The organism is Streptomyces sp. Q2, from assembly GCF_056820935.1.
This window is the reverse complement of the sequence record NZ_JBXEJE010000009.1, coordinates 112326-169996: the sequence shown is the minus strand read 5'-3', so window position 1 is coordinate 169996 and position 57671 is coordinate 112326. Positions and strand designations below refer to the sequence as shown.

Here is a 57671-nt window from a genome sequence, read left to right as displayed (position 1 = left end):
AGCGCGCCGAGAACGTCTACGTCGGCGCCCCCACCGGGATCATGGACCAGACCGCGTCGGCCTGCTGCGAGGCCGGCCACGCCCTGTTCCTCGACACCCGCGACCTCTCCCAGAAGCAGATCCCCTTCGACCTGGCCGCCGAGGGCATGCGCCTGCTGGTCGTCGACACCCAGGTCAAGCACGCCCACAGCGACGGCGAGTACGGCAAGCGCCGCGCCGGCTGCGAGAAGGGCGCCGACCTGCTGGGCGTGAACGCCCTCAGGGACGTGCCGTACGACGGACTCGACGCGGCCCTTGCCCGCCTCGGCGACGAGGAGGAGGTCCGCCGCCTGGTCCGCCACGTCGTCACCGAGGACCAGCGGGTCGAGCGGGTGGTGTCCCTGCTGGAGTCGGGTGACACCCGCGCGATCGGCCCGGTGCTGACCGAGGGCCACGCCTCGCTCCGGGACGACTTCCGCATCTCCTGCCCGGAGCTGGACCTGGTGGTGGACACGGCGCTGGGCGCGGGCGCGCTGGGCGCGCGCATGACCGGCGGCGGCTTCGGAGGCTCGGCGATCGTCCTCGCGGAGGCCGCCGACGTCGACACCATCACCAAGGCCGTCCAGGAGGCCTTCGCCGCGGCGGACTTCACCGCCCCGCGGGTGTTCGAGGCGGTCCCGGCGGCGGGGGCGCGCCGGCTCAGCTGAGCCGCTTGGTCAGCGTGTACTCCGTGATCCCCGGCGGATAGTCGGGGATCACGCACACCACCTCGTACCCCTGCTTCTGGTAGAACCGCGGCGCCTGGAAGTCCCAGGTCTCCAGGCGCACGGCCGCACAGCCCCGTTCGCGACGGGCCATCCGCTCGGCCTGCCCCAGCAACGCGGAGCCCAGGCCCGCGCCGCGGTGGCGGTCGTCGACCCACAGGTACGTGACGTGGAGCCAGGTCGCCCAGGTGTGACCGACGAGGCCGCCGGCCAGGCGGTCGGCGTCGTCCAGGATCCAGACGTGCAGCGGGGATTCGCGTTCGCCGGGGGTGTCGCGCAGGGCGCGCAGGACGGGGGAGGCCGCCGTGTTCGTCTCCCGCAGCCGGATCCGGAGAAGATCGCGCCGTTGTCTGTCGACTCCTGTCTCCATACGAAACATGCGGCTCACCATAAACGCGTCGGACAGCCAGTTCTGCAAATTGCCTTCCGCTCCTGCCCCCCGCCCGTACCCTGATGAACAGCACCGGTGGGGGCCGGTGTGATCAGGGGGCGAGACAGTCGGGTACGACGCCCGAAGTGGGGTAGCGGTCCTGCACGGCGGCGGCCGTGCGGTGACGGATGCCTCTGGGCGTCGTATCCGCGTATATGTCGTCGTTCTCCGGACCTTGGGGTATCCCCTGCTCTTCAGGAGCTTGGGGAAGGGGGTTTCGTGGTTCGCATCCGAGTTCTGGTCGTCGACGACCATCGCATTTTCGCCGAGTCACTCGCCGCGGCGCTGGCGGCCGAGCCCGACGTGGACGTTTCCGCGGCGGGCAGCGGCCCCGCGGCGGTGCGCAGTCTGGAGCGCGCGGCCGCCGAGGGGCGCCGCTACGACGTGCTGCTGGTCGACGCCGACCTGGGCGGCAACGTGCCCGGTGTCCGGCCCGCGATGCCGGTTCAGGAGGTGGGCGAGGACGGCCTCGTCGACGGGATCTCCCTGGTCGTCGGGGTGCGTTCGTCGCAGCCCGCCGTCCGGATCGTCGTGCTCGCCGAGAAGGACGACCCGCGGCGGGCCGCGCTCGCCCTGCAGGCCGGTGCCTCCGGGTGGGTCGCCAAGGACTGCTCGCTGTCCCGGCTGCTGACGGTCATCCGAGGGGTCCTGCGCGAGGAGACGCACCTGCCGCCCGCGCTGCTCACCGGCGTCCTGCGGGAGCTGACCGCCGCGCGCAAGCACCGCACCGAGAGCGAACAGCTGGTGGAGTCCCTCACACCGAGGGAGCGCGAAGTGCTGCGCTGCATGGTCGCGGGGCTGGGCCGCAAGGCCGTCGCCGAGCGCCTGTTCCTCTCCCCGCACACCGTCCGCACGCACATGCAGAACGTGCTCGGCAAGCTCGGGGTGCACTCCACCCTGGCCGCCGTCGCGCTGGCGCGGCGGGCGGGGGTGGGTCCCGTCGACCTAGCCGGGGATGTTGTCGAACGGGGCGGTCAGCTGGCGTAGCAGTCCGGCCAGTTCGCTGCGCTGAGCGCGGGACAGCTCCGCGAGGATCGCGCGCTCCTGGTCCAGCAGTCCGGCCAGGGCCTGGTCCGCGCGGTCGCGGCCTTCGGCCGTGAGGCGGACCAGCACGCCGCGCCGGTCGCTGGGGTCGGGCAGCCGCTCGACCAGACCCTTCTTGGTCAGGCGGTCGATGCGGTTCGTCATCGTGCCCGAGGTGACCAGGGTCTGGGTCAGCAGTTGCCCCGGCGAGAGCTGATACGGCGTTCCCGCGCGCCTCAGCGCCGTCAGCACGTCGAACTCCCACGGCTCCAGGCTGTGCTCGGCGAAGGCCAGCCGGCGGGCCCGGTCCAGGTGCCGGGCCAGTCTGCTCACCCGGCTGAGTACCTCGAGCGGTTCCACGTCGAGGTCCGGGCGCTCCCGGCGCCATGCTGATACCAGCCGATCGACCTCGTCCTCCATGACGATCAGTGTAGTGGTTGTGTCGATGTGAAGTCTCTTGACATCGACATTCTTGACGTCGAGCTAAATTCGGGTCAGGCTGGGAACCCGTCAGAACGGCCACGACGAGGAGGCCCCCATGCCCGCCGCCGCCCCCACCTGGGACCCCGCCCAGTACCTGCGCCACGCCGACCACCGCGCCCGCCCCTTCGTCGACCTCCTCGCCCGCGTCCCCGGCCTCCCCGGGGACCCGCCCCGCATCGCCGACCTCGGCTGCGGTCCCGGCAACGTCACGACCCTGCTCACCGACCGCTGGCCCACCGCGCACGTCACCGGGTACGACAACTCGCCGGAGATGCTCGACAAGGCACACGTGGACCACTCCGGCCCCACCCCCGGCGGCGGCCGCCTCGACTTCGCCCACGCCGACGTACGGAGCTGGACGCCGCCTCGGCCGTACGACCTGATCGTCAGCAACGCCACCCTGCAGTGGGTGCCGGGGCACGTGGAACGGTTCGCGCCGTGGGTGGCAGGCCTCGTGCCCGGCGGCACCTTCGCCTTCCAGGTCCCCGGCAACTTCGGCGCCCCCAGCCACCTGCTGATGCGCGAACTCGCCCACTCCGCCCGCTGGAAGGACCGCCTCGCCGACACCCTGCGCCACGACGACGCCGTCCTCGCGCCCCAGGTCTACCTGGAGCGGCTGGCCGGCCTCGGCTGCACCGCGGACGTGTGGGAGACGACGTACGTCCATCTGCTGGAGGGCGAGGACCCGGTGCTGGACTGGGTGAAGGGCACCGGCCTGCGCCCCGTCCTCACCGCCCTCGCCGACGACCCGGACGCCCGGGAGGAGTTCGTCGCCGAGTACCGGGCAGCCCTGCGCGAGGCCTATCCGACCGGGCCGCACGGCACGCCCTTCCCCTTCCGCCGGATCTTCGCGGTGGCGCGGAAGGAGGCGTGATGATCACCGGAGTCGACCATGTGCAGCTCGCCGCCCCGCCCGGCTGCGAGGAGCGGCTGCGGGCGTACTACGTCGGTGTCCTCGGGATGACGGAGATCCCTAAGCCGCCGGTGCTCGCGGCGCGTGGGGGGTGCTGGTTCCAGGTGGGTTCAGTGCAGCTGCACTTGGGGATCGAGAAGGACTTCCGCCCCGCGAAGAAGGCTCACCCCGGGCTGCGGGTGACGGACATCGGGGCGTTTGCGGCCCGGCTGGAGACGCGGGGCGCGACGGTCATCTGGGACGACGACCTGCCGGGTCACCGGCGCTTCCACGCCGAGGACCCCGTCGGCAACCGGCTGGAGTTCCTGGAGCCGGTCACAGCTCCTTGAGGGCGTCCAGCGTGATGTCGAGGTCGAGATCGTAGGGGACGCCGAGCTTGAGCCGGTCGTGGTGGATGCCGGTCAGCGCGTAGGTCTTCGACAGCGGGTCGAACTCGTAGACCCGCACCACGGGGTGTCGGCCCTCTCCGGCCATGTCGACCAGCCAGAAGTGGGGGATGCCCGCGGCGGCGTACTTGCGGGGCTTGGTGTCTTGGTCGCGGGCCTCGGAGTCGGGGGAGACCACCTCCACGGCGAGCAGCACGTCGGCGGCGTTGAACCGGGTCTGCTCCAGGCCGGTCACGGCCTCGGCGCGGACTACGGACACATCGGGCTCGGGGCCGTTGCGCCGGTCCAGGACGACGGTCATCTCCCGAAGGACCTTCAGCTGCTTCGGGGCCGCGCCACGCAGGCCTGCCAGCAAAAGGTCGATCATGCGGCTGTGGAAAATCCGCTGCGGACTCACGAAGACAAGGCTCCCGTCGATCAGCTCGGTGTGCGGCGGGAGGTCAGGCAGCGTGAACAGGTCGTCCACGGTGTACCCGTCCTGCGGCGGCACCGGCCAGCGGCAGCCGTGCTTGGCGGTCGGCTCGGCGGTCATGGTTCCTCCCATGGAGGGGATTCTCGGCCTGCTGCATCACGGTAGCGGGCGGAATCCGCAGGCGTCATCACAAGGAGTGACCGCGTCAGTTCTTCCGGCGCCCTATCAAGTGCGGCTTCGCCTCCAGCCCGTCCAGCCCGTGCCAGGCCAGATTCACCAGATGGGCGGCGACCTCCGCCTTCTTCGGGCGGCGGACGTCCAGCCACCACTGGCCGGTCAGCGCGACCATGCCGACCAGCGCCTGCGCGTACAGCGGGGCCAGCTTGGAGTCGAAGCCGCGGTTCTTGAACTCGCGCCCGAGGATGTCCTCCACCTGGGTGGCGATGTCCGAGATCAGGGAGGCGAAGGAACCCGTGGACTGGGGGATGGGGGAGTCACGGACCAGGATCCGGAAACCGTCCGTGTACTCCTCGATGTAGTCCAGCAGCGCGAAAGCGGCCTGCTCGCACAGCTCACGCGGATGACCGGCCGTCAACGAACTCGTCACCATGTCCAGCAGGCGCCGCATCTCACGGTCGACCACCACCGCGTACAGCCCCTCCTTGCCGCCGAAGTGCTCGTACACCACCGGCTTGGACACCCCGGCCTTCGCCGCGATCTCCTCCACCGAGGTGCCCTCGAAGCCCTTCGCGGCGAAGAGGGTGCGACCGATCTCCAGCAGTTGCTGGCGACGCTCCGCACCGGTCATCCGGGTGCGACGCGCACGCCGCGGCTTCTCATTGCTCGGGGTGCTGCTGGAGTCGGTCGCCACGGCGTCAATCATGCCGCCTCGGCCGTCTCCCTCTCGCGTCGGGAACCGTCCTCACCCGTGTTACGGCGGGAATCGATACGCGAGCGTGACGGCCAGCGCACGTCATAGGCCCAGCCGAGCATCTCGAACCAGCGGATGAACCGCGCCGAGGAGTCCAGCTGGCCCCGCTCCACCCCGTGCCGTGCCGACGTCGGGTCGGCGTGGTGCAGGTTGTGCCAGGACTCGCCGCAGGACAGGACGGCCAGCCACCACACGTTGCCCGACCGGTCACGCGACTTGAACGGCCGCTTGCCCACCGCGTGGCAGATCGAGTTGATCGACCAGGTGACGTGGTGCAGGAGGGCCACCCGCACCAGCGAGCCCCAGAAGAAGCCGGTGAACGCGCCCCACCAGGACATCGTCACCAGACCGCCGATCACCGCGGGCAGCGCCAGCGACAGGATGGTCCACAGGATGAACTGCCGGGAGATCGCCCGGATCGCCTTGTCCTTGATCAGGTCCGGCGCGTACTTGTCCTGCGGCGTCTGCTCCTCGTCGAACATCCAGCCGATGTGCGCCCACCACAGGCCCTTCATCAGCGCCGGGAGCGTCTCCCCGAAACGCCACGGCGAATGCGGGTCGCCCTCGGCGTCGGAGAACTTGTGGTGCTTGCGGTGGTCGGCCACCCAACGCACCAACGGCCCCTCGACGGCCATCGAGCCCATGATCGCCAGCGCGATCCGCAGGGGTCGTTTGGCCTTGAAGGAGCCGTGGGTGAAGTAGCGGTGGAAACCGATCGTGATGCCGTGGCACCCCAGGTAGTAGAAGAAGACCAGAAGGCCGAGGTCCAGCCAGCTCACGCCCCAGCCCCAGGCGAGGGGCACGGCCGCCAGCAGCGCGAGGAACGGGACGGTGATGAAGAGCAGCAAGGTGATCTGCTCGATCGACCGCTTCTGCTCGCCACCCAGGGTGGCGGACGGCGCGGGAGTCTCGTCGGCAGGCTTCGAAGAGCCTTCGATCACGTCGGAGCTAGAGGTCATGCGTGTCCCCTGTGGGGTCTTGGATTGAGGCTGGTGCCGGGCAGCGAGAACCGAGCGGTGCTTCCTACGGTTCCGTAACCTACGGCATCGTAAGTATGGCAGCGGGTCGCCCTGCGGCAAGAGCCCGAGATTCTGCGCGTCCGCATGGACACCTATCCTTGGATCGGTCGGACAGCGCGGTCCGCTCTCATTTCTTCCCGGATGTCCGGCCCGTATGCGGCAGCAGCCGCCTGACCGCCATCCGGGTTCCCCTCTCGCATGAGCTTCAACACTGCAAGGAGCCGCACCTGTGAGCAGTGCCGACGACCTGACTACGAGCACCATGTCGACCAGCAGCGAGCTGCGCGCCGACATCAGGCGACTGGGTGACCTCCTCGGCGAGACCCTTGTCCGACAGGAGGGTCCCGAGCTGCTCGAACTGGTCGAGAAGGTCCGCCGCCTCACCCGCGAGGACGGCGAAGCCGCCGCCGAGCTGCTGCGCGGCATCGAACTGCAGACCGCGGCCAAGCTGGTCCGCGCCTTCTCCACCTACTTCCACCTGGCCAACGTCACCGAGCAGGTCCACCGCGGCCGGGAACTGCGCGCCAAGCGCGCCGCCGAGGGCAGCCTGCTGGCCCGCACGGCCGACCGCCTCAAGGACGCCGACCCCGAGCACCTGCGCCAGTCGGTCGCCAACCTGAACGTGCGCCCCGTGTTCACGGCCCACCCCACCGAGGCCGCCCGCCGCTCGGTCCTCAACAAGCTGCGGCGCATCGCCGCGCTCCTGGAGATGCCGGTCATAGAGGCCGACCGCCGCCGCTACGACACCCGCCTGGCCGAGAACATCGACCTCGTGTGGCAGACGGACGAGCTGCGCGTCGTACGCCCGGAGCCCGCCGACGAGGCCCGCAACGCCATCTACTACCTGGACGAACTGCACGCGGGCGCGGTCGGTGACGTCCTGGAGGACCTGACGGCCGAGCTGGAGCGGGTCGGGGTGAAGCTCCCCGACAGCACCCGGCCCCTCACCTTCGGCACCTGGATCGGCGGCGACCGCGACGGCAACCCGAACGTCACGCCCCAGGTCACCTGGGACGTCCTGATCCTCCAGCACGAGCACGGCATCAACGACGCCCTGGACATGATCGACGAGCTCCGCGGCTTCCTCTCCAACTCCATCCGCTACACCGGCGCCACCGACGAGCTCCTGGACTCCCTCGGCACCGACCTGGAGCGCCTCCCGGAGATCAGCCCCCGCTACAAGCGCCTCAACGCCGAGGAGCCCTACCGCCTCAAGGCCACCTGCATCCGGCAGAAGCTGGAGAACACCAAGACGCGCCTGGCCAAGGGCATCCCGCACGAGGAGGGCCGCGACTACCTCGGCACCGCCGAACTGCTGCACGACCTCACCCTGATCCAGAGCTCCCTCAGGGAACACCGCGGCGGCCTCTTCGCCGACGGCCGCATGGACCGTACGATCCGCACGCTCGGCGCCTTCGGCCTCCAGCTCGCCACCATGGACGTACGTGAGCACGCGGACGCCCACCACCACGCCCTCGGCCAGCTCTTCGACCGGCTCGGCGAGGAGTCCTGGCGCTACGCCGACATGCCCCGCGAGTACCGGGGCAAGCTGCTCGCCAAGGAGCTGCGCTCCCGCCGCCCGCTCGGCCCCACGCCGGCGCCCGTGGACGCGGCCGGCCAGAAGACCCTCGGCGTCTTCCAGACCGTGAAGCGGGCCCTGGAGGTCTTCGGGCCCGAGGTCATCGAGTCGTACATCATCTCGATGTGCCAGGGCGCCGACGACGTGTTCGCCGCCGCCGTCCTCGCCCGCGAGGCGGGCCTGCTCGACCTGCACGCCGGCTGGGCCAAGATCGGCATCGTGCCCCTCCTGGAGACCACCGACGAGCTCAAGGCCGCCGACACGATCCTGGAGGACATGCTCTCCGACCCGTCCTACCGGCGCCTGGTCGCGCTGCGGGGCGACGTCCAGGAGGTCATGCTCGGCTACTCCGACTCCTCCAAGTTCGGCGGCATCACGACCTCGCAGTGGGAGATCCACCGCGCCCAGCGCCGCCTGCGTGACGTGGCGCACCGGTACGGCGTACGGCTGCGGCTCTTCCACGGCCGTGGCGGCACCGTCGGCCGCGGCGGCGGCCCCTCGCACGACGCGATCCTCGCCCAGCCCTGGGGCACCCTGGAGGGCGAGATCAAGGTGACCGAGCAGGGCGAGGTCATCTCCGACAAGTACCTCGTGCCGTCCCTGGCCCGCGAGAACCTGGAACTCACGGTCGCGGCCACCCTGCAGGCCTCCGCCCTGCACACCGCGCCCCGCCAGTCCGACGAGGCGCTGGCCCGCTGGGACGCGGCCATGGACCTGGTGTCCGACGCCGCCCACTCGGCCTACCGCCGGCTCGTCGAGGACCCCGACCTGCCCGCGTACTTCTTCAAGGCCACCCCGGTCGACCAGCTCGCCGACCTGCACCTGGGATCCAGGCCCTCCAGGAGGCCCGACTCCGGCGCCGGCCTCGACGGCCTGCGCGCCATCCCGTGGGTGTTCGGCTGGACCCAGTCCCGGCAGATCGTGCCCGGCTGGTTCGGCGTCGGCTCCGGCCTCAAGGCCCTGCGCGAGGCCGGCCTGGACACCGTGCTCGACGAGATGCACGAGCAGTGGCACTTCTTCCGCAACTTCGTCTCCAACGTCGAGATGACGCTGGCCAAGACGGACCTGCGGATCGCCGCCCACTACGTCGACACCCTCGTCCCGGACGACCTCAAGCACGTCTTCGAGACCATCAGGGCCGAGCACGAACTGACCGTGCGCGAGGTGCTGAAGGTGACGGGCGAGAAGGAACTGCTCGACGCCACCCCGGTGCTGAAGCAGACCTTCAGCATCCGCGACGCCTACCTGGACCCGATCTCCTACCTCCAGGTCACCCTCCTCAAGCGCCAGCGCGACGCGGCAGCCGCGGGCGAGCAGCCCGACCCGCTGCTGTCCCGGGCACTGCTGCTGACCGTCAACGGCGTGGCGGCGGGCCTGCGCAACACCGGCTGACGGTCCCCTCGGACGCGACAACACAAAGGTGCCCCCGAGCCTCGTACAGGAGGCTCGGGGGCACCTTTGCGCGTGCGATCGGGCTCTGGTGGTGAGGATCAGGCCTGACGGCGACGGAACACCAGGTAGCCGCCCCCCGCGACCAGCGCGGCCGCGAGGCCGGACAGCAGGCCGACGGGGGCGCCGTTGCCGGTCTCGGCGAGGTCGCCGCCGGTGCCCTGGGCGGACGGGGAGGAGGAGGCCGACGGGTCCGCCGACTCGCCCGCGGAGGAGCCCGGGCTCGGCGACGCGGACGGGTCGGCCGACTCGCCCGCCGAGGAGCTCGGCGAGGCAGAGACGGACGGCGTCGAACCGCCACCGTCCCCGTCGTCCTCGCAGTCCGTCCAGAACACCTTGTGCTTGGCGGCGCCGTTCTCGCCCTCGAAGTTCCAGAACAGCTTGTAGTGGCCGTCCGGCAGGGACAGGTCGTCCGTACGGCCGTGACCGTCGGCGTCCAGGGTGATCTCGCCGGACTTCACGGTCTCGCCCTTGACGTCGGCCGTCGGGGCCCACGCCTCGATGTGCCAGTCGACCTCCTGGACGGCGTCGAAACCGAAGGCGTCGAGGTAGAAGGTGCAGACGTGGGGCTCGTTCTTGCGGAGCTCCTCGCCTGTGGTGGCGTCGTGGATCTTCACGGTGCCGTTGTCGCCGGGAGCGGCGGCAGATGAGGTCGCGTGCGCGGCGGGAGACAGGAGCAGAGCCGCCGAGACGACACCGGCGGACAGGACGCCGGAGCGGGTGAGGATACGCATGGGGCAGTAGTCCATCTTCGAGATGTGAAACGGAAGATGTGGAGGGGGCGGCTCAGCTTCCAGCCGGGACTGACCGCAGGTCAATCACGAACAGGGAACGAATGGTTCGAGCACGGAAGGCGAGGCCGATGAAGCCCCTCACACCACCACAAAAGCGGCCGTGAGCAGCGCGATCCCCGACCCCGCCAGCACCCACGCCACCCGCGTCCGCCGAAGCCCGCCCGCCACCACGACCGAGGCCAGCAGCAGCGCGCCGCCCATCGGCACCCAGGCGTACAGGATCCCGGCAGGACCGGAGCGCACCACGTCGTCGCTGCCCGGCTTCACCACCACGGTGTACGTCCGCCCCTTGCGCACGGCGACCGTGTGCGCGATGACCACGCTCCGGCGGGCGGACGACCCCACCGACGCCGGCGTGTACGGCCCCGTACAGGTGTCCTCGCCGCACCGCGTCACCTCGACCGTGCCGCGCTCCCGCCCCTTGGTGAGCATCACGTGCTGGGCCGTCCCCCAGGACGCCCACACACCGGCGATCAGGATCAGCGCCGCGACCGTACCCATCGCCATGAGCCGCCCGAACCGCAGCGCGGTCACGGAGGCCTGACGGGAGGTGATGGCAGTGGCAGGCATGGCGGGGATCATTGGCCATGGCACTGCGGTCGGTCAACTTCGCCGGGTGCCCGGGGCGGAAAAGTCGGCAGTTGTACGTACCTTTCCCCAGCCCCTTCCCCCGGGCCTCCCCTGGCCCGTTCCCGGCCTCAGGAGTTGTACGTACCCTGAGCCCGCTCCAGTCCGTCGATCACCAGACACTCCACCGCGTCCGCCGCCCGGTCCACGAAGTAGTCCAGCTCCTTGCGCTCCGCCGACGAGAAGTCCTTCAGCACGAAGTCCGCGACCGGCATACGCCCCGGAGGCCGCCCGATCCCGAACCGCACCCGGTGATAGTCCGCACCCATCACCTTCGTCATCGACTTCAGACCGTTGTGCCCGTTGTCCCCGCCGCCGAGCTTGAGCCGCAGCACGCCGTAGTCGATGTCCAGCTCGTCATGGACGGCCACGATGTTCGCCACCGGCACCTTGTAGAAGTCCCTGAGCGCGTTCACCGGCCCGCCCGACAGGTTCATGTACGACATCGGCTTGGCCAGCACCACCCGCCGGCTCGCCGGCCCGGGCGGCCCGATCCGCCCCTCCACGACCTGCGCCTGCGCCTTCCCGGCCCGCTTGAACCTGCCCCCGATCCGCTCCGCGAGCAGATCGGCGACCATGAAGCCGACGTTGTGCCGGTTGGCGGCGTACTCGGGCCCGGGATTACCCAGGCCGACGATCAGCCACGGGGCGCCTGCATCGGTCGTCACGTGCATGTCTCCTTGATACGCGCCGACCGCCGCCCCCGAGGGGAGCGGCGGCCGGCAGCCGGTATTCCGGGGAGGATCAGGCCTCGGTGGCCTCGGCCTCACCCTCCGCCGGGGCCTCCTCGGCCTGGGCGGCCAGGACCTGGAGGACGACCGCGTCCTCGTCGGTCACCAGCGTGGTGCCCTCGGGCAGCGGGATGTCCTTGGCGAGGATGGAGTCACCGGCCTCCAGGCCCGCGATGGAGACGGTGACCGACTCCGGGATGTGCGTGGCCTCGGCCTCGACGTTCAGCGTGCTCAGCACGTGCTCGAGCAGGTAGGCGCCCGGCGCGAGCTCGCCCTCGGTGTGGACGTAGACCTCGACGTTGACCTTCTCGCCGCGCGTCACCAGAAGGAGGTCGACGTGCTCCAGGAAGCCCTTGATCGCGTCGCGCTGCACGGCCTTCGGGATCGCCAGCTGGGTCTTGCCCTCGATGTCCAGCGTCAGCAGGACGTTCGGGGTGCGCAGGGCGAGCTGCAGCTCGTGGCCCGGCAGCGTGATGTGGGCCGGCTCGGCACCGTGACCGTAGACAACGGCGGGAACCTTGTTGTCACGGCGGATACGGCGGGCCGCACCCTTGCCGAACTCGGTACGGGTCTCGGCGGCGAGCTTGACGTCAGCCATGGTCACTCCTCGTAGAACAGTCGGGGAAGGTGGTCACCCGGCCAAACAATCGGCCTGCTACGAAGAGCGCGTCGATAACGGACCGCCGTACGCCTCCTGAAAAGCGGTACGGCCTCCCTCGCCGAGCAACTTGAGCAGTCTACTCGGCAGGGAGGCCACACCCAAAAGGATCTTCGAAGCAGTGCCTACTGCTCGTCGAACAGGCTCGTCACCGAACCGTCCTCGAACACCTCACGCACCGCGCTCGCGATCGTCGGCGCGATCGACAGCACCTTGATCTTGTCCAGGTCCGCGCCCAGCTCACCCGGCGTCGGCAGCGTGTCCGTGAAGATGAACTCGCTCACCCGCGAGTTCTTCAGCCGGTCCGCCGCCGGACCCGACAGCACACCGTGCGTCGCCGTCACGATGACGTCCTCCGCGCCGTGCGCGAACAGCGCGTCCGCCGCGGCACAGATCGTGCCACCGGTGTCGATCATGTCGTCGACCAGCACACACACCCGGCCCTTGACCTCACCCACGACCTCGTGGACGGTCACCTGGTTCGCCACGTCCTTGTCACGCCGCTTGTGCACGATGGCCAGCGGGGCGCCCAGCCGGTCGCACCAGCGGTCGGCGACCCGCACCCGGCCCGCGTCCGGCGACACGACCGTCAGCTTGTTCTTGTCGACCTTCCTGCCCACGTAGTCCGCGAGGAGCGGAAGGGCGAACAGATGATCCACCGGGCCGTCGAAGAACCCCTGGATCTGGTCCGTGTGCAGATCGACGGTCAGGATGCGGTGGGCACCGGCCGTCTTCATCATGTCCGCGATCAGACGCGCCGAGATCGGTTCACGTCCACGGTGCTTCTTGTCCTGACGCGCGTAACCGTAGAACGGCACGATGACGGTGATGGAGCGGGCCGACGCGCGCTTCAGCGCGTCGATCATGATCAACTGCTCCATGATCCACTTGTTGATCGGAGCCGTGTGGCTCTGGATCAGAAAGCAGTCCGCACCGCGAGCCGACTCCTGATAGCGCACATAGATCTCGCCGTTCGCGAAGTCGAAGGCCTTCGTCGGGACAACCCCGACACCCAGCTGCTGGGCGACCTCCTCGGCAAGCTCGGGGTGGGCGCGGCCGGAGAAGAACATCATCTTCTTCTCGCCGGTCGTCTTGATCCCGGTCACAGCACTGTCTCCTCAGAGGTGTCTCAACTGGGTACCGATAGACCGTCTCAGCTGGCTGCGAGAGGCCGTCTCGGCTGGTGGGGCGTGCGGGTGTGCACTTATCACGGTACGCCGTGTCCGACGCACCCGTTTCCGGTCAGCCTTCGCTCTCACCCTGCCGGGACGCCGCCTCGGCCGCCTTCGCAGCCGCGCTCCCCGGACGCTTACGGGCCACCCAACCCTCGATATTCCTTTGCTGACCGCGGGCCACGGCCAACGAACCGGGCGGTACGTCCTTCGTGATCACGGACCCGGCGGCGGTGTACGCACCGTCCCCGACCGTGACAGGCGCCACAAACATGTTGTCCGAACCGGTACGGCAGTGCGACCCGACGGTCGTGTGGTGCTTGTCCTGACCGTCGTAGTTCACGAACACGCTCGCCGCACCGATGTTGGTGTGATCACCGATCGTCGCGTCACCGACATAGGACAGATGCGGGACCTTCGTCCCCTCCCCGATGGAGGAGTTCTTCGTCTCCACGTACGTACCGACCTTCGACTTCGCGCCGAGCCGCGAACCGGGCCGCAGATAGGCGTACGGCCCCACAGTCGCCTGCGGACCCACCTCCGCCCCGTCCGCGACCGTGTTGTCGACCCGCGCCCCCGCGCCCACCCGGGTGTCCCTGAGACGGCTGTTGGGCCCCACCTCGGCGCCCTCACCCAGGTGCGTCGAGCCCTGCAACTGCGTCCCCGGATGCACGACGGCGTCCTGCTCGAAGGTGACGCTCACGTCGACCCAGGTCGTGGCCGGATCGACGACGGTCACGCCGGCCAGCATCGCGTCGGTCAGCAGCCGGTCGTTGAGAATCCGCCGGGCCTCGGAAAGCTGCACCCGGTTGTTGATCCCCGCGATCTCACGGTGATCACCGGCGACCGAAGCCCCCACCCGATGCCCGGCCTCACGCAGGATCCCGAGCACGTCGGTCAGGTACTCCTCGCCCTGCGAGTTGTCCGTACGGACCTTCCCCAGCGCGTCCGCCAGCAGCTGCCCGTCGAAGGCGAACACCCCGGAATTGATCTCCCGGATCGCCCGCTGCGAGTCGGAGGCGTCCTTGTGCTCGACGATCCCCGTGACAGCCCCCGAGCTGTGCTCGCGCACGATCCGCCCGTAACCGGTGGCATCCGGAACCTCCGCGGTCAGCACGGTCACGGCGTTGCCGTCGGCGGAATGCGTGGCGGCGAGCTGCCGCAGGGTCGCACCGGTCAGCAGAGGCGTGTCCCCGCACACGACGACCACGGTGCCCTCCACCGGACCGCCCAGCTCCTCCAACGCCATCCGCACGGCGTGCCCCGTGCCGTTCTGCTGCGCCTGCACCGCGGTGCGCACCTCGGCGTCGGTCTCCGTCAGATGCGCGGTGACCTTCTCGCGGGCGTGGCCCACGACCACGACGAGATTCTCCGGCTGCAACTCACGCGCGGCGGCGAGCACATGGCCCACGAGGGACCGGCCACAGATCTCGTGCAGAACCTTGGGTGTGGCCGACTTCATACGGGTGCCCTCACCCGCTGCGAGAACGACGACGGCTGCCGGGCGAATGGCGCTCACGGGGTTGCCCTTCGGCTTTGGATGGGTGGGGGTCGGACATCCGCAGGATACCGGGGCGTTTCGTGGGGGACATGAGAGTGGGCCCTGACAGTGCTGTCACTGGTCAGGGCCCGAACCGAGCATGTGCTCCCCCGCCAGGACTCGAACCCGGACAGATGGCACCAAAAGCCACAGTGCTGCCAATTACACCACGGGGGATGGAACTCGGCTAAACCGGACATTCGGTTAGATCGCCGAGATGGCACCCAACACTATGCCGTACCAAGCGCCTTCCATGCGACGGTACAACTCGGCGCTCCTGGTGACGTAGAGGACCAGGCAGCCGCGATAGGCCTCCGGCGTGTTCTTCCGGTTCGTTGTGGGGTTGTGTTTCTTGAGGGTGGGGCGCTGGAACTCGCAGGCGTCCGCCCCGACAAGTTCGGCCCAGAATGCCTGGGCGGCGCCCACGTCGGCCGATTCGTGGATGCTGACGCGGAACCGCATGCGTTCGCGTTCGACGCCCATCGACTCCAGCCACCGCAGGTAGAGGCGAATGACGTTCGGGTCACTGTTGATGAACTGGAGGTTCTCGCGGCGCCGGCGACTGTGGGCCTTGTCCTTGGCTCCCTCTGCCCAGTAGAGGGCGACGCCCGCCAGGAACAGCTCCCGGTCGCTCAGTACGCCCACCTCCCGCGTGGCCGCGGCCTTGGTCTGCTGCCGCTCGGCGTCGCGCAGGGGCAGCTCGTGCTCCCAGTGCTTCCGTGCGGCGAGCAGTGCCTGATCGGCGGGGTCACGCCGCTCGGGCTTCGGCAGATCCCGCACCCACAGTGAGATCGAACTCTTGGAGCACCCCAGCTCCACCTGGATCTGGTCGTACGTCCCTCCCCGCAGGCGTAGCTCGCGCGCCTTTTCCCGCAGGTCGTCCCTCGCGTTCGGGCGCTTGGTCCATTCCGGGGGTGGTTCGCCCTCCAGGAGGCGGTTGAGGATGTCGTTGTTGCGGACGTGCAGACGGTCGCGGATCTGGCGTCGGCTGAGGCCGGCTCGTCGCAGCGTGACCGCCTGCTCCCGGAGCCCTCGAAGTCCGTGTCTGTGCCGTGTGGATGTGCCATGGGCATACCGTCCGGGCGGAATCCGATCTTCCGGAGTCGAACGGTGAGCGATTCAACAGTTCGAGAGATATCGGTCGGTTTCGTTGCCGTTCGATCACGGAGTGTGGTGTAGGCCAGTCAAGGAAACTCACCGGAAAAGGGGCACCCGGCGCCCGTAGGCTGGAGGCATGACCACGACGGGGGAAGAACACACCACGGCCTTGGGAGGGCCGTGGTGGTGGGCCAGGTGGCGCAGTGCGGTGCTGGACGTGGGTCTGGCCGTGGCGTCCGCGGTGGAGTGTGCGGTGGAGGGGGTGCCGTTCGCGCGGGACGCGGGGATTCCGGATGCCGCGGGGGTGGTGTTCGGCGTCCTGGCCGGCTCGGTGCTGGTGTTGCGCCGCAAGTGGCCGATCGCCGTCGTGCTGGTGTCGATCGCGATCACGCCCGCCTGGATGGGCTTCCTGATGGGCATCGTCGGTCTGTACACGCTGGCGGCCTCCGAGCTGCCGCGGCGGATCATCGGCTCGCTGGCGGGAATGCAGCTGGTGGGGACGTTGATCGTGACGTTCGTGCGGGTGCGGCAGGGGGTGGCGCAGGGGGACTGGACGATGGGGGACTGGTTCGTCCCCTTCGCCTCGCTCGCGACCTCGATCGGTTTGACCGCGCCGCCGCTGCTGCTCGGGCTGTATGTGGGGGCGCGGCGGCGGTTGATGGAGAGCCTGCGGGAGCGGGCGGACAGTCTGGAGCGGGAGCTTCAGTTGCTCGCCGAGCGGGCCGAGGAGCGGGCGGAGTGGGCTCGGAACGAGGAGCGGACGCGGATCGCCCGTGAGATGCACGACGTCGTGGCGCATCGCGTGAGCCTGATGGTGGTGCATGCCGCGGCGCTTCAGGCCGTTGCCCGCAAGGATCCCGAGAAGGCGGTGAGGAATGCCGCGCTCGTGGGGGACATGGGGCGCCAGGCGTTGACCGAGTTGCGGGAGATGCTCGGGGTGTTGCGTACCGGTGGGGCGGCCGTGCGGCGGGACAGTGTGCCGTTGGCGGCGGTGGGGGTGGTCGCGGCCGCGGCGGCGTCCCGGGTGGCGGACGACGAGGGGGCGGCGGACGGGCCGTGCCTGTCGGATCTGGATGTGCTGGTGGGGCAGTCGGCCGCCGCGGGGATGGTGGTCGATCTGTCGGTGGAGGGGGAGACGCGGTCGTATGCGGCGAGGATCGAGCAGACGGCGTTCCGGGTGGTGCAGGAGGCGTTGACGAACGTCCACAAGCATGCGGCGGGGGCGAAGACGCACGTACGGCTCGCGCACCGGGTGTCGGAGATCGCGATGCAGGTGGAGAACGAGCCGCCGCCGGAGCTGACTTCGGCGTCGTCGGCGCGGTTGCCGTCCGGGGGCAACGGGCTGGTGGGGATGCGGGAGCGGGTCGTGGCGCTGGGTGGTGTGTTCGTGTCGGGGCCGACGGATGCGGGGGGTTTCCGGGTGTCGGCGGTGATTCCGGCCGCGTCGTAGGGCGGTCGCTCGGGTGCTGTCAGCCTGCCGTGAGGCGGGTCGGATCGACGCCGGAGACGAGGGTGGCGAGGGCTTGGTCGAAGTCGGGGCCGAGGTACCAGTCGCCGGTGTGGTCGAGGGCGTAGACGCGGCCTTCGGTGTCGATGGCGAGGAGGGCCTGGGTGTCGGTCTCGGCGCCGAGGGGGCAGACCTCGGTGCCGAGTGCGCGGCCGAGGTCGCCGAGGGTGCGGGCCATGTGGAGGCCGTGCAGCGGGTCGAGGTGCAGTTCGGCGGGGGCGATCTGGCGGCCGGGGCCGGTGGGCGTGAGGTGGAGGCCGCCGAATTCGGCCCAGGCCTCGACGGCGGCGGGGAACACGGTGTGCCGGTGTCCGGCGCGTGAGGTGTGTTCCCGCAGGGCGTCGGCCCAGATTTCGGCCTGCTTTATGTCCCAGCGTCCGGGTTGCCAGCCGGCGGCGCGCAGGGCGGCGTCGACGGGTACGGGGAAGCGGGTGGTGGAGGTGCGGTCGGGGTGCATCTTCCCTTGGTTCGTCGAGAGCGTCGGGAGCGTCGAGATGGTCGCGATCGTTGGGGTCGCGGCCGTCGTGACCGGGGGCTGTGGTGACCGGGGGCGGTCGTGGCGGGTGCCTTGTCGGTGTACGTCCTGTCGGGGTGGGTCCTGTCGGTGTTCGTCCGGGTGAGGGACGTCCGGGTGATGTGCGTCCTGGTGATGTACGTGGGGTGTGCCTGATCGGCTCAGTCGTCCGGCGTCGTGGAGTCGACGACACGGACGCCGAAGTGGGCGCTGAGGGCGGCGCAGGCGCGGCAGGGGGCGGCGAAGCCGCCGTGCAGGGGGTCACCGTCCTCGCGGATGTGTCTCGCGGTGAGTTTGGCCTGCTTGAGTGCTCTGCGGGCCTCGCCGTTGGTCATCGGTCTGCGGGCGGCGCGTTTGCTGCGGGCGGCGTCGATGGCGGTGATGTGGCGGGAGATCAGCATCGTTTCGGCGCAGCGGCCGGTGAAGCGGTCGCGTCGGTCGCTGGGGAGGCTGTCGAGGAAGTCCTGGACCAGGGGGTGCAGGGCGGGGGGCTGGTCGCCGCGGGCGGCGGTGCCGGTGAGGGTGGCGCCGCGTACGGAGAGCGCGGCGGCGACGGTGGGGAGTATGCCGTCGCGGCGGTGGCGCAGGGTGGGGGCGTGTGGGGTGTCGGTGCTGCTCCAGCCGATGCGGGGATCGCCGGAGGAGCCGTTGTGCGGGCCTGTGTGCCGGGCGGTCCGGTGGTCGCCGGACGTGCCTGGTCGCGGTCCTGGGTGTGGTCCCGTCTGCGTCGCGTTCATGATCGTCATCCCCTCCCGAGCATCCCCCGGACGACACAGAGTGCCAAATGCCGTGGCTGCTGCGGAAGCTGGGGCGGCGCGACACGCCCGGGTTTGGGCTGGCTGTCACGGCGGGGTGACGGCTGGTCACGGAAGCGGAGGGGTGCTGACCGGTGCCCGGTGACCGGTCTTGTCGTACCGCATAGGCTGTCGGCACCGCGATCCGCGCGGTCGACGCGTGGAGACGGACGAGACAGTCGATACGGGGCGTAGGGGCCGAAGATGGTCGCTACGGGTCGTACCAGAGTGCCGCAGGGGGCAACCGCCATGACGACAGGTCGGCTCGGGCAGCAAGCCGCGCCGCCGAACGCGGCCTACGCCGGGCAGGTCGTGCATTTCCCGGATCCGGTCCGGGCGGCCCGTCACCCGAGAGGGGTACGGGTGGACGAGCACGGCTATCCCGACTTCTCGCCCTACGCGCGTGCGGTCGCGGAGATCGCCGATCCGCCGGAGGGTTTCGGGGTCGACGAGTTGCGGCTGACGGACTACGTGTCGGCGAACGCGGCCCTGGCGGCCACGGGGCACGAGTTGTGGGACACGGTGCCCGCGGTGGCGACGCCGCACGGCTGGACGTGGCATCACGCGGCGACCTCGCGGCGGCTGGAGTTGGTGCCGGTCGACGTGAAGGCGTTGCTGCGGCATCACGGCGGTATCGCGACGGCGGCGGTGGACCAGAACAAGAGGGGTACGCGGCCGCTTCAGGAGACGCGTCCCGCGCACTTCGGGCTGCCGAAGTCGGGTGTGGCGGTGACGGAGTCGCAGGTGCTGGGCGTCGAGGAGGACCTCGGGTACCGGCTGCCGGGCGCGTACCGGTCGTTCCTGAAGGCGGCGGGCGGGTGTGCGCCGGTGGGCACGGCCCTGGACGCCGAGTTGGGCCTGCTGATCGACCAGCCGTTCTTCACGGTCCGGGACGAGGCGGCGGTCAACGACCTCGTGTACGTCAACAAGTGCCTGCGTGACCATCTGACCAAGGACTACTTGGCGGTCGGTTTCGTGCAGGGCGGTCTGCTGGCCGTGAAGGTGAAGGGTGAGCGGGCCGGTTCGGTGTGGTTCTGCGCGTACGACGACGCGCGGGACGTCGATCCCTCGTGGCCGCCGGCCGAGCGGGTGGAGCGGTTGCTGCTGCCGTGCGGTGACGACTTCGACGCATTCCTGTCGCGGCTGGCGGGCAATCCGCCGGAGTTGGAGACGGTGGCGAACCTGATGGTGGACGGCGGGTTCGCGCGGTCCGTTCCCGTCTCGTCGGTGGGGGAGTGAGCTGAACGATGGTGACGTTTGCGCAGGCGCAGGAGCGCGCCGAAGAGTGGATCAACGGGGATGTGCCGGCGTACCAGCATCGTGAGGTGCGGGTACGGGAGTTCGACCTCGGGTTCGTGGTGTGGGCCGAGGACCGTGCGGACGGGCCGCGTTCGGACGGCGGTGCTCAGCGGCTGGTCATCGCCCGGGACAGCGGGGAGGCCACGCTGTGGCCCTCGCTGGCGGTGGGTGAGGTGATCCGCCGGTACGAGGAGCGGTACGGCCGTGCGGATGCCGTCGCCGACGCGGTGCCGGCTCCGGCGGCCCGGGTCGACCTGAACCAGACGTCGTTCTTGTTGACTCCGCCGGAGTGGTTGCAGGAGGCGGCGGACAAGTTGGGGATCCCGGACCGGCGGGGGGCTGCGGCTTCCGGGGGTTCCGGCGGTGCCGGGGGTGCCGGTGCGGCTGCCGCTTCCGCGGGGGCCGGTGCCGGTGGGGCGTCCCGGGGCGGTGAGGCGCTTCCTCAGACGCAGGCGGGGCCTTCCGGCGTGTCCGCCGGGCCTTCCGGTGTGTCCGGTGTGCCTGCAGGGGCGACGCCCTGGGCCGGGACCGACACCAACGGGGATGGTGGTGAGGACCGTTCGGTGCCGTTGCCGGCGACCGTGTTCGCGCCGCCGCTGAGCGGTGCCGACGACGATGCCGCGCCGCCGGACGCCAAGACGGCCCTGATCTCGGGCGGCAGCGCGCTTCCGCCGACGGCGTTCGCGCCGGCGGTCGACGAGTCGAACGCGCCGGGTGGGCCGGTTGTGCCCCCGGGGGACGGGGCTCCGGGTGGACCGACCGGTCCGGGTGCGCCGTCGTCGTATGGGTATCCGCAGGCTGGGGGTGGGCCGGGTGGGCCTGCCGGTGCGACGCCTCCGCCTCCGCCGGGTGCGCCGTCGTACGGCTATCCGCAAGGGGCCGGCGGTGTCGCGGGGGCTGCTCAGCCTCCCGTCGCCGGGGCCGGTGCTCCGGGCGGGCGGTCGCTAGCGCCGAACGCCGGGGACATCGCCGACGCCGCGACCAGCAAGGCGGCGCCTCCGCCGCGCCGTGCCGGGACCAACCCGCCGCCTCCGCCGGGTGCGCCGGGGACGCCGGGCGCGCGTCCGGGCGGCCCGCCCGCGCCCGCCGGGCCGGGTGCGCCGGGTGCGCCGGGTGCGCCGGGTGCGCCGGCGGGTGGGTACGTGCCGACGCAGATGGTGTCGGCGCTCGGCCCCGACGGTCCTGGGGGACCTGCCGGCGGGCCGGGCGCTCCGCAGGCGCCGGGCGCGCCGAACCCGCCTGGTGCTCCGAACCCGCCCGGCGGTACGCCTCCGGGTGAGGTCCACCATGCCGCCACGATGTTCGCCGATCCGGGGCGGATGGGTCCTGGCGGGGCCGCGGCGCAGCCTCCGGGAGCTCCTGGGGCGCCCGGTGCTCCCGGTGCGCCTCAGCCGCCCGGTGCCCCGGGCAGGCCTGGTGCGCCTCAGCCGCCTGGCGCGCCCGGTGCGCAGGGCTCTTCCGGTGGCGCGCGAGGTGCCGTGCACCACGCGGAGACCATGTTGGCCGGGCCACCGGTGGGCGGACCCGGCGCGACTCCGCCGCCGCCTCCCCCGGCCCCCGGCGCGCCTGGGGCCCCGGGTATGCCTCCGGGCCCATCCGGCGCGGGTCCCGGCGCTCCGCAGCGGCCGATGCCGCCCGGCGCCATGCCGCCGCCCGGTGCCATGCCTCCCGGTGGGATGCCGCCTCCCGGGCAGCCCATGCCGGGGCAGCCGGCGGCGTACGGCTATCCGCAGCACCAGGGGCAGCCGACGGTCGGGCCCGGCTATCAGGCCGTACTGCGGTACCGCGCGCAGGACGGGTCCGAGCAGCAGCTGATCCGGCGTTCGGCGCCGGGGACGCCGCATCCGGAGTGGCAGATCTTCCACGAGCTGCGCGCGATGAACGTGCCGCCGGACCAGGTGCTGGAGCTGCACACGGAGCTGGAGTCCTGTGAGCTGCCGGGTGCGTACTGTGCGCGGATGATCCGGGAGCAGTGGCCGCAGGCGAGGATCGCGAGCATCGCGCCGTACGGCACGGATCACGCGAGCCGTCGGCAGGGCATGCAGCAACTCATAGAGCACCAGGGTGAGTTGCACCAGGTCGCCGACGGGCCTGCCCGCCCGGCCCCGATCCGGGCGCCGCTGCCTCAGGTGCAGCCCGCGCCGCCGATTCCGCCGGAGGGTGTGGCGCAGGAGGTCGCGGGGGCGTTCGGGCCGGGGGTGTTCCGGTTCGAGCAGGCCGCCGTGTCCCGGCAGGGTGTGCCGCCGGTCGTGGCGCACTCGCTGGTGGTGGCGGGGCTGCCGATGGACATGGGTCCGTTCTTCTGGGCGCAGGCCCAGCCGGGGCGGCCGGTGCCGACGCTGGCGGAGCTGGCGGCCGAGCGCGGAGTGCAACCGGCCTCGGACGCGGGCTCGTACCTCGTCATGGGCAGCGACTTCGGCCGGGCGATCTGCGTGCAGTACGGCACGGCGAACATCGTGGCGGTACCCGTGGAGGCGGGGCCGGGCGGTGCGCCCGTACCGCCGCAGTTCGTGAACACGGGGCTGCCCGAGTTCCAGCGGTGCCTGGCGCTGCTCGGTCGGATGTGGCGGCTCCGGTTCGGGCTGAACCAGGAACAGGCGGGACGCTGGACCGTCGACTTCCAGGCCCAGTTGGCCGCGCTCGACCCGGCGGCTCTCGGTTCGCCGGAGAGCTGGTGGTCGGTGCTGCTGGAACAGATGTGGGACGGGCTGCTGTAAGGCGCCCCGGCCGCTGGAGAGATGCGTTCTGCGCGGTGAGGGCCGGCCCCGGTCGTGTGATCGGGGCCGGCCCTTTCGCGTGCGCTGGGTGCCCGGGGGTGTGGATTCGGGCCCGGTCCCGGACGGACCCGGTCCCGCATGAACTTGGACGTGGATCTGGATCTGGACCTCGGCCCGACCTGGATCTGGCCCCGGACCTGGCCCCGGACTGGGAACCGGACTTGCAGCTTGCCCGGACCTCGGCCCGGATCTGGACCTCGGCCCGGACCTGGACCTGGACCGGGACCTCGGCCCGGATCCGGACCTGGCCCCGGACTTGGCCCCGGACAGGGAACCGGACTTGCAGCGTGCCCGGACCTCGGCCCGGATCTGGACCTCGGCCCGGAGCTGGACCTCGGCCCGGACCTGGACCTGGACCGGGACCTCGGCCCGGATCCGGACCTGGCCCCGGACTTGGCCCCGGACTGGGAACCGGACTTGCAGCTTGCCCGGACCTCGGCCCGGATCTGGACCTCGGCCCGGATCTGGACCTCGGCCCGGATCTGGACCTCGGCCCGGATCTGGACCTCGGCCCGGACCTGGACCTCGGCCCGGACCTGGACCTGGACCGGGACCTCGGCCCGGATCCGGACCTGGCCCCGGACTTGGCCCCGGACTGGGACCCGGACTTGCAGCGTGCCCGGACCTCGGCCCGGATCTGGACCTCGGCCCGGACCTGGACCTCGGCCCGGACCTGGACCTGGACCGGGACCTCGGCCCGGATCCGGACCTGGCCCCGGACTTGGCCCCGGACCGGGAACCGGACTTGGAGCCGGATCCAGAGCTGGACCCGGGGCCGACCCGGGCCTGGAGCCGGACCTGTGACCGTGACGTGTGCGCGGAGTGTCGCGTTACGAACACTTCCGTCCGATATATCAAGATGGCCGCGAAATCATCATGTCGCATCCATTCGTGTCGGTTCGGCGGAGAGGGGTTCCAGGATGAGCAGCGCTTCGGTCGCGCCACATGGATTCATGGCTGTCATGGCGGTACGGGGGCGCGGCTACCGTCCCGAACAGGTCGACGCGTACGCCGGCGCCCTCTCCCGGGACCGCGACGCCGCCTGGGAGCGCGCCGCCCGTCTCACCGTCCTCGCCAGGGAGATGGAGACGGAGGCGGCGCTGCTGCGGGAGACCGTGGCGGAACTGGCTCCGCAGACGTACGAGGCGCTCGGGGAGCGCGCGCGGCAGCTCTTCGAGCTCGGGCAGGAGGAGGCCGACGCGGTACGGGAGGGCGCGCGGCAGGAGGCGCAGCGCCTCGTGGCGGAGGCGCGGGAGCGTGCGGACGCCGTGCGCGAGGCAGCGCAGGCGCACGCCGACGCCGTACGCTCCGAGGCCGACGAACGCGCCCGGCAGCGCCTGCTCGCGGCCCAGGCCGAGGCCGACGAGATCCGCGTCGGTGCCCGGCGCGAGGTGAAGGAGGGGCGCGGGGAGGCACTTGCGGCGTTGCGCGAGGTACGGCAGCGCACCACCGCGATGCTCGGCGAGCAGGCCAAGGAGCATGCCGATCGTTGGGCCGAGGCTGAGCGGGAGGCGGAGGAGCGGGCGGCCGCGCTGGACGCGCTCACCGCCGAGCGGGTGGCGTGTGCTGAGGCCGTCCTGTCCGAGGCGAAGCAGGCGTTCGCCGAGGAGGAGGCGTCGGCGCGGCAGCGGCAGGAGGAGGCGCAGGCGCGGGCGGCCGAGGTGGTCGCGGAGGCGCGGGCCAGGGAGGAGCGGATCGCCCGGGAGACGGAGCGGGTGCTGCGGGAGCACGGGGAGCGGTGGGACGACGTGCGGGCGCAGATGGATCACGTACGGAACAGTCTGACGGCGCTTACGGGGCGGGCGGCGACGGAGTGACGGACGGAGGGGGGCGGAGTGACAGAGGGGGATCCGCCCCCTTCCGAAGCCGTCAGCTTTCCTTCCGTACCGCCCCGGCGAGGATCCACCCCTCCACCGCTTCGTACTGCTTCCTCTGCTCCTCGGCCTTGCCCTTTCCCGAAGCCACCGTCCCCAGCCACCCGAAGGCGAAGCCCGCCGGGATCGACACGAGGCCCGTCGTCGTGAACGGGAACCAGTTGAAGTCGGCCTCGGGGAAGGCGGAGGCGGGGGAACCGGAGACCAGGTTCGTGCCCGGCATCAGGAGCAGCACCACCAGCGAGCCGCCGATGAGCGTGCAGAGCAGGCCCGTTCGGGTGTAGCGGCGCCAGAAGAGGCTGTAGACGAGCGCGGGGGCGATGGCGGAGGCGCCGAGGCAGAAGGACAGGGTCACCAGGGGTTGCAGACTGCGGTGTTGGACCAGCGTGGCGAGCACGATCGCCGCAACGCCGACCACCAGGGCCGACAACCGCGCCAGCATCATCTCGCGGCGCTCGGACATCTCCCGCACGCGGGCCGCGAACACGTCGTGGGCGAGGGAGTTGGCGCAGGCGAGGATCATGCCGGCGACCGAGGCGAGCAGGGTGAGGAAGATCGCCGTGGTGACGGTCGTGAAGAGCAGCGTCTCCGCCGTGGAGACGTCGGCGCCGAACGCCGCCCGGGAGGCCAGCAGGTACGCCGTGTTGCCCTGCGGGTCCGCCTGCGCGATCACCGCCCGGCCGATCAACGCCGTCGCACCGAACCCGACGACCGTGATGACCAGCACGAACAGCACCACCGACGACACCGCCCAGGACATCGAACGGCGTACCTGCCGGGCGCTGGAGGCGGTGTACATGCGCATCGTGATGTGCGGCAGGCAGCCACCACCGAGGACCACCGCCAACTGAGTGCTGATCATGTCGAGGCGGGGATGCGGACTGCCCGCGAACTCCAGCCCCGACTGCAGGAAGGCGGACCCCACGCCGCTCTGTTCCGCCGCCGTGTCGAACAGCGCGCCCGGGTCCCAGTCGAACCTGTTCAGGATCAGTACGGAGACCACGGCACCCGATCCGAGCAGCATCACGATCTTCATGATCTGGATGAGGGCGGTGCCCTTCATGCCGCCGATCGCCGCGTAGCTGATCATCATCGCGCCCAGGCCGATGATGCAGCCGGTCTTCAGCGAGTCGCCGGAGAAGCCGAGGATGAACGCGAGGAGTTGGCCGGTGCCGGCCAGCTGGACGAGCATCAGCGGCAGCAGCGCGGCGATGGTCACGGCGCACGCGGCGATACGGACGCCCCGCCCCGGCATCCGCCGCGCCAGCGCGTCGCCCATGGTGAACCGGCCCGCGTTGCGCAGGGGTTCGGCCAGCAGGAACATCAGCAGCATCAGCGACAGCGCCGTACTGAGGGCGAGGACGACACCGTCGTACCCGCACAGGGCGATGACGCCGCCGGTGCCGAGCACGGTCGCGGCGGAGATGTAGTCGCCGGCGATCGCGAGGCCGTTGCGCATGGGGGACAGGGAGCTGTAGCCGGTGTAGAACTCGTCGAGGTCGTCCCGGTCGGGGCCGGTCATCACGCACAGCAGGAGCGTGATGGTGGCGACCGTCGAGAACGCCACCAGGGACATCGCCTGGGCGGAGTCGCTGAATCCCGTCATCGCCGCGCCGCCCCCTCTCGCTTGGCGCTGACTTCGGACTCCTTGCGGATGCGGTCCGCGATCGGATCGACGTAACGGCGGGCCGTGTGCTCGTACAGACCCACCGCCAGCCAGGTGACGGGCAGCTGTATCAGGGCGAGCAGCAGTCCGGTGGGCAGCCCGGCGACCGTGCTCGTCATGAAGCCCGGCGCGAACGCGGACAGGATCAGGAAGAGCGTGAAGTAGCCGAGCGCGGTGAGGGTGGCCGTGCGCCGCTGCCAGCGGTAGGCGCTGCGCAGGATCCGCAGGTCGCTGTGGTGCCCGAGGGCGGGGTGCCGTCGGGGGTGCTGTCTCGCCGGTTCGGGCGCGGGCGGCTGCCAGGGATAGGTGGCGTACGACGGTGACGCGTCGTGCGGTGGGTGCGGTGGGTGTTGATACGGGTACGACGGTGACGGGTCGTAGGACATCCCGGTGCTCCTTGGCGGCTCAGGAGTGGGGGGGGTGGGGTGAGCGGAGCCACGCACGCTACTCGGAGGTAGGCGTGTGCGCGAGGGTTTCGCCAAACTGATTGGTCGGTACGCGCTTACTCCGCTGACCTCGGGTGTTACCCGCATTAACTCCGATTTTTGAGCGGGGTGTCACACTCCCGGCCGCTCGACTCCTCTTGTCGGCGAGAGCTCAGGTTCGGGATTCACGAGGAGGCAGGCAATGGACATGGTCGTGTTCGGAGCGAACGGGCCGACGGGCCGGCTGGTCGTCGAGCGGGCGAGCGCGGAGGGGCACGCGGTCACCGCCGTCACGCGCCACCCGGAGGCCTTCGTGGGACAGGGACGGCGCGTGCGGGTGGTCGAGGCCGACGTGCACGACCCCGCCGCCGTCGAGCGGGCGGTCGCCGGGCAGGACGCCGTGATCTCGGCACTCGGCGTCCCCTACGGCAAGGACCCGGTGACCGTGTACTCCGCCGGCATCACCCACATCACCCAGGCCATGACCAAGCACGGCGTACGACGCCTCGTCGCCGTGACCTCCACCGTCCTGTTCGGAACACCGGCGCCCGGCGAGAGCCTCCTGTTCCGCAAGGTGGTGGAGCCGGCCGTCATGCGGTTCATGGGCCGCACGGTGTACGAGGACATGCGTCGCCTGGAGGCCGTCGTCCGCGGGACCGACCTCGACTGGACGGTCCTCCGCCCCGGCGGCCTCTTCGACGCGGACACGGTCAGCGACTACCGGGTCGGCACGTCACGCCTGCCCGGCCGGTACACGGCGCGGGTCGATCTGGCGCGTGAACTGGTACGGCAGGCTGCCGGTGCCGGTCACGTGCGCGCGTTCGTGGACGTACGCACGACGGAGAACACGCCGACGTTCCTCCAGCTCATACGGAAGGAGGCCGTTGGGGCCAAGAGGGGGTGAGGGGTGCGAGCCGGTAGGCGATGCCGGGGCGGTCGCCGATCGTGGTGTCGCCCTCGGCGGTGAAGCCGCTGCGTTCGAGGACGGTTCTGGACGCCTGGTTGTCCAGGGTGGTGACCGCCGTGAGTGAGGTCAGCGCGTACGTCGTCGCGGCCAGGCGGCATACCGCTGCCACCGCCGCCGTGGCCACACCCCGTCCGGTGGCGGACTCGGCGACGCGGTAGCCGAGTGTGGCCGAGCGGTCCTCCGTGACGTCCACGAGGTTGATCCGGCCGATCAACTCGCCGTCCGCGTCCAGAATCACGTGGAAATGGCAGACACCCGCTTCCTGCTCGGCGAGCAACGCCGTGAGACGGGCGGTGAATTCGGTGAAGTACGCGTCGCCGCGATCCGGAATGGAGCGGACGAAATAGGCGCGGTTCGTGCGCTCGAAGGCCAGGAGGGCGTCCGCGTGGTCCGGGCGCAGTCGTTCCAGCTTCACCATGGGGGCAGGGTAGGGGGCGTGCCGTTCTCAAGCACCTCGATAAACTCCCGGGCATTCGTGGGGATCGTCTTCTGACCGCTGGATTCGTCCGCCAGGCGATCCGTCGGCTCACTGTTCCGTCAGTACCGGGAACCGCCGCGGCGCCAGCACCAGCAGCACCACGAAGGCGATCGCCGCCGCGCCCGCCGCCCCCAGGTACACCGCGTGCACCGCGTCCGCGATCGCGTGCCGGGTCGCCTCGGGCGCGGGGCCCGCGTCCAGGGCCCGGGTCACGGAGTCCAGGTCGCCCGCGCCGCCGAGCCGTGCGGCCAGTACGCCGTTGGCGACCGCGCCGAAGAGAGCCGCGCCGAGGGTCTGGCCGGTCTGGCGGCAGAAGAGGACGGACGCTGTGGTGGTGCCGCGTTCCGCCCAGTCGACCGTCGACTGGACGCCGACGAGCAGCGGGAGTTGGAACAGCCCGAGCGCACAGCCCAGCAGCAGCATCAGCAGCGTCGGCTGCCATGCCTCGCCCGGGTACGGCAGGAACGGGAACGCGAACAGGATCAGCGCGGCCGTGCCGATGCCGAGCATCGCGGTGTTGCGGAAGCCGATGCGCCGGTAGACGTGCTGGCTGAGCGCGGCCGACACCGGCCAGCTCAACGTCCATACCGAGAGCACGAATCCGGCGGTCACCGGCGCCAGGCCGAGGACGGACTGGGCGTACGTCGGCAGGAAGACGGTCGGGGCCACCATCAGCAGGCCCAGCGCGCCGAGGGCCAGGTTGACCGCGGCGATCGTACGGCGTCGCCACACCCACCCGGGGATGATCGGCTCGGCCGCCCTGCGTTCCACCAGCACCACGACCACCACGAGCGCGAGGCCCGCACCGAACAGGGCCAGTGAGGGGGCCGACAGCCAGGGCCAGGCCACCCCGCCCTGTACCAGCGCGGTGAGCAGGACGCCGCCGCACGCGAACACCGCGAGCGCGCCCGCCCAGTCGACACGCGCGCGCGTGGCCGCCTTCGTCTCCTCCTCAGGTCGTACGTCCCGCTGCGGTTCGTGGAGGTGGCGGACGATCAGCCACAGGGCCACCGCGCCGATCGGCAGGTTGACCAGGAAGATCCAGCGCCAGTCCGCGTACGCCGCCAGGACGCCGCCCACGCCGGGGCCCGCGACCGCGGACACCGCCCAGACCGTGGACAGCTTGGCCTGGATCTTCGGGCGCTCCTCGAGGGGGTACAGGTCGGCGGCGAGCGTCTGGACCGTGCCCTGCAACGCCCCTCCTCCCAAGCCCTGCACCACCCGGAAGGCGATCAGCGCGCCCATGTTCCAGGCCACCGCGCACAGCAGGGAACCGAGCAGGAACAGGGCCGCGCCCGCGATCAGCACCGGCTTGCGGCCGAAGGTGTCGGAGAGCTTGCCGTAGACGGGCAGGGTGACGGTGACGGCGAGCAGATAGCCGGAGAACAGCCAGGAGAAGACCGAGAAGCCGCCGAGGTCGCCGACGATCTGCGGTACGGCGGTGGACACGATGGTGGAGTCGAGTGCCGCCAGGGCCATCGCGAGCATCAGGGCGGCGACCACGGCACCGCGCCGGTCGGGTGTGGTGCGCCGGACGGCCTGCTGTATCGCGGGTTGCGTGTCGCCCACGCGAGGTCCTTTCCCCTTGCACCTATCTGCCGTCGGACAGCTTCCCATCCGACGCGTACATCGCGGGAGGTCCGACGCGCATCGCGGGAGGACTTGACGCTGACGTCACGGGAGGGTGGAGCCTGGCTGGGCCGCAGGGTGGAGCGGACCCGGAGAACGTATCCACCCGGCGGTGGACTGCCCCTAGGGGTACCTCCGTACTACGGCTGGGGGAGGGTTCGTACCGGCGGAGGAGGAGATGGGGTGGGGGGCGTCCTTAACCTGGCTTTACGCCGCTGGACAGCGGTTCGGGGAGCGGTCAGGAAGGGGGCGGGGGGCGGTCGGGTGTGGTTCACCGACCCTCCGGGGGTGGGGTTTTCCCCCGCACAAGACGGGGCCCGGCACCAGCGCGCGGGACCCTCTCCTGGCGCCAGACTCATCGACGTACCCATTCGAACGGCTCATCCGCTGAGCACCTGCTGATCAACAGATTCACCTGCTGACCGACTTAGGAGACATACCGTGACATCGGCTGTGACCATCACCAGGCACGGGGGCACTGGCGGGCGTACGGCCGTTGCCGCGCGGGCGCGGCAGGTCGTGAAGGCGTACGGGTCCGGGGAGACCCGCGTCGTCGCCCTGGACCACGTCGACGTGGACATCGCCCGCGGTCAGTTCACCGCGATCATGGGCCCCTCGGGGTCCGGCAAGTCCACCTTGATGCACTGCCTCGCCGGGCTCGACACCGTGACGTCCGGGCAGATCTACCTGGACGAGACCGAGATCACCGGGCTGAGGGACAAGAAGCTCACCCAGCTGCGCCGGGACCGGATCGGGTTCATCTTCCAGGCGTTCAACCTGCTGCCGACGCTGAACGCGCTCGAGAACATCACGCTGCCCATGGACATCGCGGGCCGCAAGCCCGACAAGGCGTGGCTGGGGCGGGTCGTCGACACCGTCGGCCTCTCCGACCGGCTCAAGCACCGGCCGACCCAGCTCTCCGGCGGTCAGCAGCAGCGCGTCGCCGTGGCCCGCGCCCTGGCCGCCCGGCCCGAGATCATCTTCGGTGACGAGCCGACCGGAAACCTCGACTCGCGCGCGGGCGCCGAAGTTCTGAGCTTCCTGCGCCGGTCGGTGGACGAGCTCGGCCAGACCATCGTGATGGTCACGCACGACCCGGTGGCGGCGTCGTACGCGGACCGCGTGCTGTACCTCGCCGACGGCCGGATCGTCGACGAGATGTACAAGCCGACCGCCGAGACCGTCCTGGACCGCATGAAGGACTTCGACGCCCGGGGGCGCACGTCATGACCGTCCTGAAGACCTCGATGCGCAACTTCTTCGCGCACAAGGGACGCATGGCACTGTCGGCCGTCGCGGTCCTGCTGTCGGTGGCGTTCGTGTGCGGCACGCTCGTGTTCACCGACACGATGAACACGACCTTCGACAAGCTGTTCGCGACGAGCGCGTCCGACGTCACGGTCTCCCCGAAGGAGGCCAGGAGCGACGACACGCCGCAGAACGGCAAGCCCGAATCACTGCCGGCCTCCACGCTGGAGCAGGTGAGGAAGGCGGACGGCGTCAAGTCGGTCGAGGGCGCGGTCAGTTCGATGAACGTGACCGTCGTCAACAGCGACAACAAGAACATGGGCTCCAGCAACGGCGCTCCGACGATCGCCGGCAACTGGACGAAGAACGAACTCCGGTCGATGGAGATCACCTCCGGGCACGCCCCGCGCGGGCCGACCGAGCTGATGGTCGACGCCGACACCGCCGACAAGCACGACCTCGAGATCGGCGACGAACTGCGCACGATCTCCGTCGCCGGTGACTTCACCGCGAAGATCGTCGGGGTCGCCACCTTCAAGGTGACCAACCCCGGTGCCGCGATCGTCTTCTTCGACACCGCGACCGCACAGCGTGAACTCCTCGGTGCCACCGGCCGGTTCACGCAGGTCAACGTGACGGCCGCGGCCGGTGTCAGTGACACGCGGCTCAAGCAGAACGTCGACCGGGCCCTGGACGGCACGTTCAAGCTCCAGACGGCCAAGGAGAACGCCGACGAGAACCGCAAGGACGTCGGCGAGTTCATGAACGTCATCAAGTACGCCATGCTCGGCTTCGCCGGGATCGCGTTCCTGGTGGGCATCTTCCTGATCATCAACACGTTCTCGATGCTGGTCGCCCAGCGGACCCGCGAGATCGGCCTGATGCGGGCCGTCGGCTCCTCCCGCGGGCAGGTCAACCGGTCCGTACTGGTCGAGGCGACACTGCTGGGCGTCGTCGGATCCATCCTGGGCGTCGGGGCCGGCGTCGGCATCGCCATCGGCCTGATGAAGCTCATGTCGGCGGCCGGCATGAACCTCTCCACCGACGACCTGACCATCAAGGCGACCACCCCCGTCGCCGGTGTCCTGCTGGGCGTCGTCGTCACCGTCCTCGCCGCCTACCTCCCGGCCCGCCGCGCCGGCAAGGTCTCCCCGATGGCCGCGCTGCGCGACGCCGGTACGCCGGCCGACGGCCGGGCCGGCCTGGTGCGCGGCCTGATCGGGCTCGTGCTGACGGGCGCCGGCGGGTTCGCCCTCTACGCGGCCGGCACCGCCGACAAGGCGAGCGACGGCTCGCTGATGCTGGGCGCGGGCGTGGTGCTGACCCTGATCGGCTTCGTCGTCATCGGCCCGCTGCTGGCCGGTGGGGTCGTCCGGGTGATCAGCGCGGTGCTGCTGCGGGGCTTCGGCCCGGTGGGACGCATGGCCGAACGCAACGCGCTGCGCAACCCGCGCCGTACCGGTGCCACGGGCGCCGCCCTGATGATCGGCCTGGCCCTGGTGGCCTGCTTGTCGGTGGTCGGCTCCTCGATGGTCGCCTCGGCGACGAGCGAGCTGGACAAGTCGGTCGGCGCGGACTTCATCGTCCAGGGCAACCAGCGGATCGTCCCGCAGGCCCAGAAGGCGATGGAGCAGAGCCCCGGCCTGGCCCACGTCACCAGCTACAAGGAACTCAACGCCACACTCACCTCGCCCGACGGCAAGACCGACGACTCCGGCGTCACCGCCGCGGACCCGTCGTACGCCGAGGACCTGCGCCGCGCGACCACCGCGGGCACCCTGACGGCCGCCTACGGCAAGGACGCCATGTCGGTCGGCTCGGACTACGCCACGGCACACGGCGTGAAGGTCGGCGACACCATCGACGTCGCCTTCAAGGGCGGCGAGACGGCGAAGCTGAAGGTCGCGGCCATCACGAGCGACGACAGCGCCCTCGACCAGGGTGCGCGCTACATCAGCATCGAGACGATGCGGAAGTACGTCCCGGCCGACCAGATCCCGCCGAACACGATCATGTTCGCCAAGGCCAAGGCCGGTCAGACGGACCAGGCGTACGCGGCGCTGAAGAAGGCGCTGCACGACTACCCGCAGTACCAGGTCCGCGACCAGACCGACTACAAGCAGGAACTGAAGGACCAGATCGGCCAGCTCCTGAACATGGTCTACGGCCTGCTCGCCCTGGCGATCATCGTGGCCGTCCTGGGTGTGGTGAACACCCTGGCCCTCTCGGTGGTCGAGCGGACGCGGGAGATCGGCCTGATGCGGGCCATCGGCCTCTCGCGGCGCCAGCTGCGGCGGATGATCCGCATGGAGTCGGTGGTGATCGCCCTGTTCGGTGCGCTGCTCGGCCTGGGGCTGGGCATGGGCTGGGGCGCCACCGCCCAGAAGCTCCTCGCCCTGGAGGGCCTCAACGTCCTCGAGATCCCCTGGCCGACGATCATCGGCGTCTTCGTCGGCTCGGCCTTCGTGGGCCTGTTCGCGGCGCTGATCCCGGCGTTCCGGGCGGGGCGGATGAACGTCCTGGCCGCGATCGCGACCGAGTAAGCACCGCAGCCACCGCGGACGGGGGATGCCCGGCGCCGAGAAGTCACGGGGGACTTCTCGGCGCCGGGTTCTTGTCGTCTTTTCGAGGTTCACCTTTGACGTGCCGCGTCGGGTGGCGGGTGGGTACAGGCCGGGGGTCCAGAGGGCGGGGCCCCCTGGTACGCCCACGCAGGCGCCGAGCACCAGGCGACGCACGTTGTCCACAGGGCGTTGTCCACAGCTCCCGCACCCGCCCGCGCAGCGACGTACGCTGGAGGCACCCCCGGCCCGCCACGCGCGTCGGGCGATTCGCGTTGCCCACCCCCCGGACGAAAGCCGCCCCCGAATGAGCCTGCACGGTCTGCTCGACGCCGTAGTCAAGGACCCCGCCCTCGCGGAAGCGATCACCGCGGCCGCAGACGGCAACCGCATGCACGTCGACCTGGTCGGCCCGCCCGCCGCCCGCCCCTTCGCTGTCGCCGCGCTCGCCCGCGAGGCCGGCCGGCCCGTGCTGGCGGTGACGGCGACCGGACGCGAGGCGGAGGACCTGGCGGCGGCCCTGCGCTCGCTGCTCCCGCCCGAAGGCGTCGTGGAGTACCCGTCCTGGGAGACGCTCCCGCACGAGCGCCTGAGCCCGCGCAGCGACACCGTCGGCCGCCGCCTCGCCGTGCTGCGCCGCCTGGCCCACCCCCGCCCCGACGACCCCGAGACCGGCCCGGTCTCCGTCGTCGTGGCGCCCGTACGATCCGTGCTCCAGCCGCAGGTCAAAGGCCTCGGTGACCTGGAGCCGGTGGCCCTGAGGACCGGGCAGACCGCCGACCTGAACGAGATCGTCCAAGCCCTCGCCGCCGCCGCGTACGCGCGCGTGGAGCTCGTCGAGAAGCGCGGCGAGTTCGCCGTACGAGGCGGCATCCTCGACGTGTTCCCGCCCACCGAGGAACACCCCCTGCGCGTCGAGTTCTGGGGCGACGACGTCGAGGAGATCCGCTACTTCAAGGTCGCCGACCAGCGCTCCCTCGAAGTCGCCGAGCACGGCCTGTGGGCGCCGCCCTGCCGTGAACTTCTGTTGACGGAAGACGTCCGTACGCGTGCGCGTGCCCTCGCCGAGGAGCACCCGGAGCTGGGTGAGCTGCTCGGAAAGATCGCCGAGGGCATCGCCGTGGAGGGAATGGAGTCCCTGGCGCCGGTTCTGGTCGACGACATGGAGCTGCTGCTGGACGTCCTGCCCAAGGGCTCCATGGCCGTCGTCTGCGATCCCGAGCGGGTACGCACGCGTGCCGCCGACCTCGTGGCGACGTCGCAGGAGTTCCTGCAGGCGTCCTGGGCGGCCACCGCCGGCGGCGGCGAGGCGCCCATCGACGTCGACGCGGCGTCCCTGTGGGCCATCGCGGACGTCCGGGACCGGGCGCGCGAGCTGGACATGATGTGGTGGTCGGTGTCGCCGTTCGCGGCGGACGACGAACTGGACGCCGACACGATGAAGCTCGGCATGCACGCGCCCGAGACGTACCGCGGGGACACCGCGAAGGCGCTGGCCGACACCAAGGGCTGGCTCGCCGACGGCTGGCGCGCGGTGTACGTGACGGAGGCGCACGGCCCGGCGGCCCGTACCGTCGAGGTGCTCGGCGGGGAGGGCATCGCGGCCCGCATGGACGCGGACCTCGCCTCGCTGAGCCCTTCCGTCGTGCACGTGGCGTGCGGCTCGATCGACTACGGCTTCGTCGACCCGGCGCTCAAGCTCGCCGTCCTGACGGAGACCGACCTCACCGGGCAGAAGGCGGCCGGCAAGGACGGCGTCCGGATGCCGGCCCGGCGCCGCAAGACCATCGACCCGCTCACCCTGGAAGCGGGCGACTACATCGTCCACGAGCAGCACGGCGTGGGCCGCTACATCGAGATGGTGCAGCGGACCGTGCAGGGCGCGACCCGCGAGTACCTGGTGGTCGAGTACGCCCCCGCCAAGCGCGGCCAGCCCGGCGACCGGCTCTACATCCCCACCGACCAGCTGGAACAGATCACCAAGTACGTCGGCGGCGAGGCCCCCACCCTGCACCGCCTGGGCGGCGCCGACTGGACGAAGACCAAGGCGCGCGCGAAGAAGGCGGTCAAGGAGATCGCCGCCGACCTGATCAGGCTGTACAGCGCGCGGATGGCCGCCCCCGGGTACGCCTTCGCCCCGGACACCCCCTGGCAGCGCGAGCTGGAGGACGCCTTCCCGTACGCGGAGACGCCCGACCAGCTCACCACCATCGCCGAGGTCAAGGAGGACATGGAGAAGACCGTCCCCATGGACCGCCTGGTCTGCGGCGACGTGGGCTACGGCAAGACGGAGATCGCCGTCCGCGCCGCCTTCAAGGCGGTTCAGGACGGCAAGCAGGTCGCCGTGCTCGTCCCCACCACCCTGCTGGTCCAGCAGCACTTCGGGACGTTCGGCGAGCGCTACTCGCAGTTCCCGGTGAACGTGCGCGCCCTGTCGCGCTTCCAGTCCGACACCGAGGCCAAGGCGGTCCTCGAGGGCCTGCGTGACGGCTCGGTGGACGTCGTCATCGGCACCCACCGCCTGTTCTCCGCCGAGACCAAGTTCAAGGACCTGGGCCTGGTCATCGTCGACGAGGAGCAGCGCTTCGGCGTCGAGCACAAGGAGCAGCTGAAGAAGCTGCGCGCGAACGTCGACGTGCTGACGATGTCCGCGACCCCCATCCCGCGCACCCTGGAGATGGCGGTCACCGGCATCCGCGAGATGTCGACGATCACCACGCCCCCCGAGGAGCGCCACCCGGTGCTCACCTTCGTGGGCCCGTACGAGGAGCGGCAGATCGGCGCCGCCATCCGCCGCGAGCTGCTGCGCGAGGGCCAGGTCTTCTACATCCACAACCGGGTGGAGTCGATCGACCGGGCGGCGGCCCGTCTCAGGGAGATCGTCCCCGAGGCCCGCATCGCGACCGCCCACGGCCAGATGTCGGAGCAGTCGCTGGAGCAGGTCGTCGTCGACTTCTGGGAGAAGAGGTTCGACGTGCTGGTGTCGACGACGATCGTCGAGTCCGGCATCGACATCTCCAACGCGAACACGCTGATCGTGGAGCGCGGCGACAACTTCGGCCTCTCCCAGCTCCACCAGTTGCGCGGCCGGGTGGGCCGAGGCCGCGAGCGCGGCTACGCGTACTTCCTCTACCCGCCGGAGAAGCCCCTCACGGAGACCGCCCACGAGCGCCTGGCGACCATCGCCCAGCACACCGAGATGGGCGCGGGCATGTACGTGGCCATGAAGGACCTGGAGATCCGCGGCGCCGGAAACCTCCTCGGCGGCGAACAGTCCGGCCACATCGCGGGCGTCGGCTTCGACCTGTACGTCCGCATGGTCGGCGAGGCCGTCGCGGACTACCGCGCCTCCATGGAGGGCGGCGTCGAGGAGGAGGCCCCCCTCGAGGTCAAGATCGAGCTCCCGGTCGACGCGCACGTCCCGCACGACTACGCCCCCGGCGAGCGCCTGCGCCTCCAGGCGTACCGGGCGATCGCCTCGGTCAACACCGAGGACGACATCAAGGCCGTACGCGAGGAACTCGTCGACCGCTACGGCAAGCTGCCGGAACCGGTGGAGAACCTGTTGCTGGTGGCGGGGCTGCGCATGCTCGCGCGCGCGTGCGGCGTCGGCGAGGTCGTCCTCCAGGGCAACAACATCCGCTTCGCACCGGTCGAGTTGAGGGAGTCCCAGGAGCTGCGCCTCAAGCGCCTCTACCCGGGGACCGTCATCAAACCGTCGGCGCACCAGGTGCTGGTGCCGCGCCCCAAGACCGCGAAGGTGGGCGGGAAGCCGTTGATCGGGCGGGAACTGCTGGGCTGGGTCGGGGAGTTCCTGGCGTCGATCCTGGGGTCGTAGGGCCGTTCTGGGCCCCTGGAGGGGTCTTCAGACGGAACGGGAACAGCGTGGTCGCCAGCGTCCGGAACACCTCATCGTTGGCCGGGTGTGGGTGGGTCGGGCGTTCACCGTGCCCACCGTGGGCGCGAAGACAGGGGAGCCGCCCGCGGGAGGTGGTCTCCGCGGACGGCCTCTGTCGCCTGGTGGTTCAGGGAGCCCGGCCGGGGCGTTGTGCGCGGCGGACTTCATGACCTCCGTGAGTCTCCGGCCTACGGCTGTTCGGGCCTGTCGCGATCCATGCCGAGCCGGCCTTCGATCCGCTGCTGCGCGTCGTCGACCTGGCTCTCGTACTTGTTGCCCGACTTCTCGTTGGCCTTCCGTTCCGCGGCGTCGGACATGTCCTTGCCCTTGCTGCCCTTCGCCTGGTTCCTGAACTTGTCGAAGATGCCCATCCAGAGCTCCTTCCGGAGGTGACTCGCAATCGACGATACGCCCGACTTGTTCGCCATGCTTATTTTGGCCCCATATGGTCTGGACCTCTCGGCCGCTACGGTGAGACAGGCACACCCCCGCCCGTGCGGAGGCGGGAACCGGGCAGGCGAGGGGAGGGGCGCGGCATGACGCGTCTGAGGGGCGGGGCGAAAGCCCCCGTCAGGACCGGACTTGCGGTGATCGCCGCCATGGCTTTCGTCGCCGGCTGCGAAGGCCTTGAAGAGGGCGGCTCTTCGACGGGCAGCGGTGCCGCGGCACCGGCACAGGACGGTCGTGCCGTCAGCCCCCTGAAGAACCCGGACGGCACCAAGCCGGGCCTCGCCCCGCTGACGAGCGAGACCGACCGGGCCGCCGCCCGCAAGCTCATCGAGACCCTGCGGACGAAGGGGCGCGGACCCAAGACGGGCTACGACCGGGACGAGTTCGGCTACGCGTGGATGGACACGGCCGACGGGGTCCCGCTGGCCCGCAACGGCTGCGACACCCGCAACGACCTACTGCAGCGCGACGGCCAGAGCCTGCGTTTCCGCTCCGGGTCCGACTGTGTGGTCATCGCGATGACGCTGCACGACCCGTACACCGGTACGACCATCGAGTGGCGCAAGCAGAAGGCCACCGAAGTGCAGATAGACCACGTGGTGCCGCTCTCCTACAGCTGGCAGATGGGCTCCTCGCGCTGGTCGGAGGACAAGCGGGAGCAGATGGCCAACGACCCGCTCAACCTGATCCCGGCCGAGGGCCGCGCCAACTCGTCCAAGGGCGACTCGGGCCCCGCCTCCTGGCTCCCGCCGAACAAACAGATCCGCTGCGCCTACGCGGTCCGCTTCACCCAGGTCGCCCTCAAGTACGAACTGGCGGTGACCACACCCGACCGGCAGATGATGCTGGAGCAGTGCGGGGGATGAGCCGAGGCGTGCTCCGGCGGCCCGGCCCGGTCCCGGGCCGGGCCGCCGGAGCCGCTCAGGCCGCGCGCCTGAACTGCTGGTTGGTGCCGGTGCCGCAGGTCCACTGGATGAGCTTGGCGCCGTCGGCGGTGGACTTGTCCGACACGTCGAGGCACTTGCCGCTGAGGCGTGAGACGAGGCGGACCCAGCCGTCACCGGCGTCCTGGAGCTGCCACTGCTGGTTGGTGCCGGTGCCGCAGGTCCACTGGATGACCGGGTTGCCGTTGGCGGTGGAGTTGTTGGCCACGTCCAGGCACTTGCCGCTGTGCCGGGCGGAGAGCTGGACGTATCCGCTGCCCATGTCCTTGAACCACCAGGCCTGGTTCATGCCGCCGTTGCAGGTGTACTGGGTGATCTGGGTGCCGTCGTCCAGGGACCTGCTGGGCACGTCGAGGCACTTGGTGCTGTGGCGTGCGCTGACCGTCTCCCAGGGCCCGCCGACGCCGTCGACCCTGCCGGCCGCGGTGTCGATGTTGATCTGCGCGAACCAGTCCATGGTCATCGTGGTGTCGGTGGGGAACTCGAGCGGCAGCCAGACGTATTTCGAGGCGTTGACGTTCTGGCCGAAGGAGTTGCCCCAGCGGTCGCCCATGTAGAGGTACTCGGTGCCCGCGCTGCCCTGCACGGGCAGGACGAACGTGGTCTGGGAGCCGTAGCCGGTGGAGTCTCCGACGTTGTGCAGGTCGCTCCAGGTGCCGGTGATGCTGGAGGCGGTCGCGTACATCTGCTGGTTGGGCCGCCAGCCGGTGGCGCCGGAGGTCAGCAGGAAGTAGACGCCGTTGCGCTTGAACAGCGCCGGGGCCTCGCGCAGTTGGCCGGCCCAGAGCAGCTGCACACGGGTCTCGACGGTGAGGTAGTCGGGGCTGAGGCGGTAGATGTGCAGGTCGCGGTTCTCGCGGGCGGCGGAGATCATGTAGCCGGTGCCGTCGTCGTCCGTGTAGACGGTGATGTCGCGGGACATGTGGCCCAGCGGGCGGAAGCTGCCCTGCCAGGAGTAGTCGCCGTCAACGGTGTCGGAGACGGCGACGGCGGCCCGGGCCTGGGTGTAGTCGGTGGCCAGTTCCTTGTGCATCCACATGACGAACTTGCCGGTGGCGCTGTTGTACATGACCTTGGGGCGCTCGATGTTGGCCGAGGCGAGCTCCGGGTCGGTGGCCTGCGTCAGGACGTGGCGCCGGAACTCCCAGGTCTTCAGATCGGTCGAGCGGTAGGCGGACACGTACCGGAAGGAGTTGTCCTCGTTGCGGTTCTCACCGAACCAGTAGTAGAAGGAGCCGACCTTGATCACACCGCCGCCGTGTGCGTGCACCACGGCTCCGGTGGGATCGGTGAACTGGGTTTGGTTGGAGATCGTGACGGTCGCCGCGTGCGCGGTGCCGGCCAGGAGGGCCTGGGGGACGAGGCTGAGGAGCACGGCGAGTATGAGGAGCCAGGCACGGCGCATCGAGGGCGTTTCCCTTTCACTCGGCTGCCCTGGGGATCCCATGGAGGGAAACAAGGCAGACCACAACCGATCAAAATTCGGCTGAATCGAACGCTGCCGCACATCAGACTGCCTGTTAAGGAAACGGTCAAGAGTTTCGACACGGTCGGCTTGCGAGGGTCGATGCCGGGCAGGGGCGGGTGCACCCGCTTTTGTCCGGCCCGGTTCTGTCCCTCCTATTGACTTCAATTCGGGCATGTCACTACCCTCGCGCAGAATTTCGAACGTCGTTCGATAAGTCGAACGAGTCGAAGTGGCGTGTGCGACGGAGGACACCCCTATGCACGACCGATCCCCCAGACGGGGCAGACCCCTGGCGGCTGTCCTGTCCAGTTCGATCCTGTCGGTGGCCCTGCTGGCCGGAGGGCCAGGGGCGGGTACCGCTCAGGCGGCCGACGACCCCAACGCGGTCGCTCTCGACAAGGACGCGATCCTCGCTGCCAACCAGCTCGACGAGCCGCAGTGGTACAAGGACAACATCCCGTTCCTGGACACCCCCGACAACACCATCGACGAGGTCTACTACTACCGGTGGAGCACCTACAAGCGCGCGCTCCGCTACACCGTGCCGGGCACCGGGTACGTCTCGACCGAGTACGACGTCCCGATCGGTTACGCCGGCAACCCGTACACCGCGCTCCCGGACGCCACCGGCTACCACCTCCTGGACGGGCGCTGGCTGCACAACCGTGACTACGCCGGTGACTACCTGGACTTCTGGCTGCGCGGGGCGGGCAACTCGGGCGCGCGGAACTTCAGCGAGTGGATCACGAGCGCCGCGTACCAGCGCTTCCTGGTCACCGGTGACGCCACCGAGATCAAGGCCGAACTCCCGCAGCTCATCGCGCTGTACAAGAGGTGGGACTCGAACTCCACCAACGACATCACGGTGAACGGCACACCCTCCACCAGCGACCTGTACCACCAGACGCCGCTGTCCGACGCCACGGAGTACACCGAGACGTCGATGCACAGCAGCAACTGGTTCAGCGGCGGACCCGGCTACCGGCCCACGATCAACGCGTACATGTTCGGCGCCGCCCAGGCGATCAGCAAGATCGCCACCATGACCGGGGACAGCGCGACCGCGACCGAGTACAGCGACAAGGCCGCCTCGCTCAAGGCCGGGGTGCAGAACTCGCTCTGGGACCCGCAGCGCCAGTTCTTCATGCAGGTCTACAACACGAACACCACCAACGGCACCCTGAAGCAGACCAGGACCACCTGGCGTGAGGCGATGGGCTTCGCCCCCTGGGCGTTCAACCTGCCCGACGCGCAGTACTCCTCGGCGTGGAAGTACCTGACGGACCCGAAGCGGTTCGGGGCACCTTTCGGGCCCACGACGCTGGAGCGGGTGCACGACTTCGAGGCCGAGCAAGCCGCGGTCACCCATGCGAACACGCACGACGCGTCGACGGCCTCCAACGGCAAGTACGTCGGGCAGATCGACTTCGCCGACAGCGCGGTCACCTTCACCGTGGACGCACCCGGCGACGGCACGTACCCGGTGACGGTCCACTACGCCAACGGCACGACCAGCACCTCGACCCACCAGGTCGTCGTGAACGGCGACACCGCCAACCCGGTCACCGTCAGCTACGCCCCCACCGGCAGCTGGGGCCAGTTCTCGGAGTCGAAGTCCGTCACCGTGCAGGTCCCGATGAAGGCCGGCGCCAACACGCTGAAGTTCACGAAGGGAACGGGCTTCGCCGAGCTCGACCGGATCGCGGCGAACCCCTACTTCAACTACCAGGCGATCCCCGCCACCCAGAAGCGCGACGACGCCAACTGCTGCCACTGGAACGGCCCGAGCTGGCCGTTCGAAACAAGCCAGATCCTGACCGGCATGGCGAACCTGCTGCAGGACTACCCCGCGCAGAGCTACGTCAGCAAGCAGGACTACCAGACCATGCTGTCCCAGTTCGCCGGCCTCCAGCACAAGGACGGCAAGCCCTACGTCGCCGAAGCCGCCAACGGTGACACCGGCGACTGGATCTACGACGGCTTCAACTTCAGCGAGCACTACAACCACTCCAGCTTCAACGACCTGGTGCTCTCCGGTCTGCTGGGCATCAAGCCCCAGGCGGGCAACACGCTGGTGCTGAAGCCGCTGATCCCGTCCGGCTGGGACTACTTCGCGGCGGAGAACGTGCCCTACCACGGGCACACCCTCTCGATCCGCTGGGACCGTGACGGCACGCACTACGGCAAGGGCACCGGCCTGCAGGTCTTCCAGGACGGCGTACGCATCCACCAGTCCTCGACGGCCGGCAACACCACCGTGAACGTGGCCGCCCCCGTCACCCCGGCGCAGCCCCCGCGACTGATGAACGTGGCCGCCAACCCGCTGACCGCCGAGCAGGACTGGCTCGGCCGCACGGTCACGCAGCCCTACCCGAAGGCCTTCGCCTCCTACACCAACACCGTCTCCAACGGTCCGCACTGCCACAGCGGCCAGACCTGCAAGCCCACCACCTTCGACGCCCCGCTGCGGGCCACCGACGGCTGGATCCGCTACGACAAGATCCCCGACAACCGGTGGACCAACTCCGGCTCCCCGAACGCCACCGACCACCTCGGAGTCGACTTCGGCGCGCCACGCAAGATCAACGAGGTCAAGTTCTACACCTACGACGACGGCGCGAACATCCGCGTCCCGGCGAGCTACACCGTCCAGTACCTGAAGGACGGCGCGTGGGTGTCCGTCCCCAGCCAGGTCAAGAGCCCGGCCACCCCGAGGGCGAACAACGCGAACGAGGTGACCTTCCCGACGATCACGACCTCCCAGTTCCGAGTCGTCTTCACCCCGCAGGCGGGCAAGTTCGTCGGCGTCACCGAGCTGGAGTCCTGGTACCCGGAGACACCGGCGGTGAGGATCGTCAACAAGAACAGCGGCCTGGAACTCGGCATCGCCGGCTCCTCGATCGCCGCCGGCGGCGCTGTCCAGCAGCAGACGGCCAACACCACGGCCAACCACCGATGGACGGTCGCTCCCGCGGAGAACGGCTACTACAAGATCTTCAACACCAACAGCGGCCAGGTCCTCGGCATCAAGGACGCCTCCAAGACGACCGGGGCCACCGCGCTGCAGTGGGGCGACACCCTCACCGCCGACCACCTGTGGTCCGTGGTGGACGCCGGTGACGGTTACTGCAAGCTGGTCAACAAGAACAGCGGCATGGTCCTGGGCGTCGACGGGATGTCCACGTCCTCGGGCGCCGCGGCCCTGCAGTGGGACGACAACGGCACCGCCGACCATCTGTGGCGGCTCGTCACGGACGACGGCACGACACCGTTCAACTCGTAGCGGGTCCCTAGCCAGTTCCTGGCCGGTCCAGGACGGTCCTAGCCAGTTCCTGGCCGGTCCAGGACGGTTCCTGGCCGGTCCTGGACGGGTTCTGGACGGTTCCTAGCCAGTCCTGGACGGTTCCTAGCCGGTCCTGGCTGGGCTCCGTGGCGGACCAGCACGCTGAACCGGGCCTCGGGATTCCCGAGGCCCGGCTCGGGCTGCCACGGGCCCACAGGGCGGCTGCCGACGCCCTCCAGCACACGGACACGCGTGCACGCGGACACGCGTGCACGCGGGCGCGCCCGCACGCCCTCGACTCCGCCGAGGGTCTCCAACGCCTGACGCGCCGCGCCGGTACGAGTGGTGTGTTCGGCGGAGCCGGGACCGGGCGCGCCGGGGCAGGCCGCCACCGCGCGTGTGCGGGCGTCGCGGGGTAGGTCCTCAGGTGATGTCGCGGGTGGGCCTGCGCGGCGGCTCGGCCTTGCCCGGCGGCGGATGCGGCCGGCGTCAGGGAACCGCGCGGAACCAGTCGCCGCGTGCGGAGCCGCGGGGCGCGGTCACGCTCGCGCCCGGTGACACGGGGCCGTGCGCGCGTCGCTGCGGCTGCGCGGCAGTCGACGGCTGGGGCACGGCGAGGGGGAGGGCCCGGGCGGGTTCGTGGTTTCCGGTCGGCCTGACGCTGCGCCAGGTCGCTGATGTGCGTGCTGATGTGCGCGCTGATGTGCGTGTTGACGCACCGGCCGGCGTCGGCCTGGCCCAAGCGGTGGTGGAGCAGGCGGCCGATGGCCCGACAACGTCGCGGATGTTCCTCCGGTGGTACCCATGAACAACGCCCACATTCGATACTTCGGACGTGGTTCGAAGTTTCGTTGCTGAAGATAAGGTCGCTCCGCAGGCGCGTCAACCCCTTTTGGCCGGGGCGTTTGCCGGGGAGGGCAGGTTCCGCCGGCGCCGGTGATCGTTGCGAGCCCGGCCGTACCGGCACGTTATTTAACCGTGACGACTTCCCGCTGCAATCCTCTTGACCGCCATGAATTGTTAGCGCTCACAATGACCTCCACGTTCATCCGTCGCCAAAGCGACCAACCGTGGAGGTGTGACCGACATGACCGCAAGGCTCCGGCTCGCCTCCTCGGCGGGTAGGGACGGACCGCACGGACGGTTGCCGGCCCGTCGGTCGGCACGGCTGCCACAGGGGCCGCCGTGAACCCGTCGACGCGAGAAGACCCGAACGCATGGCAGGACTTATCGGCAAGCGAGCGCCAAGGAGGTACGGTCGTGGCTCAACCGCAGTTTCGGCCGCCCACCATGGCCGACGTCGCACGACTGGCGGGCGTGTCCCACCAGACCGTGTCCCGGGTGCTGGCGGACCACCCCAACGTCCGGGACCAGACACGGGCCAGGGTGCTGCACGCGATCGAGGAGATGGGTTACCGGCGCAACTCCTCCGCACGAGCCCTGGCCACCCGCCGCACCCGCACCCTGGGTGTGGTCGCCTCCGACACCACCCTCTACGGGCCGGCCAGCACCCTGTTCGCGCTCGAGGAGGCGGCACGGGCCCAGGGGTACCTCGTCTCCACGGTCAGCGTGCGCAAACTGACCGTGGACACGCTCTCCGAAGCCCTGGACCACCTCGGCGACGGCGGGGTGGAGGGAGTCGTCGCCATCGCCCCCCAGCGATCGGCGGTCGAGACCCTGGCCGGACTGCGGCATCCGTTCCCGGTGGTGATCGTGGGCAGCGGGACCGGCGTGGGCATCCCCTGCGTCGCCGTGGACCAACACCTGGGCGCACGGCTGGCCACCAGGCACCTCCTGGCGGCCGGTCACCGCACGGTCTGGCACCTTGCCGGGCCCGACGACTGGCAGGAGGCCGCCGACCGGGCGGCCGGCTGGCGGGCGACCCTCGAAGCGGGCGGTATCGAGCCGCCGGTGACGCTGCGCGGAGACTGGAGTCCGCTGTCGGGATACCGGGCCGGCCAAGAACTGGCCGGCTGGGTGGGACGAGGGCTGACCGCCGTCTTCGTCGCCAACGACCAGATGGCGCTGGGAGTGTTGCGGGCCCTGCGGGAAGCGGGTGTGCGCACTCCCGAGGACGTCGCCGTGGTCGGCTTCGACGACATCCCGGAGTCGGAGTTCTTCGCCCCTCCGCTCACCACGGTCCGGCAGGACTTCTCGGCCGTGGGCAAGCACAGCATCGCCCTGCTGCTGGACCTCATCGAGGGCCGGGCACACCCCGGGGCGCCCCGGATCGCCATCGAACCCCAACTCGTCGTCCGCGCCAGCACCTTCCCTCACAGCCCTCAACACACCACCCGGAGCATCACCCCTGAACCGGAGGGTGCTCCCCTCTGACCCGGTACCGACCGTCTACCACCTCTTGGTGCGGTCGATATTCCGAACGATGATCGACAGGCTGGACGCAGTGTGGCCGGTCCCATCGAGTACGAGCGGTCCGTCCGGACCAGCACTTCAAAGGAGAAGCACATGCTCAACAGACGGAACTTCCTCACTGCGGCGGTCGGCGTGGCGGCTGCGGGCGGCCTCGCCGCGTGCGCCAAGGAGGACGACTCCTCCGGCTCCACCTCCGCCGGTGGCAGCAAGACGATCACCCTGGGCTTCTCCCAGGTCGGCTCGGAGAGCGGCTGGCGCAGCGCCAACACCGACTCGGTGAAGTCGGCGGCCAAGGAGGCGGGCTACAACCTCAAGTTCTCCGACGCGCAGCAGAAGCAGGAGAACCAGATCTCCGCGATCCGCAGCTACATCACCCAGGGCGTGGACGTCATAGCCTTCTCGCCGGTGGTCGTCACCGGCTGGGACGCGGTGCTGAAGGAAGCCAAGGCCAAGAAGATCCCCGTGGTCCTCACCGACCGCTCCGTCGAGACCTCCGACGAGTCCCTGTACGTCACGCTCGTCGGCTCGGACTTCACCGACGAGGGCCGGCGCGCGGCCAAGATCCTGGAGAAGGTTCTCGAGAAGGCCGGCCACAAGGGCGCCGTCAAGATCGCACAGCTGGAGGGCACCACCGGTGCCGCCCCCGCGATCGAGCGTGCCAAGGGCTTCAAGGAGGTCATGGACGCCGACCACGCCGACGACTGGAAGATCGTCGTCAGCCAGACCGGTGACTTCACCCGCGCCGGCGGCAAGCAGGTCATGGCGGCCTTCCTGCAGTCCAACCCGGACATCAACGTGCTCTTCGCGCACAACGACGACATGGGCATCGGTGCCATCCAGGCCATCGAGGCGGCCGGCAAGAAGCCTGGCAAGGACATCCTGATCGTCACGATCGACGGCGTGAAGGACGGCTTCGTGGCCATGTCCGAGGGCAAGATCAACGCCATCGTCGAGTGCAACCCGCTGCTCGGCCCCCAGCTGATGGAGGTCGTCCAGAAGGTCAAGAACGGCGAGAAGGTCGAGCGCTGGATCAAGACCAAGGAGAGCGACTTCATGCAGGACCAGGCCAAGGCCGCGCTCCCCACTCGCAAGTACTGACCGACCGCACCCACCGGCAGGGAGCCCTCCGCCGACCGAACCCCTCGGTCCAGGGGGCTCCCTGCGGGCCTGAACGAAATCCATGAGGAGCGCTGCCATGGCAGAGCCGCTGCCCGTCCTGGAGATGACGGGCATAGTCAAAGAGTTTCCGGGGGTACGGGCTCTGTCGGATGTCGACTTCCGGCTCTTCCCCGGTGAGATCCACGCCCTGATGGGCGAGAACGGGGCCGGGAAGTCCACCCTCATCAAGGTGCTGACCGGCGTCTACTCGCTGGACGACGGCACGATCACCCTCGACGGGCAGTCCGTGCGGATCGACAGCCCGCTGCAGGCGCAGCAGGCCGGCATCAGCACGGTCTACCAGGAGGTGAACCTCTGCCCCAACCTGTCGGTGGCGGAGAACATCTTCATCGGACGTGAACCCACCCGCGCCGGCCGCATCCTGTGGAAGAAGATGCGCAAGGACGCGGCGGAGCTGGTCGACCGGCTCGGCCTCGACATCGACGTGACCGCCCCCCTGTCCTCGTACCCGCTGGCCGTACAGCAACTGGTCGCGATCGTACGGTCGGTGGGCACCGGCGACAGCGACGGCGCGGGAGCCGGCACCAAGGTGCTGGTCCTGGACGAGCCGACGTCCAGCCTCGACCGCGACGAGGTCCTCGAACTGTTCCGCCTGATGCGGCAGCTCAGGGACGAAGGCGTCGCGATCCTGTTCGTCTCGCACTTCCTGGACCAGATCTACGAGATCTGCGACCGGATGACCGTCCTGCGCAACGGCACCCTCGTCGGCGAGCACATGGTCGGCGACCTCGACCAGGTCGGGCTCGTCCAGCTGATGATCGGCAAGGCCCTGGACCAGCTGGAGGAGCTCCACGACCACCAGCTGCGCGCCGAAGTCGGCGAACCGCTGGTCCACGCCGACGGCCTCGGCAGGACCGGTGCCATCGCCCCCTTCGACCTGGAGATCAAGAAGGGCGAGGTCGTCGGACTGGCCGGCCTGCTCGGCTCCGGGCGCACCGAACTCGCCCGGCTGCTCTTCGGCGCCGACCAGCCGGACAGCGGCAAGGTCACCATCGGCGGCAAGCAGGTCTCGATGAGCGCCCCGAACGACGCGATCGGCGCCGGCGTCGCGTTCTGTTCGGAGAACCGCAAGGCAGAGGGCCTGGTGCCCGACCTGACGGTGCGGGAGAACATCATCCTCGCCCTGCAGGCCTCGCGCGGCTGGACCCGGCCCATCCCGGCCGCCCAGCGCGACGAACTCGTCGCCAAGTACATCAAGGCACTGGACATCCGGCCCGCCAACCCCGAGGCCCGCGTCGGCCAGCTCAGCGGCGGCAACCAGCAGAAGGTGCTGCTCGCCCGCTGGCTCATCACCCAGCCGAAGCTGCTGATCCTGGACGAGCCGACGCGCGGCATCGACGTCGGCGCGAAGGCGGAGATCCAGAAACTCGTGGTCTCGCTCTCCGAGGAAGGCATGTCCGTGCTGTACATCGCGGCCGAGCTGGAGGAGGTGCTCCGGCTCAGCCACACCATCGGCGTGCTGCGTGACCGCAAGCTGGTCGCACAGATCGCCAACGGGCCCGAGATCACCCCCACCCGGATCCTGGAGACCATCGCGAGCGGAGAGCACCAGTGACCACCACACCCCGATGGCGAGCGCTGACGCAGCATCACCTGTTCTGGCCGGTCGCCGTGCTGGTCGTCCTGCTGCTCATCAACGTTCCCTTCACCCCCGACTTCTTCGCGATCAAGATGACGGACGGCCACCTCTACGGCAGCCTCGTCTCGATCGTCCTGTTCGGATCGCCCCTCATCCTGGTGGCGGTCGGCATGACCCTGGTCATCGCCACCGGCGGCATCGACCTCTCGGTCGGCGCCGTGGTCGCGATCACCGGGGCCCTGACCTGTTCGTACATCAGCGACCAGGCCGACCAGAGCGCTCTGTCCGGAGTGCTCCTCGCGATGGGCCTGGGCCTGGTGGCCGCGGTCGTCTGCGGCCTCTGGAACGGCTTCCTGGTCGCCCGGATGGGCATCCAGCCGATCATCGCCACGCTGATCATCATGGTCGCCGGGCGCGGTGTCGCCCAGCTGATCACCGACGGTCAGATCATCACGATCAACAGCGAGCCGTACAAGCTGATCGGCGGCGGCTACTGGCTGACCCTGCCCTTCTCCATCTTCGTGGTCGCCGCGGTCGTCGCCATCACCGTGGCGCTGACCCGCCGCACGGCCCTCGGCCTGCTGGTCGAGTCGGTCGGCGGCAACGCCGAGGCCAGCCGCCTGGTGGGCATCAGGTCCCTGCGCATCAAGATCATGGTGTACGTGTTCTGCGCGCTGTGCGCGGGCATCGCGGGCCTGATGATCAGCTCCAACACCTCGGCCGCGGACGGCAACAACGCCGGCCTGTGGATCGAGCTGGACGCCATCCTCGCCGTGGTGATCGGCGGCACCTCCCTGCTGGGCGGCCGGTTCTCCATCGGCGGCACGGTGATCGGCGCCCTCGTCATCCAGACCCTGACCACCACGATCTACACCATCGGCGTGCCCACCCAGACCAACCTCGTCTTCAAGGCCGTCGTCGTCATCGTCGTCTGCCTGCTGCAGTCCCCGAAGTTCCGCGCCAAGGTCTTCGGCGCGAAGGGCCTCAAGGGGCGCCGGTCCGCGGCTCCCACGGACACCACCGCGACGGCCGAGGCCGCTCCCACCATGGAGGTGTCGCGATGAGCGCGACCACCAAGACCCCAACGGCGCCGGAAGGCCGTACGGGGCCGGAAAGCCGTACGTCGTCCAAGGCCGCGCGGCTGCTCGGCGACCGGCGGCTGCCCGTCCTGGTGACGGCCGCGCTCTTCCTCGCGATGTACATCGGCGGGCTGAGCCGCTACGCGAACTACGGCTTCGGCGAACCGCAGGTCTTCCTGAACCTGTTCATCGACAACGGCTACCTGCTGGTCGCCGCCGTGGGCGCCACGTTCGTCATCCTGTCCGGCGGAATCGACCTGTCCGTGGGCTCGGTGATCGGCTTCACCACCATGTTCACGGCGTGGCTGGTGGAGCGTCAGGGCCTGCCGATCCTGCTGGTGATACCCATGGCCCTGGCCGTGGGCGCGCTCGGCGGCTTCGTCATGGGCTACGTGATCCACAACTTCGAGATCCAGCCCTTCATCGTGACCCTCGCCGGACTCTTCCTCTTCCGGGGCCTGTGCCTGGTCATCAGCAAGGAGTCGATCTCCATCGGCGACCCCTCCGTGAGCAGCATGGCCCAGGCACAGGTGTCACTGGGCGGGGCCTTCCTGTCGATCGGCGCGATCGTCGCCCTGGTCGTCCTCGGCGTGGCGTTCTACGTGCTGCACTACACGCGCTTCGGACGCCGGGTGTACGCCATCGGCGGCAACGAGCAGTCGGCCCTGCTGATGGGCCTTCCGCAGGGCGGCACGAAGATCGCCGTGTACACCGTGAGCGGCTTCTGCTCGGCCCTGGCCGGTCTGCTGTTCACCCTGTACATCCAGTCCGGTGACCCGCTGCACGCCACCGGCATGGAGCTGGACGCGATCGCCGCGGTCGTCATCGGCGGCACACTGCTGACGGGCGGCTCCGGCTATGTGCTGGGCACCCTGTTCGGCGTACTGGTGCTGGGCCTGATCAAGAGCATCATCCAGTTCGAGGGCACGCTCAGCTCCTGGTGGACGAAGATCGCCACGGGTGTGCTGCTGTGCGCGTTCATCCTGATCCAGCGCGCCATGACGGCCCGTAAGAAAACCTGACCGTTCCGGGCGCATCCGGCCACCCGCGCACCCCGGCCCGTTGGGTCCCCGTACACCGCTGCCCCGCCTCCGCACACGCGGAGGCGGGGCAGCGGTGTGTGCATGTGGTGCATGTGGTGCATGTGGTGCGCCGGGGCCGGCGGCGACAGCGCACGGCCGGATCAGCCGCCCAGCGCGTCCAGGTCCAGGATGTCGCCGGCGGGCCGCTGCGCCGAGACCGGCTCGTCGTACTCGCCGAAGGTGAGGGTGCCCGAGTCCTTGGCGGAGGCGCTGTCGACCCTCAGCACATACGGCTCGCCCTTGGTGGCGACGTAGAGCGTGTAACGGTCCTTGCCGTCCTTCTCGTGCAGGACGATCGCGGGCGTGCCGTCGACGGTGGTGTTCTTGCCGCGGGTCGCGTCCGAGCGGCCGTCCCCGGCGTCGCCGAGCACCGTGTCCAGATCGCAGAAGGCCGCGATGTCCTTGGCGTCCTGGCCCTTCGCGGACATCTTGGTCCACTTCCCGGCCAGCATCTCCACGGCCGCGTCGGTGTCCGCCTTCGACTCGCCCTCGCTCTGGGCGCGCAGGAACGCCTCGTCGTACTTCATGTAGACGGTGTCCCCGGTCTTGATCAACTCGGCCTGGCCCTGGCCGCCGACGCTCATCGTGCCGGCGCACTCGCCCTTCTTGTTCAGGGCCATGTCGATCCGTATGGTGCCGCCGCTCTCGTCGTCAGGGATGTCGCCCTTCATGCGCAGCGACGAGGCACCCGTGGTCGCCTTCATCGCCCGTTCGGCGATCTCACCGCCGCTCAGTTTGGCGAAGGGGTCCTTCGGCGTGCTCGGCGTGTTCGAGGAGCTCGACCGAGCCGGGGCCTTCGAGCTGCTGTCGGCCTTGTTCTCGCCGGGCAGGCAGCCGGTGAGTGCGGTGGTGGCCGTGGCGGCGAGGCAGAGGGCGGCAAGTGCGGTACGACGCATGGGAATTCCTAGTGAGGATGAGGTGCGGGTGCGGGTGCGGTGCGCGTGCGGGTGCGGGTGCGGGTGCGGGTGCGCGTGCGGCGAGCTGAGCTGAGACGGGGAGGGGCGAGGCGGGGCGTCGAACGGCGCGCTTCGTGCGGTGGCGCTTGGAGCGGTCGCCCGCAGGTCGTATGCGCGGCGGGCGGATGCGCCGCGCCCCGTGCGGCAACGGATGCCGCGCGCCGCCGCAGCCGTGGGACGTGCCGTGGCCGCGAGGCGGGGGCCCGGAGCCAGCGGTCCGGGCGGTCCGGGCGGTCTAGGAGGTCTTCTTCCAGTCCTTGCAGCCGGCCGTCTTGAAGTAGACGTCCGAGGAGCTGATCGTCACGACGGCCGTGCCGTTCACGTTGTTGTTGGCGACGATCGAGTCCATGGAGTGCTCGGCGTCCTTGTCGCGCTCCCAGTAGCAGGAGTCGTCGGCGTTGCCGGTGGACTTGTAGGTGCCGGGCGCGATGTCGGCGCCGACTCTGAACATGCCGCCGTCGCCGGCCATTTTGGAGGCGGGGGAGCCCTTCGCCTTCAGGTCGACGGCCTCCCAGTCGTTGCAGTCGCTCGACTTGAAGAGCTTGTCGGTGGCCTTGACGGTCACGTAGCTGGTTCCGGTGACGTTGTCGTTGGCCAGCAGCGAGTCCATCTCGCCCGAGGCGTCCTTGGCGCGCTCCCAGTAGCACAGGCCGTCGCTGTTGCCGGTGGTGCGGTAGGTGCCGGGCTTGACGTCCGCGCCGACCTCGAAGTCGCCGTCCCCCGAGAACGCGACCTTCTTCTCCGCGACCTCCGTCGTCCCCGCGTTCTTGTTCTTGTTCCCGCCGGGCTTGCTCTGCGCGGAGGCCGAAGAGCCCTTGCCGCTCTTGGTGGCGCCGCTGTCGCTTCCGCCGTCCCCGGCGTTCGCCGAGACGGCGCCGATCACGACGACTCCGACGACGGCGCCCAGCGCGACTTTGCCCTTCATGCCCATGACTCTGTCCCCCTCCAACGCGGCGACTGCCGCCGTTCGGCTGCCGCTCGTTCGCTGGGTCAATAAGAACAGAGCCTGTGAACCGAGTCAACACGATTCACGAGATGGCATGTGTACACGGCCGTGAATGGGTAGATCTTGAGTACGTCGGTATGCTCGACGCCACACACGGGACCGCGGGTACGAAGACGACGCGGGACGACGAGGGGAGCCGGCGGTGCAGGACAATGCGACAGAGGTGACCGCCGCCGGAATCGCACGGCTCGCCGGCGTCGGCCGTGCCGCCGTCAGCAACTGGCGGCGCCGGCACGCCGACTTCCCCAAGCCGGTCGGCGGCACCGAGACCAGCCCGTCCTTCGCGCTTGCCGAGGTCGAGGCCTGGCTGCGCCACCAGGGAAAACTCGCCGAAGTCCCGCTGCGGGAACGCGTCTGGCAACAGCTCGCCGGCCACCCCGAGGGCCCGGTCACCGCACTCACCCACGCCGGCTGCCTCCTGCTCCTGATCCACGACCGCCCCACGGTCTGGCTGGAGGTGAGCGCCGGCTCCGACGAACGGCTGGCCGCGATGCTGCCGGGCGCGCTGGAGCAGGTGCTCGTGCCGCGCTTCGGCGCACTTCGGGGTGGGCGCGGCAGTGGCGGCGGAAGTGGCGGCGGTGGTGCGGATGCCGGCGGCAGGGCTGTTCACACGCCGCCGGGTGTGAACTCGCCGCAGTCCGTTCACAGCCCAGGCGCTGTGAACACCCCGGGGGCCGCTTACGCCGCACCGGCGCCAGGGGGCGTGCACACCGCGACACCGGTTCACAGCTCCGGCGCTGTGAACCCGCCGGGTGCCGTGAACACCGGAGGGGGCGTCAACACGGCCGGATCCGTGAACACCGGCGGCGGCATGAGCCTCGCCGACGGCGTGAACCCAGGCGGAAGCGTGAACCCCGCCGGAGGCGTCAACCGCGGAGGAGGCGTGAGCTCCGGCGGAGGTGTGAACCCCGGCGGAGGTGTGAACACCACCGGGACCGTATACACCGCCCCCGCCATTCACGCCCCCAGCGGCCCGGCCCTCCTCCCCTCCGCCCCCCTCCTCCGCGGCGCCGCCGAACTCGCCGCCGAGTTGGGCGCCCGCCAGACGTTCGAGTTCCTGCTCGGCCGGCACCTGGACGCCAACCCGCGCCAGTACACGCTCACCCCCGGCGAACTCGCCGGTCTCATGGCCGACCTGGCCGGCCCCGCGCGTACCGTCCTCGATCCGGCCTGCGGCACCGGCGCCCTGCTGCGCGCCGTCACCCCGCGCCCCGACCAGGAGCTGTACGCCCAGGACAGTGCCCCCGACCTCGCCGCGCTGACCGCGCTCCGGCTCGCGCTGCACGCCCGGGTGACCGTGCGCGCGGCCGCCGGAGACACACTGCGCGCCGACGCCCACCCGGGACTGCAGGCCGACGCCGTCCTGTGCCACCCGCCGTTCAACGAGCGCAACTGGGGTCACGACGAGCTCGCCTACGACCCGCGCTGGGAGTACGGCTTCCCGGCGCGCAACGAGTCCGAGCTGGCCTGGGTGCAGCACGCGCTGGCCCGCCTCAAGGACGGCGGCACCGCCGTCCTCCTCATGCCGCCCGCCGCGGCCTCCCGTCGTTCCGGCCGCCGTATCCGCGCCGACCTGCTGCGCCGCGGGGCGCTGCGTGCCGTCCTCGCGTTGCCGGTCGGTTCGGCACCGCCGTACAACATCCCGCTCCACCTGTGGGTGTTGCGCCGGCCCGAGAAGGCGCCGGCGCAGCCCGAGGTGTTGCTCGCCGACGCGGGGCAGTTCGCCACCGAGGGGCGCGGCGGGCCGGACTGGCGGGAGGTGCGCGATGCCCTGCTCGACGCCTGGCGCGCCTTCGACAAGGCGGGCCGTCTCGATGAACGGCCCGGTCTGGCCCGGTCTCTGCCCGTCATCGAGCTCCTCGACGACGACGTGGACTTCGCCCCGGCCCGCCACCTGCCGCCCGCGGCGGCGGCCGACGGCGCCGAGGCGCTCACCGTGGTGCGCGAGCGCCTGGGGGAGACCCTGCGCCTGACCGCCGACCTCACCCCGCCCCCCGCGACCACCGCGCAGCCCGCGCGCTGGCCGCTCACCACCGTCGGCGAACTCGCGCGCGGGGGCGCGCTGGTGATGCGTACGGGCGGAAACGGTGGCCACGCGCGCGTGCGCGTTCTCACCGACCATGACGTCCTCGCCGGAACCGCCCCGTCGGGGACGCTTCCCGAGAGCGATGAGGAGGCCGTCCTCGTGGCGGCGGGCGACGTCGTGGTGCCGGTGCTCGGCGGCGGCTCGGTGACGCGCGTGATCGACGACGCCACGGCGGGCGCCGCCCTGGGGCGCAACCTCGTGCTCCTGCGTCCCGATCCCACGGCGCTCGACCCGTGGTTCCTGGCCGGCTTCCTGCGCGGTACCGCCAACAACCGCCAGGCCAGCAGCTACGCGTCCACCGCCACGCGCCTCGACGTACGCCGCCTCCAGCTGCCCCGGCTGCCGCTCGACGAGCAGCGGCGCTACGGCACGCGCTTCCGCGCCCTCGACGACTTCGAGGGGGCGATCCGGCGTGCGGGCCGGCTCGGGGAGCAGTTGGTACGCGGGATGTACGACGGCCTGACGGACGGGACGGTCGCGCCCGGCTGAGGCGGAGTGATCAGCATGACAACGGTTCGGTACAACCCAGGACCGCTTGTCCGTGTCGGCCTATACGCTCGAAGCGACAATCGTGCGACCGGCGTTGCCCGACGTCGGCCGCCCTCGTGCGCCCGCCCTTGTGCGCCCGCCTCAGACATCAGGAGCTGTCATGCATGGCCACGGCTACACGCAGCCGGTGAAGCAGCCACCCCCGACGGGGTGGCTGGTCTTCCTGCGCGTGCTGTTCGTGGCGATCTCGATCCTCAGCATCGGCATCCTGGCCTGGACGATGCTGCTGCGCCTGGCGATCGTCACGCGCAAGGGGATCGACTGGGGCCTGTTCGTGGCCGCGGGCGTGGCCGACGTCCTCGCGCTCGTGCTGCTCGGCACCGAGTCCGGCGACGAGGTGCACACCGTGGGCGGCTGGACCGGGATGCTCCTGCTCCTGGGCACGCTCGTGGCCGCGACCGCGTACTACCTCGCGGCGGACGTACGCCACTTCCACCAGCTCCGCTACGGCGCCTACCCACCGCGGGCCACGCCGGCCCCGGCCCCGGCACAGACGTACGGCTACCCGCAGCCCGCGACGCCGGGGCCGTCGCCGTACACCGCGACGACCGTGCCGCAGACGCCACAGCCTCAGCAGCGGCCGCACACGCCAAACCCCCTGCAGACCCCACTGCCGCAGCCGCCCCTGCCGACCACCCCGCCGCCCCAGCGCCCCGCGCCCGCCCGCATCGACCAGGTGCGCGCCGAGCTCGACGAGCTCAGTGACTACCTGCGCCGCCAGGACGGTCACCACGACGGCAACCACGAGGGCGGAAGGTGAGCGTGGCGACGGGACGTGTCGTCGGCGGCCGCTATGAACTGTCCACCCTCATCGGGCAGGGCGGCATGGGCCAGGTCTGGACGGCCTACGACCAGCGGCTCGACCGGCGCGTGGCGGTGAAGCTGCTGCGCCCCGACAAGGTGGCCGGCCAGGAGGCGGACGAGCTGCGGCGCCGCTTCGTGCGCGAGTGCCGGGTGACCGCGCAGGTCGACCACCCCGGGCTCGTCACGGTCCACGACGCGGGCAGCGAGGGCGAGGAGCTGTTCCTCGTCATGCAGTACGTCGACGGCGCCGACCTCTCCGACCACCTCGCCGAGCACGACCCGTACCCGTGGCAGTGGGCGGTCGCGGTCGCCGCGCAGCTGTGCGCCGTACTGAGCGCCGTGCACGCCGTGCCGATCGTCCACCGCGACCTGAAGCCGCGCAACGTGATGGTGAAGCAGGACGGCACGGTCACCGTCCTCGACCTCGGCGTCGCGTCCGTCATGGACACCGACACCACCCGTCTCACCCACACCGGCTCTCCCATCGGCTCGCCCGCCTACATGGCCCCCGAGCAGGCGATGGGCGGCGCCGTCGGCCCGTACACCGACCTGTACGCACTCGGCGTGCTCCTGCACGAACTGCTCAGCGGAGACGTCCCGTTCGCGGGCTCGACGGCGCTCGGCGTGCTGCACCGGCACCTGTACGAGCCGCCGCTGCCCGTGCGCCGCATCCGCCCCGAAGTGCCCGAGCCCCTCGAAGCGCTCGTCCTGCGCCTGCTCGCCAAGGACCCGCAGCACCGCCCGGCCTCCGCGCAGGACGTGTACGAGGAGCTGGCACTGCTCCTGCCCGCGCGCGGGATGCCCACCGGGGCGCCCCTCGACCCCACACGCCCCTTCCTGCGCCCGCACGCCCCCTGGCCGGACCGCGCGCGCACGCCCGCCCCGCAGCCCGCCCCCGCCACACCCGTGGCACCCGCCGCCGAGAAGCCGGACGTCGCCCGGGCCGTCGACGAGGTCAAGCGCCTCCTCGGCGAGGGCCGCATCACGCAGGCCGTCGACATCCTCGGCGCGATCCTGCCCGCCGCGGCCGAACAGCACGGCGAGCACTCCCCGGTCGTGCGCACCCTGCGCAAGCAGTACGCGGCCACCCTCATGGACGACGGCCAGTACCGGCGCGCCCTGCCCGAACTGCGCCGCCTCGCCGAAGAACGCGCCGCCGAGGCCGGCCAGTCCGACCCGCAGTCGCTCCGCTTCCGCTACGAGGCCGC

Annotated in this window: 46 protein-coding genes and 1 tRNA gene (2 of these 47 cut by a window edge); 23 read left to right on the top strand and 24 right to left on the bottom strand. The window is 70.4% G+C overall.

What is annotated here, in order from left to right:
• Positions 1-686, top strand: the 3' portion of a protein-coding gene (gene galK / locus ACWBNA_RS12275) for a galactokinase (protein WP_482704322.1). 478 nt of this gene lie to the left of the window's left edge; only the last 686 of its 1164 coding nucleotides appear in the window; its start codon lies beyond the left edge, outside the window; the stop codon is at positions 684-686.
• Here galK and ACWBNA_RS12270 read toward each other — a convergent pair.
• Entirely contained in the window at positions 679-1134 is a 456-nt protein-coding gene (locus ACWBNA_RS12270) for a GNAT family N-acetyltransferase (RefSeq protein WP_482704396.1), read from the bottom strand. The two genes, galK and ACWBNA_RS12270, sit on opposite strands and share 8 nt — an antisense overlap.
• A 258-nt stretch (positions 1135-1392) precedes the next feature.
• Between ACWBNA_RS12270 and ACWBNA_RS12265 the strand changes: the two genes are divergently transcribed.
• A complete protein-coding gene (locus ACWBNA_RS12265; protein ID WP_482704321.1) occupies positions 1393-2160 on the top strand; it encodes a LuxR C-terminal-related transcriptional regulator in 768 nt (255 codons plus the stop codon).
• Here the strand turns inward: ACWBNA_RS12265 and ACWBNA_RS12260 are convergent.
• Positions 2119-2616, bottom strand: coding sequence for a MarR family winged helix-turn-helix transcriptional regulator (locus ACWBNA_RS12260; RefSeq protein WP_217242434.1), 498 nt, complete (start codon positions 2614-2616; stop codon positions 2119-2121). The two genes, ACWBNA_RS12265 and ACWBNA_RS12260, sit on opposite strands and share 42 nt — an antisense overlap.
• A 118-nt stretch (positions 2617-2734) precedes the next feature.
• On the opposite strand from ACWBNA_RS12260, the gene ACWBNA_RS12255 reads away from it, so the two are divergent.
• Entirely contained in the window at positions 2735-3553 is an 819-nt protein-coding gene (locus ACWBNA_RS12255) for a trans-aconitate 2-methyltransferase (RefSeq protein ID WP_482704320.1), read from the top strand.
• Entirely contained in the window at positions 3553-3921 is a 369-nt protein-coding gene (locus tag ACWBNA_RS12250) for a VOC family protein (RefSeq protein ID WP_482704319.1), read from the top strand. Before ACWBNA_RS12255 ends, ACWBNA_RS12250 begins: the two co-directional genes overlap by 1 nt.
• Here ACWBNA_RS12250 and ACWBNA_RS12245 read toward each other — a convergent pair.
• The 3 genes from ACWBNA_RS12245 to ACWBNA_RS12235 form a co-directional block, all read right to left on the bottom strand.
• On the bottom strand, positions 3908-4510 hold the full coding sequence (locus ACWBNA_RS12245; RefSeq protein WP_482704395.1) for a Uma2 family endonuclease: 603 nt from the start codon (positions 4508-4510) through the stop codon (positions 3908-3910). The genes ACWBNA_RS12250 and ACWBNA_RS12245 overlap by 14 nt on opposite strands.
• 85 nt (positions 4511-4595) lie before the next feature.
• Positions 4596-5273: a TetR family transcriptional regulator gene (locus ACWBNA_RS12240; RefSeq protein WP_383858828.1), complete on the bottom strand. Its 678-nt coding sequence runs from the start codon at positions 5271-5273 to the stop codon at positions 4596-4598.
• Positions 5270-6280, bottom strand: coding sequence for an acyl-CoA desaturase (locus ACWBNA_RS12235; RefSeq protein ID WP_482704318.1), 1011 nt, complete (start codon positions 6278-6280; stop codon positions 5270-5272). Before ACWBNA_RS12235 ends, ACWBNA_RS12240 begins: the two co-directional genes overlap by 4 nt.
• Positions 6281-6569: 289 nt before the next feature.
• On the opposite strand from ACWBNA_RS12235, the gene ppc reads away from it, so the two are divergent.
• On the top strand, positions 6570-9311 hold the full coding sequence (gene ppc / locus ACWBNA_RS12230; protein WP_482704317.1) for a phosphoenolpyruvate carboxylase: 2742 nt from the start codon (positions 6570-6572) through the stop codon (positions 9309-9311).
• A 98-nt stretch (positions 9312-9409) separates the two neighbouring features.
• On the opposite strand, the gene ACWBNA_RS12225 is transcribed toward ppc, so the two are convergent.
• The 8 genes from ACWBNA_RS12225 to ACWBNA_RS12190 form a co-directional block, all read right to left on the bottom strand.
• On the bottom strand, positions 9410-10102 hold the full coding sequence (locus tag ACWBNA_RS12225) for an LPXTG cell wall anchor domain-containing protein (RefSeq protein ID WP_482704316.1): 693 nt from the start codon (positions 10100-10102) through the stop codon (positions 9410-9412).
• Between the two features lie 138 nt (positions 10103-10240).
• Complete coding sequence (locus tag ACWBNA_RS12220) at positions 10241-10744, bottom strand: hypothetical protein (protein WP_482704315.1); 504 nt, start codon at positions 10742-10744, stop codon at positions 10241-10243.
• Positions 10745-10860: 116 nt separating this feature from the next.
• Positions 10861-11463, bottom strand: coding sequence for an aminoacyl-tRNA hydrolase (pth, locus tag ACWBNA_RS12215; RefSeq protein WP_482704314.1), 603 nt, complete (start codon positions 11461-11463; stop codon positions 10861-10863).
• Between the two features lie 70 nt (positions 11464-11533).
• Positions 11534-12118, bottom strand: a complete 585-nt coding sequence (locus ACWBNA_RS12210; protein WP_482704313.1) for a 50S ribosomal protein L25/general stress protein Ctc — start codon at positions 12116-12118, stop codon at positions 11534-11536.
• Positions 12119-12303: 185 nt separating this feature from the next.
• A complete protein-coding gene (locus tag ACWBNA_RS12205; protein WP_482704312.1) occupies positions 12304-13284 on the bottom strand; it encodes a ribose-phosphate diphosphokinase in 981 nt (326 codons plus the stop codon).
• 136 nt (positions 13285-13420) lie between these two features.
• Positions 13421-14869: a bifunctional UDP-N-acetylglucosamine diphosphorylase/glucosamine-1-phosphate N-acetyltransferase GlmU gene (gene glmU, locus ACWBNA_RS12200; protein ID WP_482704311.1), complete on the bottom strand. Its 1449-nt coding sequence runs from the start codon at positions 14867-14869 to the stop codon at positions 13421-13423.
• Between the two features lie 126 nt (positions 14870-14995).
• Positions 14996-15067 (bottom strand) — tRNA-Gln (locus ACWBNA_RS12195).
• A 27-nt stretch (positions 15068-15094) separates the two neighbouring features.
• Entirely contained in the window at positions 15095-15670 is a 576-nt protein-coding gene (locus tag ACWBNA_RS12190; RefSeq protein ID WP_482704310.1) for a hypothetical protein, read from the bottom strand.
• Positions 15671-16124: 454 nt separating this feature from the next.
• Here ACWBNA_RS12190 and ACWBNA_RS12185 point away from each other — a divergent pair, with 454 nt between their 5' ends.
• Positions 16125-17438 carry a sensor histidine kinase gene (locus ACWBNA_RS12185; RefSeq protein ID WP_482704309.1) on the top strand — a complete coding sequence of 438 codons (1314 nt, stop codon included), beginning with the start codon at positions 16125-16127 and terminating at the stop codon, positions 17436-17438.
• 19 nt (positions 17439-17457) lie between these two features.
• Here the strand turns inward: ACWBNA_RS12185 and ACWBNA_RS12180 are convergent, their stop codons facing one another.
• Both ACWBNA_RS12180 and ACWBNA_RS12175 read right to left on the bottom strand, forming a co-directional pair.
• Positions 17458-17952, bottom strand: a complete 495-nt coding sequence (locus tag ACWBNA_RS12180) for an SUKH-3 domain-containing protein (RefSeq protein WP_482704308.1) — start codon at positions 17950-17952, stop codon at positions 17458-17460.
• Positions 17953-18170: 218 nt separating this feature from the next.
• A complete protein-coding gene (locus ACWBNA_RS12175) occupies positions 18171-18746 on the bottom strand; it encodes a YwqJ-related putative deaminase (RefSeq protein ID WP_482704307.1) in 576 nt (191 codons plus the stop codon).
• A 306-nt stretch (positions 18747-19052) separates the two neighbouring features.
• Between ACWBNA_RS12175 and ACWBNA_RS12170 the strand changes: the two genes are divergently transcribed.
• Entirely contained in the window at positions 19053-20042 is a 990-nt protein-coding gene (locus ACWBNA_RS12170) for an SMI1/KNR4 family protein (RefSeq protein ID WP_482704306.1), read from the top strand.
• Positions 20043-20208: 166 nt separating this feature from the next.
• Here ACWBNA_RS12170 and ACWBNA_RS12165 read toward each other — a convergent pair whose 3' ends face one another.
• The gene (locus ACWBNA_RS12165; protein WP_482704399.1) at positions 20209-20415 is read right to left on the bottom strand and encodes a hypothetical protein; all 207 of its coding nucleotides are present in this window, start codon (positions 20413-20415) and stop codon (positions 20209-20211) included.
• Between the two features lies 1 nt (position 20416).
• On the opposite strand from ACWBNA_RS12165, the gene ACWBNA_RS12160 reads away from it, so the two are divergent.
• Both ACWBNA_RS12160 and ACWBNA_RS12155 read left to right on the top strand, forming a co-directional pair.
• A complete protein-coding gene (locus ACWBNA_RS12160) occupies positions 20417-22819 on the top strand; it encodes an SUKH-4 family immunity protein (protein ID WP_482704394.1) in 2403 nt (800 codons plus the stop codon).
• 1022 nt (positions 22820-23841) lie between these two features.
• Complete coding sequence (locus ACWBNA_RS12155) at positions 23842-24696, top strand: DivIVA domain-containing protein (RefSeq protein WP_482704393.1); 855 nt, start codon at positions 23842-23844, stop codon at positions 24694-24696.
• Between the two features lie 52 nt (positions 24697-24748).
• On the opposite strand, the gene ACWBNA_RS12150 is transcribed toward ACWBNA_RS12155, so the two are convergent.
• The gene (locus ACWBNA_RS12150; RefSeq protein WP_482704305.1) at positions 24749-26359 is read right to left on the bottom strand and encodes a sodium/solute symporter; all 1611 of its coding nucleotides are present in this window, start codon (positions 26357-26359) and stop codon (positions 24749-24751) included.
• Positions 26356-26805, bottom strand: a complete 450-nt coding sequence (locus ACWBNA_RS12145) for a DUF485 domain-containing protein (protein WP_482704304.1) — start codon at positions 26803-26805, stop codon at positions 26356-26358. Before ACWBNA_RS12145 ends, ACWBNA_RS12150 begins: the two co-directional genes overlap by 4 nt.
• Positions 26806-27046: 241 nt before the next feature.
• Here ACWBNA_RS12145 and ACWBNA_RS12140 point away from each other — a divergent pair, with 241 nt between their 5' ends.
• On the top strand, positions 27047-27748 hold the full coding sequence (locus ACWBNA_RS12140) for an NAD(P)-dependent oxidoreductase (protein ID WP_482704303.1): 702 nt from the start codon (positions 27047-27049) through the stop codon (positions 27746-27748).
• Here ACWBNA_RS12140 and ACWBNA_RS12135 read toward each other — a convergent pair.
• Together ACWBNA_RS12135 and ACWBNA_RS12130 are read right to left on the bottom strand one after the other, a co-directional pair.
• On the bottom strand, positions 27711-28229 hold the full coding sequence (locus tag ACWBNA_RS12135) for a GNAT family N-acetyltransferase (RefSeq protein ID WP_482704302.1): 519 nt from the start codon (positions 28227-28229) through the stop codon (positions 27711-27713). The genes ACWBNA_RS12140 and ACWBNA_RS12135 overlap by 38 nt on opposite strands.
• 108 nt (positions 28230-28337) lie before the next feature.
• Positions 28338-29858 carry an MFS transporter gene (locus tag ACWBNA_RS12130; protein WP_482704301.1) on the bottom strand — a complete coding sequence of 507 codons (1521 nt, stop codon included), beginning with the start codon at positions 29856-29858 and terminating at the stop codon, positions 28338-28340.
• Positions 29859-30359: 501 nt separating this feature from the next.
• Between ACWBNA_RS12130 and ACWBNA_RS12125 the strand changes: the two genes are divergently transcribed.
• The 3 genes from ACWBNA_RS12125 to mfd all read left to right on the top strand — a co-directional run bounded on the left by ACWBNA_RS12125 (position 30360) and on the right by mfd (position 37565).
• On the top strand, positions 30360-31148 hold the full coding sequence (locus tag ACWBNA_RS12125; RefSeq protein ID WP_482704300.1) for an ABC transporter ATP-binding protein: 789 nt from the start codon (positions 30360-30362) through the stop codon (positions 31146-31148).
• Positions 31145-33709, top strand: a complete 2565-nt coding sequence (locus ACWBNA_RS12120; protein ID WP_482704299.1) for an ABC transporter permease — start codon at positions 31145-31147, stop codon at positions 33707-33709. The genes ACWBNA_RS12125 and ACWBNA_RS12120 overlap by 4 nt, the downstream gene beginning before the upstream one ends.
• Before the next feature lie 325 nt (positions 33710-34034).
• On the top strand, positions 34035-37565 hold the full coding sequence (gene mfd / locus ACWBNA_RS12115; RefSeq protein ID WP_482704298.1) for a transcription-repair coupling factor: 3531 nt from the start codon (positions 34035-34037) through the stop codon (positions 37563-37565).
• 248 nt (positions 37566-37813) lie between these two features.
• Here the strand turns inward: mfd and ACWBNA_RS12110 are convergent, their stop codons facing one another.
• Positions 37814-37996: an antitoxin gene (locus ACWBNA_RS12110; RefSeq protein ID WP_482704297.1), complete on the bottom strand. Its 183-nt coding sequence runs from the start codon at positions 37994-37996 to the stop codon at positions 37814-37816.
• A gap of 165 nt (positions 37997-38161) precedes the next feature.
• Between ACWBNA_RS12110 and ACWBNA_RS12105 the strand changes: the two genes are divergently transcribed.
• Positions 38162-38941 (top strand): HNH endonuclease family protein, encoded by a 780-nt coding sequence (locus ACWBNA_RS12105; protein WP_482704296.1) that lies wholly within the window; start codon positions 38162-38164, stop codon positions 38939-38941.
• A gap of 55 nt (positions 38942-38996) precedes the next feature.
• Here ACWBNA_RS12105 and ACWBNA_RS12100 read toward each other — a convergent pair whose 3' ends face one another.
• On the bottom strand, positions 38997-40424 hold the full coding sequence (locus tag ACWBNA_RS12100; protein ID WP_482704295.1) for an RICIN domain-containing protein: 1428 nt from the start codon (positions 40422-40424) through the stop codon (positions 38997-38999).
• Between the two features lie 319 nt (positions 40425-40743).
• Between ACWBNA_RS12100 and ACWBNA_RS12095 the strand changes: the two genes are divergently transcribed.
• The 6 genes from ACWBNA_RS12095 (at position 40744) to yjfF (ending at position 51002) form a co-directional block, all read left to right on the top strand.
• Positions 40744-43770 (top strand): MGH1-like glycoside hydrolase domain-containing protein, encoded by a 3027-nt coding sequence (locus tag ACWBNA_RS12095; protein ID WP_482704294.1) that lies wholly within the window; start codon positions 40744-40746, stop codon positions 43768-43770.
• 1290 nt (positions 43771-45060) lie between these two features.
• Positions 45061-46104: a LacI family DNA-binding transcriptional regulator gene (locus tag ACWBNA_RS12090; RefSeq protein WP_482704392.1), complete on the top strand. Its 1044-nt coding sequence runs from the start codon at positions 45061-45063 to the stop codon at positions 46102-46104.
• Between the two features lie 132 nt (positions 46105-46236).
• The gene (locus ACWBNA_RS12085; RefSeq protein WP_482704293.1) at positions 46237-47241 is read left to right on the top strand and encodes an ABC transporter substrate-binding protein; all 1005 of its coding nucleotides are present in this window, start codon (positions 46237-46239) and stop codon (positions 47239-47241) included.
• Positions 47242-47338: 97 nt separating this feature from the next.
• Positions 47339-48877, top strand: a complete 1539-nt coding sequence (locus tag ACWBNA_RS12080) for a sugar ABC transporter ATP-binding protein (protein WP_482704292.1) — start codon at positions 47339-47341, stop codon at positions 48875-48877.
• Positions 48874-49965 carry an ABC transporter permease gene (locus ACWBNA_RS12075; RefSeq protein ID WP_482704291.1) on the top strand — a complete coding sequence of 364 codons (1092 nt, stop codon included), beginning with the start codon at positions 48874-48876 and terminating at the stop codon, positions 49963-49965. Before ACWBNA_RS12080 ends, ACWBNA_RS12075 begins: the two co-directional genes overlap by 4 nt.
• Entirely contained in the window at positions 49962-51002 is a 1041-nt protein-coding gene (yjfF, locus tag ACWBNA_RS12070) for a galactofuranose ABC transporter, permease protein YjfF (protein ID WP_482704290.1), read from the top strand. The genes ACWBNA_RS12075 and yjfF overlap by 4 nt, the downstream gene beginning before the upstream one ends.
• Positions 51003-51163: 161 nt before the next feature.
• On the opposite strand, the gene ACWBNA_RS12065 is transcribed toward yjfF, so the two are convergent.
• Positions 51164-51958, bottom strand: a complete 795-nt coding sequence (locus tag ACWBNA_RS12065; protein ID WP_482704289.1) for a hypothetical protein — start codon at positions 51956-51958, stop codon at positions 51164-51166.
• A gap of 295 nt (positions 51959-52253) precedes the next feature.
• Positions 52254-52949 (bottom strand): Rv1352/Rv1906c domain-containing protein, encoded by a 696-nt coding sequence (locus ACWBNA_RS12060; protein ID WP_482704288.1) that lies wholly within the window; start codon positions 52947-52949, stop codon positions 52254-52256.
• A 217-nt stretch (positions 52950-53166) separates the two neighbouring features.
• On the opposite strand from ACWBNA_RS12060, the gene ACWBNA_RS12055 reads away from it, so the two are divergent.
• From ACWBNA_RS12055 to ACWBNA_RS12045, 3 genes are all read left to right on the top strand, one after another.
• A complete protein-coding gene (locus tag ACWBNA_RS12055) occupies positions 53167-55599 on the top strand; it encodes an N-6 DNA methylase (protein ID WP_482704287.1) in 2433 nt (810 codons plus the stop codon).
• Positions 55600-55759: 160 nt separating this feature from the next.
• Positions 55760-56419 (top strand): hypothetical protein, encoded by a 660-nt coding sequence (locus ACWBNA_RS12050; protein ID WP_482704286.1) that lies wholly within the window; start codon positions 55760-55762, stop codon positions 56417-56419.
• Positions 56420-56457: 38 nt separating this feature from the next.
• Positions 56458-57671, top strand: partial view of a protein kinase domain-containing protein gene (locus ACWBNA_RS12045; protein ID WP_482704391.1) — the 5' portion only. It continues 280 nt past the right edge of the window; the window shows 1214 of its 1494 coding nt (coding positions 1-1214); it begins with the start codon at positions 56458-56460; its stop codon lies beyond the right edge, outside the window.

Coding starts and splice junctions, on each gene's coding strand:
- ACWBNA_RS12105 (WP_482704296.1), top strand. CDS start 38,162: ATGACGCGTCTGAGGGGCGGGGCGAAAGCCCCCGTCAGGACCGGACTT.
- ACWBNA_RS12245 (WP_482704395.1), bottom strand. CDS start 4,510: ATGACCGCCGAGCCGACCGCCAAGCACGGCTGCCGCTGGCCGGTGCCG.
- ACWBNA_RS12270 (WP_482704396.1), bottom strand. CDS start 1,134: ATGGTGAGCCGCATGTTTCGTATGGAGACAGGAGTCGACAGACAACGG.
- ACWBNA_RS12095 (WP_482704294.1), top strand. CDS start 40,744: ATGCACGACCGATCCCCCAGACGGGGCAGACCCCTGGCGGCTGTCCTG.
- ACWBNA_RS12100 (WP_482704295.1), bottom strand. CDS start 40,424: ATGCGCCGTGCCTGGCTCCTCATACTCGCCGTGCTCCTCAGCCTCGTC.
- ACWBNA_RS12170 (WP_482704306.1), top strand. CDS start 19,053: ATGACGACAGGTCGGCTCGGGCAGCAAGCCGCGCCGCCGAACGCGGCC.
- ACWBNA_RS12210 (WP_482704313.1), bottom strand. CDS start 12,118: ATGGCTGACGTCAAGCTCGCCGCCGAGACCCGTACCGAGTTCGGCAAG.
- ACWBNA_RS12110 (WP_482704297.1), bottom strand. CDS start 37,996: ATGGGCATCTTCGACAAGTTCAGGAACCAGGCGAAGGGCAGCAAGGGC.
- ACWBNA_RS12140 (WP_482704303.1), top strand. CDS start 27,047: ATGGACATGGTCGTGTTCGGAGCGAACGGGCCGACGGGCCGGCTGGTC.
- ACWBNA_RS12250 (WP_482704319.1), top strand. CDS start 3,553: ATGATCACCGGAGTCGACCATGTGCAGCTCGCCGCCCCGCCCGGCTGC.
- pth (WP_482704314.1), bottom strand. CDS start 11,463: ATGCACGTGACGACCGATGCAGGCGCCCCGTGGCTGATCGTCGGCCTG.
- ACWBNA_RS12185 (WP_482704309.1), top strand. CDS start 16,125: ATGACCACGACGGGGGAAGAACACACCACGGCCTTGGGAGGGCCGTGG.
- mfd (WP_482704298.1), top strand. CDS start 34,035: ATGAGCCTGCACGGTCTGCTCGACGCCGTAGTCAAGGACCCCGCCCTC.
- ACWBNA_RS12065 (WP_482704289.1), bottom strand. CDS start 51,958: ATGCGTCGTACCGCACTTGCCGCCCTCTGCCTCGCCGCCACGGCCACC.
- ACWBNA_RS12085 (WP_482704293.1), top strand. CDS start 46,237: ATGCTCAACAGACGGAACTTCCTCACTGCGGCGGTCGGCGTGGCGGCT.
- ACWBNA_RS12175 (WP_482704307.1), bottom strand. CDS start 18,746: ATGAACGCGACGCAGACGGGACCACACCCAGGACCGCGACCAGGCACG.
- ACWBNA_RS12080 (WP_482704292.1), top strand. CDS start 47,339: ATGGCAGAGCCGCTGCCCGTCCTGGAGATGACGGGCATAGTCAAAGAG.
- ACWBNA_RS12255 (WP_482704320.1), top strand. CDS start 2,735: ATGCCCGCCGCCGCCCCCACCTGGGACCCCGCCCAGTACCTGCGCCAC.
- ACWBNA_RS12240 (WP_383858828.1), bottom strand. CDS start 5,273: ATGATTGACGCCGTGGCGACCGACTCCAGCAGCACCCCGAGCAATGAG.
- ACWBNA_RS12225 (WP_482704316.1), bottom strand. CDS start 10,102: ATGCGTATCCTCACCCGCTCCGGCGTCCTGTCCGCCGGTGTCGTCTCG.
- ACWBNA_RS12090 (WP_482704392.1), top strand. CDS start 45,061: ATGGCCGACGTCGCACGACTGGCGGGCGTGTCCCACCAGACCGTGTCC.
- ACWBNA_RS12145 (WP_482704304.1), bottom strand. CDS start 26,805: ATGTCCTACGACCCGTCACCGTCGTACCCGTATCAACACCCACCGCAC.
- ACWBNA_RS12150 (WP_482704305.1), bottom strand. CDS start 26,359: ATGACGGGATTCAGCGACTCCGCCCAGGCGATGTCCCTGGTGGCGTTC.
- ACWBNA_RS12155 (WP_482704393.1), top strand. CDS start 23,842: ATGGCGGTACGGGGGCGCGGCTACCGTCCCGAACAGGTCGACGCGTAC.
- ACWBNA_RS12050 (WP_482704286.1), top strand. CDS start 55,760: ATGCATGGCCACGGCTACACGCAGCCGGTGAAGCAGCCACCCCCGACG.
- ACWBNA_RS12220 (WP_482704315.1), bottom strand. CDS start 10,744: ATGATCCCCGCCATGCCTGCCACTGCCATCACCTCCCGTCAGGCCTCC.
- ACWBNA_RS12235 (WP_482704318.1), bottom strand. CDS start 6,280: ATGACCTCTAGCTCCGACGTGATCGAAGGCTCTTCGAAGCCTGCCGAC.
- ACWBNA_RS12135 (WP_482704302.1), bottom strand. CDS start 28,229: ATGGTGAAGCTGGAACGACTGCGCCCGGACCACGCGGACGCCCTCCTG.
- ACWBNA_RS12260 (WP_217242434.1), bottom strand. CDS start 2,616: ATGGAGGACGAGGTCGATCGGCTGGTATCAGCATGGCGCCGGGAGCGC.
- ACWBNA_RS12060 (WP_482704288.1), bottom strand. CDS start 52,949: ATGGGCATGAAGGGCAAAGTCGCGCTGGGCGCCGTCGTCGGAGTCGTC.
- ACWBNA_RS12180 (WP_482704308.1), bottom strand. CDS start 17,952: ATGCACCCCGACCGCACCTCCACCACCCGCTTCCCCGTACCCGTCGAC.
- ACWBNA_RS12120 (WP_482704299.1), top strand. CDS start 31,145: ATGACCGTCCTGAAGACCTCGATGCGCAACTTCTTCGCGCACAAGGGA.
- yjfF (WP_482704290.1), top strand. CDS start 49,962: ATGAGCGCGACCACCAAGACCCCAACGGCGCCGGAAGGCCGTACGGGG.